A 57,671-nucleotide genomic window follows, 5' to 3' on the forward strand; every position below is an offset into this window, starting at 1 on the left:
CCGACATGAACGCCACGGCCCTGGAACGTCTGGAACTGGAAAGCGACCTGCGCCATGCCCTGGAGCAGCAGGAGTTCACGATTTACTACCAGCCGCAATTCAGCGGCGACGGCAAACGCCTGACCGGTGCCGAAGCGCTGCTGCGCTGGCGTCACCCACGTCGCGGGCTGGTGCCCCCCAGCGACTTCATCCCGGTGCTGGAAGAGCTTGGCCTTGTCGTGGAAGTCGGGGACTGGGTACTGGCAGAAGCCTGCCGTCAGCTCAAGAGCTGGCATCAGGCCAAAGTGCGGGTTCCCAAGGTTTCGGTGAACATTTCTGCGCGGCAGTTCTCGGATGGCCAACTGGGCAAGCGGATTGCGCAAATGCTCGGTGAAACCGGCCTGCCACCGGCTTGTCTGGAGCTGGAACTGACAGAAAGCATCCTGATGCGCGAAGTCAATGAAGCCATGCAGATGCTCGACGGTCTCAAGAACCTTGGCCTGAGTATCGCAGTCGATGACTTTGGCACCGGCTACTCGTCGCTGAACTATCTCAAGCAGTTCCCCATCGACGTCCTGAAGATCGACCGCACCTTTGTCGACGGCCTGCCATCGGGCGAACAGGATGCACAGATCGCCCGCGCCATCATCGCCATGGCCCACAGCCTGAACCTCGCGGTAATCGCCGAAGGCGTCGAAACCCACGAACAGCTCGAATTCCTGCGCGAACATGGCTGCGACGAAGTCCAGGGCTACCTCTTCGGCCGCCCGATGTCGGCTTCGCAGTTTGAAGCGCAGTTCAGTAATGATGCGCTGTTCATGTTCGACTAGGTCGAATATGAACAGCAGCGACAAGCTGCAAGTTGCAAGCTTCAAGAAAAGCGAGCGCAGATTGCCTTTTCTGGACGCTGCGGCCTGCTCTTGCCTGCAACTTGTCGTTTCCCTCCTGCATCTCGTTCATCCGACAAATGAACCCCTTTCATATGCCAGATAAAACCCGATGGGGTAGAATGCCCCCCTTTTCCGCTCCAACCCTCGAGGACTGCCATGTTCAGCCGTGATTTGACTCTCGCGAAGTACGACTCCGATCTTTTTGCCGCAATGGAACAGGAAGCCCTGCGCCAGGAAGAGCATATCGAGCTGATTGCCTCGGAAAACTACACCAGCCCGGCTGTCATGGAGGCTCAGGGTTCGGTCCTGACCAACAAGTACGCCGAAGGCTATCCGGGCAAGCGCTACTACGGTGGCTGCGAGTACGTCGACGTCGTTGAGCAACTGGCCATCGACCGCGCCAAAGAGCTGTTCGGTGCAGATTACGCCAACGTCCAGCCACACGCCGGTTCGCAAGCCAACTCGGCTGTTTACCTGGCTCTGCTGCAAGGCGGCGACACCATTCTGGGCATGAGCCTGGCTCACGGCGGTCACCTGACCCACGGCGCCAGCGTCAGCTCCTCGGGCAAGCTGTACAACGCCGTTCAATACGGCATCGATGCCAATGGCATGATCGACTACGACGAAGTCGAGCGCCTGGCCGTCGAGCACCAGCCAAAAATGATCGTAGCCGGCTTCTCTGCCTACTCGCAGATCCTGGATTTCGCCCGCTTCCGCGCAATCGCTGACAAGGTCGGTGCCTACCTGTTCGTCGACATGGCTCACGTAGCCGGTCTGGTTGCTGCTGGCGTTTACCCGAACCCGGTTCCATTCGCCGACGTGGTCACCACCACCACGCACAAGACCCTGCGCGGTCCACGTGGCGGCCTGATCCTGGCTCGCGCCAACGCCGACATCGAGAAGAAGCTGAACTCGGCAGTATTCCCTGGCGCACAAGGCGGCCCACTGGAGCACGTCATCGCCGCCAAGGCTGTGTGCTTCAAGGAAGCGCTGCAACCTGAGTTCAAGACCTACCAGCAACAAGTGGTCAAGAACGCCAAGGCCATGGCTGGCGTGTTCATCGAGCGCGGTTTCGACGTGGTTTCCGGCGGTACTGAAAACCACCTGTTCCTGCTGTCGCTGATCAAGCAGGACATCTCCGGTAAAGACGCAGACGCCGCCCTGGGCCGCGCCTTCATCACCGTCAACAAGAACTCCGTACCGAACGACCCACGCTCCCCGTTCGTCACCTCCGGCCTGCGCTTCGGCACCCCGGCAGTGACCACTCGCGGCTTCAAGGAAGCAGAGTGCAAGGAACTGGCTGGCTGGATCTGCGACATCCTGGCTGACCTGAACAACGAAGCGGTGATCGATGCCGTTCGCGAGAAGGTCAAGGCCATCTGCGCCAGGCTGCCGGTTTACGGCGCTTAAGACAGCCTCGTTTGCGCACTAAAAAAGCCCCGGCTCATTAAATAGAGCCGGGGCTTTTTGCTGCACGCGAAAAAAGTTTTCCTGACTTTCAGAGAGCAGGCAATGCGCCTGGATAAAGCAACAGGAGCTTTCGTACGGAAAAAGCACGGCAACACTGCGCAGACGCAGAATCCCCCTACATACATTCATACTTCACATTGTAAAACTAGCCATGCAGCTCACGGAAGAATTGCTTTAGAACCATGCATTTCATCTTCTGACGAGCCGAGCCCAATACTATCGACTCTCATGGCTGAATAAATGAACACAAGTACTAATCGCTACAGCAACTACCAAAGCATGGTTCGCCTGGCTGAAGCGAACTGGAATGAGGCAGAGAATCTAAAACTGTCCAACCTTCAGGTGAGTGTGGAGCACACTAACTATCTCAAAGACCAATTCGGCAGATATTTTCATCATTTCTGCACAACTTCCTATCTCGGTCTTGATTATCATCCTGCTCTTCTAGAGGGAGCTGTTCAAGCTATCCAGAAGACAGGGACACTGCGTATCGCCAACTCAAGAAATCGCTGCAAACTGGCCTCTCTGGCAGAGTATGAATTTGAATTATCTGAACTGTTCAATACGAGCTGCCACGTCACATTGTCATGCAGCTCCGCCAGTTCCGGAATACTGCCTTTATTGGCATCAGGCGTTTTCACAAGTGGCCGGCCACCCGTAATGGTCTTCGACAAGCATGCCCACTATTCGATGAACCATATTAAAGCGGCGTGTTCTGACGAAACCGAGGTTATGACGCTTAATCACAATGACATGGAACAACTCGAAACCCTGTGCAAATCTCACAAGCGGATCGCCTATATCGCCGATGGCGTGTATAGCATGGGTGGTGTTGCAGATATGGAAAGTCTCGTTTACCTGAAGCAAAAATATGGAATGTTTCTGTATCTCGACGACTCCCATGCCCTTACTGCTTTGGGAGCAAATGGGGTAGGGCATGCGAGGTCATATCTGCCAACTCTGGACGACAGCACCATTATTGTGGCTTCTCTCGGTAAAGCGTTTGGTGCAGGTGGAGGAGTCGCAATGCTTGGAAGTGAGCAACAGAAAAAACTGATTCACCGATACGGCGGCCCCAGCAACTGGTCTCAAAGTCTGAATACCGCGGCAATTGGCGCTGGCAGAGCCTCAATCACCTTGCATCGCACGGGCGAAATTGATGAGTTACAAAAACAGCTACAACGCAATATCCAACACTTCGACTCACTAATAACTACAGAGCACGCTGGTAGCCATTCACCTATTCGCCTCATATGCTGTACTGATGCCAACGCTGCAAATCAGATCGCTGCCAAGCTTTCCAACAACGGCTTTTTCACTTCCGCCGTATTCTTCCCGGTCGTAGCACGAAACAAACCTGCCATAAGAATCACTCTCAGAGCGGACATGTCGCCTGCCTTGATTAATGAGTTCTGCACATTTATCAATCATATTCTTTACGCTGATCGATTAGAACCTCACATCGTAAAATCCACACTATACTGACCATGAAATTCGATAGCCTCATTGTTATTTCATGTCTAACCGTATTAACGGCGCAGTCAGGCATAACACTCTATCTTCCATCCCTGCCTTCAATTGCTGAATATTTTCATGCTGATGCCAGTTTTTCAGCAATGACGCTTTCGGCATTTCTGGTAGGTATGGGCTTGCCCATGTTGCTATGGGGCAAAGTGGCGGCACGGCTGGGCAGCAGGACAACAATGATGTGGGCGCTTGGGCTTTTTTCTGTCAGTAGTCTGGGCGTCGCACTATCGGTAGACACCATGACCTTCATGCTCTTTCGTAGCCTGCAAGGAGCTGCTGCCGGTGGTATTTCGGTCATGGCCCGGGTGCTGCTACGCGATAGTCTAAGCGCTCAGCATTTGGCGAAAGCCTTGAGTTGGCTATCGATTTGCTTCGTTATATCGCTGGGTATGGCACAGTTTCTAGGAGCGCTTATACAGGTCGCACTGGGTTGGAGGTCGGTATTTTTCACCAGTGCGGTCTTGGGGATTTTATTGATCCTTCCTGTGAGACGATATGCGCCATATACGACAATCAATACCTCTTCGTCTCTATCAAGCCTTCACATATACGGCACACTGATTCGAGATACTCAATTCCTGAAACCCGTGCTGGCAGGCGGTTTGGGGTATGGCGTCATTATTCTTTTCAGTGCAGGTGCCCCCACCATCTTTCAGATTCACTTTAACTGGACGGAAGTGGAATATGGATTGATAGGCTGGCCAATCAGCATCGCCTATATGTTGGGTGCCTTATCGGTCAAATGGCTGATTTCAAAGCGCAGCCAGGATCAGAGTCTGGTGCTTGGGTTGAGATTTCTGGCTTTGGGCGCCCTGCTCATGGTCGCAGGAGAGCGCTTGTTTCCAACCACCGCCTCTGCGCTATGGTTGCCATACTGCCTACTGCTTACAGGCCAGGGGATTGTTTATCCACTTTGCCAGTCCCTTGCCAACCAGAACTCAACTTTCAGTGGCCCGTACGCAATGGCGCTGACCGGTTTTATGCATCAGGCAATGGCAGCTGGCTGTGGGCTGGTAGCAAGTATATTGCCACCAGGCCAACCCGCTCATCTGACCCTCGCCTGCATGGGGCTGGCAACCCTGGCACTGAGCATCTATCTCAGCACAGGGCACCGCCAGCCAGCATGATTCAAGCTACTCGGAAACCCGCGCAAACCCTGCCCGAATCTTCTCCTCAGGCAGTTCATCGGCAATGAACACGATCACGCTTTCGCGCTTTTCGTCTTCTGCCCATTCGCTATCCCAGTCGAAGCCGTAGAGTTTCAGAACGCCCTGAAACACCATTCGCCGTGGTTCGCCTGCGATATTGAGCACGCCCTTGTAGCGCAGCAATTGCTTGCCGTGGTCTTCGAGCAGCTCGTTCATGAACTCGCTGAGTTTGTCGATATCCAGCGGTTTTTCGCTGCGCAATACCAGGCTGGAGATGCGGTCTCCGGAGTTTCCGGTCGGAGCCAGCGGGCGCAGGGTCATTCCGCCGCCGAGGTCGGCATTGAGGTTGAAGCCTCTTACATCCAGCAATTCGGCCAGGTCGATCTTGCCGTGTTCGACGATACGAATCGGCGCACGCCGGTTGATCCGGGTCAGGCGGGCGGAAAGCGCCTGGAAGGCCTCTTCATCCACCAGATCGCGCTTGCTCACCAGCAGGCGGTCGGCAAAACCGATTTGTGCCTGGGCAATGGTCTGGGTCAGGTGAGTGTCGACGTGGGCGGCATCCACCAGCGTGATGATGCCATCGAGGATGTAACGCTCGCGCAGTTCTTCGTCGATGAAAAAGGTTTGCGCCACAGGTGCCGGATCGGCCAGTCCGGTGCACTCGATGACCAGCCGATCAAAGGCGATTTCGCCGCTGTCGAGGCGCTCCAGCAGCAGATACAGCGCCTTGGTCAGGTCGGTGTGGATGGTGCAGCAGACACAACCGTTGGACAGGGTCATGACTTGCACGGGCTCGGCGCCAAGCAGTTGGCTGTCGATGCCGGCATCACTGAATTCGTTTTCGATTACCGCGATTTTCAGGCCATGTTCGGCCTTGAGCAAATGGCGCAGCAGAGTGGTCTTGCCTGCTCCCAGAAAGCCGGTCAGTACGGTTACAGGGATGGGTTGCGAAACAGTCATGCGTACTCCGGTAGTTCAATGTGTCGATACGGCGCATTCCCGGATCAATCCGGTCCGCACGTCTGCACTGATAGCCTGTAAAACGACAACGCCACAGGTATTGGCCTGTGGCGCGTCGGATCAAACAATAACGCAGATCAGAGGATCAGCAACACTTCGGACCACCCTTGCCGCCGTAGCGAGCTTCCTGGCGCTCCCGAAAGAACTCCTCGTAGCTCATCATCGGCTTGTCCGGGTGTTTGGTCTGCATGTGCTCGACATAAGTGTCGTAGTCGGGCATGCCCACCATCAGGCGCGCAGCCTGACCGAGGTATTTCCCGAGGCGACTCAGGTCATTGAACATGGGCAGATCCTCTCTTGATAGCCGTCATCACACCTGTGATCCCGGAGGCATGGCCTGGTAAGGCATTTCCTTGTCGCTGCGCTCTTTCTTGCTCCACGCCGCACGGCCTACTTTCAGCGCGTAGAACAGGATGCTGGAGACGACGAACAGGAACAGGATAGTCAGACCGGCGTTGGTGTAAGCGTTGAAGATCACGTGCTGCATCTGGTCCATGTTCTTGGCCGGAGCCAGGATCTGGCCAGCATCCGCTGCGGCGCTGTACTTCTTGGCCAGGGCCAGGAAGCCAACGGCCGGGTTGGCGTCGAACAGCTTGATCAGGCTTGCGGTCACGGTGCAGATCAGCAACCAGGTGGCTGGCAGCATGGTCACCCAGACGTAGCGCTGACGCTTCATCTTGATCAGCACGACACTGGCAAGCATCAGGGCGATACCGGCCAGCATCTGGTTGGAGATGCCGAACAGCGGCCACAGGGTGTTGATGCCACCCAGCGGGTCGATCACGCCTTGATACAGCAGGTAACCCCACAACGCTACGCAACCACCGGTACCGATGGCGTTGGCTACCCAGGACTCGGTGCGCTTGAGGGCTGGGACGAAGCTGCCCAGCAGGTCTTGCAGCATGAAGCGACCGGCACGGGTACCAGCGTCAACTGCGGTCAGGATGAACAGGGCTTCAAACAGGATTGCGAAGTGGTACCAGAACGCCATGGTGTTTTCGCCCGGCAGAACCTGGTGCAGGATCTGCGCGATACCGACGGCCAGGGTCGGAGCACCACCGGCGCGCGCCAGAATGGTGTTCTCGCCAATGTCGTGAGCCACGGCAGTCAGTTGCTCGGGGGTAATGGTAAAGCCCCAGTTGCTGACAGTTTGCGCCACAGTCACCACATCACTGCCCACTATGGCAGCCGGGCTGTTCATCGCGAAGTACACACCCGGCTCGATCACCGAAGCGGCAACCATGGCCATGATGGCGACGAAGGACTCCATCAACATGCCGCCGTAGCCGATGTAACGGGCGTTCTTTTCGTTATCCAGCAGCTTGGGCGTGGTGCCCGAGGAAATCAGGGCGTGGAAGCCCGATACCGCACCACACGCAATGGTGATGAACAGGAACGGGAACAGCGCGCCTTTCCAGACCGGACCGGTACCGTCGGTGAACTGGGTCAGGGCCGGCATTTTCAGCTCGGGCGCCAGAATCAGGATGCCGATCGCCAGCGCGACGATGGTGCCGATCTTCAGGAAGGTCGAGAGGTAGTCACGCGGCGCGAGCAGCAGCCAGACCGGCAGCATGGCCGCGACGAAACCGTAGCCCACCAGCATCCAGGTGATTTGCACACCGGTGAAGGTAAACATCGGGCCCCAGACCGGATCGGCAGCCACCGCGCCACCGACCCAGATCGAAAGCAGCAGCAGAACCACGCCGATGATGGAGATTTCACCGATGCGACCCGGACGGATGTAGCGCATGTAAACGCCCATGAACATCGCGATCGGGATAGTCGCCATGACCGTGAACATGCCCCACGGGCTTTCAGCCAGGGCCTTGACCACGATCAGTGCCAGCACCGCAAGGATGATGATCATGATCAGGAAGCAGCCGAACAAGGCAATGGTGCCGGGAATACGGCCCATTTCCTCACGGACGATGTCGCCCAGGGAGCGACCGTTGCGGCGCGTGGACAGGAACAGGATCATGAAATCCTGTACCGCACCGGCCAGAACCACACCGGCAATCAGCCAGAGCGTACCGGGCAGGTAACCCATCTGCGCGGCCAGGACCGGGCCGACCAGCGGGCCTGCACCGGCGATGGCGGCGAAGTGGTGACCGAAGAGAATGTGTTTGTTGGTCGGCACATAGTCCAGACCATCGTTGTTGACCACCGCCGGAGTTGCACGCAGCGGGTCAAGTTGCATCACATGGTTGGCGATGAAGAGACTGTAGTAACGATAAGCAACCAGATAAATAGCTACAGCAGCGACCACGATCCACAAGGCATTGATTGCCTCGCCACGACGCAGTGCAACCACCCCCAGGGCACAGGCCCCAATAATTGCGAGAAGCAGCCAGGGCACATGGCGCATAAGGCTATTATTATTTTTCATTTTTTTATTCCAGCAGAGTTGACTAGAAGGCAAGCAATGCGAGTTTAGACCTGTCAGAGCGAAAGGCCACCCCCAACCATGGTCTAGAACGGCATTTGAGTAACCAAAAAAGAAATACCCGCAATTGGCTTCAACAAGCAATAAAAATCGCCTGCAGAACTGTTCGCCAACCGCGTTCAGGTCTATCGTGCGTAAACAAGGGTGCCATTCCCCATGGCCTGTCCGCTGCCCCCACAGTCAGCCGATACCAAGAGAGCTCATTCGATGACCGACTCACCCGCAGATCGCCGTCGTTTCAAGCGCATAGCCTTCGATGCCAGGACCGACCTCAGCCAGGGTAACAACAACTGGAAAGTGCAGTTGCTCGACCTCTCACTGAAAGGACTGCTCATCGAACGCCCGGAACCCTGGACCGGCGATCCGGACGAACACTTTCTGGTCGACATCCATCTCAGCGACGACGCTTACGTGAAAATGGATGTGAAGCTCACTCACGACGACAGCCATCACCTGGGCTTTGTCTGTCTGCACATCGGACTGGAATCGATCAGCCATTTGAAGCGACTGATCGAGTTGAACCTGGGCGATCCGGCCGAACTGGATCGCGAGCTGGGAGCGTTGATCGAGGTCTGAACACCTATACAGACTTTGTGCAGTCTGATGGTGGGAGCGGATTTATCCGACAGTTCGCGAATGAATTCGCTCCCGCACAGAAAACGTCATTCGGGCCTTACTCGAACAACGCATCCAGCGCCTGTTCCAGGCGAGTGACGGCAATGATCTGCAAGCCGGCGGGCGCTTCCTTGGGCGCATTGCCTTTCGGTACGATCGCTCGCTTGAAGCCATGCTTGGCCGCCTCTTTCAAACGCTCCTGCCCGCTGGGCACCGGCCTGACTTCACCGGACAGCCCGACTTCGCCGAACACCAGCAAATCATGAGGCAATGGCCGGTTACGCAGGCTGGACATGACCGCTGCCATCAACGCCAGGTCTGATGCGGTTTCCAGCACTTTCACCCCGCCCACCACATTGAGAAACACATCCTGGTCGTGGGTCGGAATGCCGCCATGGCGATGCAGCACCGCCAACAGCATGGCCAGCCGGTTCTGATCAAGGCCCAGAGTTACCCGCCGCGGGTTGGACATGTGGCTGTCATCGACCAGCGCCTGAACCTCGACCAGCATCGGGCGCGTACCTTCCCAGGTCGCCATGACCACACTGCCGGGTACTTCTTCCTGGGCACGGGTCAGGAAAATCGCCGACGGGTTGGAGACTTCCTTGAGGCCCTTGTCGGTCATCCCGAACACGCCCAGTTCGTTGACGGCGCCGAAACGGTTCTTCACCGCCCGCAGCAGGCGCAGGCGGCCATCGGACTCGCCCTCGAAATACAGCACGGTATCGACCATGTGTTCCAGAACCCGCGGCCCGGCCAGCGCGCCTTCCTTGGTGACATGGCCGACCAGGAAAATCGCCGTGCCGCTCTGCTTGGCGTAACGCACCAGCAATGCAGCACTTTCACGCACTTGCGCCACGCCGCCCGGCGCGGACTGCAGTTGTTCGGTGAAGATCGTCTGGATGGAGTCGATCACCATGACCTTCGGTTGCTCGACACGCGCAGTGGCGATGATCGTCTCGATGCAGGTTTCGGTCATCACCCGCAGTTTGTCCTGCGGCAGGCCAAGGCGCCGGGCGCGCATGGCCACCTGTTGCTGGGACTCCTCGCCCGTCACGTACAGGGCCGGCATGCGTTCGGCGATGTTGCACAGGGTTTGCAGCAGAATCGTCGACTTGCCGATCCCCGGATCGCCACCGATCAATACGACAGAGCCATCCACCAGACCGCCACCCAGCACGCGGTCCAGTTCGTTGGACTTGGTGGAGAATCGCGGGATCTCCTCGACGCTGACTTCGGCCAGGGTCTTGATCTGTGCCTGTGAACCGGTCCAGCCGGTGCGACCGCTGGGTGCCGCGGCCGCGCCGCTTTCCAGCATGGTTTCCACCAGCGTGTTCCAGGCACCACAATCACTGCACTGGCCTGCCCATTTTGGAAAAGTCGCGCCGCACTCCGTGCAGCCGTACAAGCGTTTGGCCTTTGCCATGGCAACCCCAGTCGCAAAAACACCATGATAACGCAGCGCGCCGGAACCCGGTTTTACCGATCCGGATAAAACTTACCGCCAGAACCCCGGTCGATTGCACGTGTACGAAGCAGGATAAGCAGGGCTGCATTACACTGAATCCGATCACCTCCCATCTGTAACAAGGAATTACCCATGAGCGTATTAAGCGAATTCAAGGCCTTCGCCGTCAAAGGTAACGTGGTCGACATGGCCGTGGGTATCATCATTGGTGCAGCCTTCGGCAAGATCGTTTCGTCATTCGTCGGCGACGTGATCATGCCGCCACTGGGTCTGCTGATCGGTGGCGTGGACTTCAGCGACCTGGCCATTACCCTGAGAGCAGCCGAGGGCACGACCCCTGCCGTGTTGCTGGCCTATGGCAAGTTCATCCAGACCGTCCTCGACTTCGTCATCGTCGCCTTCGCCATCTTCATGGGCGTCAAGGCCATCAACCGCCTCAAGCGCGAAGAAGCCAAGGCCCCGACTCTGCCGCCTACGCCGTCCAAGGAAGAAGTCCTGCTGGGCGAGATTCGTGACCTGCTGAAAGAGCAGAACAGGCCGACAGCGCCTGTGACCGTGGACCCTAACCGTCCGCTCTGATCTCTACATCGGCGAAAAACGTTTTCGCGACTGAAGTCGCTCCTGCAGGCGCTACCAGTAGTTTTCCACCACAACCTGCCCCGGCCTGCGGGTCAGGTTGAGCTGCATGTCCCGCTGCTTGAGCACGGCCCGGGTGTCGTCGATCATCTGCGGGTTGCCGCAGATCATCACCCGCGAATGCTCGGGCGTCAGCGCAACTCCAGCCGCACGCTCCAGCTCGCCGTTTTCGATCAGATGAGTGATGCGCCCCTGCAAGGCGCCGGGATGTTGTTCACGGGTTACCGTAGGCAGGAACAGGAATCTGTCGGCGTACTCGGCCAGGTAATCGCGCTGCATCAACCCGGCGATCAGCTGTTGATAAGCCAGTTCTCTGGACTCGCGTGCACTGTAGACAAGGATGATGCGCTCGAACTTGTCCCAGATCTCGAAGTCCTGAAGGATCGACAGGAAAGGCGCCACGCCCGTGCCTGTGGATAAAAGCCACAGGTCGCGCCCATCGGTAAACCGGTCCGGTGTCAGGTAGCCGGTAGCAAGCTTCTCGACCAGCAATGTGTCGCCTTCGCGCAGACGGCTCAGCTCGCTGGTGAACTCGCCGCCCGGCACCACGATGGAGAAGAACTCCAGAAACTCGTCATGAGGCGCCGACACCATCGAATAGGGACGCCATACCGTGCTGCCGTCATCCTTGGTCACGCCAAGGCGCACGAATTGTCCGGCACGAAAGCGGAAGCCGGGATCGCGTGTGGTACGCAGGGTAAACAGATTTTCGGTCAACGGCATCACACGCTGTAGTGTTTGCCGGGTGAACTTGTCTTCGCTGGCGGTCATGGTGCGCTTCTGACTCCGGAGCTGGAAAAGGCTTCCAGTGTCCCCCAAAGCGGGCTTGATAAACACCGGCTGTTTGTAGTGCTTTGGCCCGCAGATGCCGACCGGCAATTTAGAGTATTTGGTTCTTGAAGCGGGCATTGCTTATTTGAAAGCGAACACCCTGAAAACCCGCAACCAAGCTCCTGTCACTGTTTCAGCCCGACGACACCTTTTTGGATGCAATAAAGCCATCACACCACTCGTCCAGATAGCATTCATCATAATTTGTTACTGATGGTTTTTTTCTAGACTGCTTAAACAATACAGAAACACTCGCCATCAAAGGCATGGAGGCGATCATGGGATCCATGGAACTCAACTCATCATCCCCATCGCAAGCAAAAAATCTTACCCAACGGGAAATCGAAATCCTCAAATGGTCCGCAGAAGGCAAAACAGCAGGCGACATTGCAATCATCCTGAGCCTGAAAGAACGCACCATTCATTTTCATATCGCCAGTGCGATCCAGAAAATGGGCGTTTGCAACAAGACCGCCGCAGCCGTACAGGCGGCCTTGAGCGGAATGTTCTGAAACGGCCAGCCATCAACCAACTTCAAAGGTGCCAAACAGCAAAAAGCACGTAAACTTGCCAATCTCAGCGAGCCCATCCGATTCCGGGCTCGCATGACATACGTCGATTGCCCAGAGTTTTCCTGCCCATGCCCCTGCTGACCAGTCCTTTCGCTCAACTTGACCTCATTCGCCAACCCGAACAGCAAGATGAACCGTTGCAGGCATTCGACGCGGCTGATGAATATTTACTCAACCATGTAGCCGAAATCGGCCTGACACTGCAGAGCAAGGTACTGGTCCTCAACGACAGCTTCGGTGCACTGGCCGCCAGCCTGGCGCAGCACGCAGCGGTAGTCAGCAGTGGCGATTCGTACCTGGCAGCCCAGGCTCTGGAAAAGAACCTCGCCCGCAATGGCATGGCCTATGACGCCGTGCCGCTGATCCCCGCCAGCGAAGCACTGACCGGACCTTTCGACTGGGTGCTGATTCGGGTGCCCAAGACCATGGCCCTGCTGGAAGAACAGCTCATTCGCCTGCAAGGCCAGTTGGCGCCGGGTGCCCGGGTTGTCGCGGCAGCGATGGTCAAGCATCTGCCGCGCTCGGCGGGTGAACTGCTGGAGGAATACGTCGGGCCGGTGCAGGCATCACTGGCAGTGAAGAAGGCCCGCCTGCTGTTCGCCATCCCGGAATCCAGGCCGCACCTCACTTCGCCCTACCCGACCCGCTATCAGCTAGACCAGCCGGCCATCGAACTGCTCAACCACGCCAACGTGTTCTGTCGCGACGGGCTGGATATCGGCACCCGCGCCTTTCTGCCCTACCTGCCCAAAAACCTCGGTTCAGCCAGGGTTGCCGACCTGGGTTGCGGCAACGGTGTACTGGCCATCGCCAGCGCCCTCGATAATCCGCAGGCTCAATACACACTGGTGGATGAATCGTTCATGGCCGTCCAGTCGGCGGCAGAGAACTGGCGAGCGACGCTGGGCGAGCGAGAAGTGCTGATCCGCGCAGCCGATGGCCTGGCCAGCCAGGACCCCGATTCGCTGGATGTGGTGCTGTGCAACCCGCCCTTCCACCAACAGCAGGTGGTGGGTGATTTCCTGGCATGGCGCATGTTCCTGCAGGCGCGGGCCTCTCTGGTGGTCGGTGGCGCGCTGTATATCGTCGGCAATCGCCACCTGGGCTATCACAGCAAACTGGCGCGACTGTTCCGCGGCGTGGAACAGGTCGCCGCTACACCCAAGTTCGTGATCCTCAAGGCGCGCAAATAAACGCCCAAAAAAAGACCCTCCGCAAGGAGGGTCGTGAAGCCGTGTCCATACAACACGGGATGGGAATTCAGTGCAGGGCAATCAGTGGGTCGTGAGCCCTGCCGCATTCATGAACATGCGCATCAGGCTGGCCACGATGAACAGCGCAAACACACTGCCTGCCCAGATACCCGCCAGCCAGGCCAGTCGCTGCCAGAGCGGCTTACTCATTGCCGGATCCTTGTCATGCATGGAATCTTTGCCAGACATCGCCAATCTCCTCTGATCAGTGATAACCGTCTTCAGCGGTCACCTTGCCGCGGAACACGTAATAGCTCCAGAAGGTGTACCCGAGAATGAACGGGATGATGAACAGCGTACCCACCAGCATGAACCCCTGACTCTGAGGCGGTGCGGCTGCTTCCCAGATGGAAATCGACGGCGGCACGATATTCGGCCACAGGCTTATACCCAGCCCGCTGTAGCCGAGAAAGATCAGCAACAGGGTCAGCAGGAACGGTGTGTAATGCGCGTTGCGGGCCACGGCCTTGAACAGCCCGTACATGGTGACCAGCACCAGGATCGGCACCGGCATGAACCAGAACAGGTTGGGCAGGCTGAACCAGCGCTCGGCGATGTTGGTGTGGGCCAGCGGTGTCCAGATGCTGACAATGCCAATCACTGCCAGCGTCACCAGAGCCAGGGGGCGCGCCAGATCATGCATTGCCTTCTGCAATGGCCCTTCGGTCTTCATGATCAGCCAGGTACAACCCAGCAGCGCATAAGCAACGATCAAGGCCAGGCCGCAGAACATCGGAAACGGTGCCAGCCAGTCCAGCGAGCCACCGGCAAACTGACGATTGACGACCGGCAGGCCTTCGATGAAAGCCCCCAGCGCCACGCCCTGAAAGAAGGTCGCGACCAGTGAGCCGCCGATGAAAGCCTTGTCCCACAAGTGACGCTTGGCCTCGGAAGCCTTGAAGCGGAACTCGAAGGCCACACCGCGAAAGATCAGCCCCATCAGCATGAACATCAGCGGCAGATACAGGGCCGACAGCACCACCGCATAAGCCATGGGAAAGGCACCGAACAGCGCTGCGCCGCCCAGTACCAGCCAGGTTTCGTTACCGTCCCATACAGGCGCAACGGTATTCATCATCACGTCGCGGTCGGAACTGTCCTTCATGAACGGGAAAAGAATCCCGATACCCAGGTCAAAACCATCCATCACCACGTACATCATGATGCCGAAGATGATGATGACCGCCCAGATCAGTGGAAGATCGATGCCCATGACTCAGTTCCCCTTGCTCAGGCTGTCGAGGTTGTCGCCATCTTCGGAGCCTTCTTCGGCAGCGGAGAGCGGACGGGCTGGCGTGCGTTTCTGACCGGGACCGCCTGTCGGCGTATGTTCGACGTGCTTCTTCGGCCCTTTGCGGACCAGTCGCAACATGTAACCCAGACCGGCACCGAACAGCAGGAAGTAGACGACCACGAACAGCACCAGAGTGATGCTCATTTGCGCGACGCTGTGCCCGGACGATGCATCCGCCGTGCGCATCAGGCCATAGACGACCCAGGGCTGACGGCCGATTTCGGTGGTGAACCAGCCCGCCAGGATTGCGATCAGGCCGGACGGCCCCATCCACAACGCGAGATAGAGGAAAGGACGCGAGGTATAAAGAGCATCACGCTTGCGCAGCCAGAGGCTCCACAGACCGGTAAAGATCATCAGGAAACCCAGGCCGACCATGATCCGGAACGACCAGAACACGATGGTCGAATTCGGCCGGTCCTCGGGCTTGAACTCCTTGAGCGCCGGGACCTGTTGATCCAGGCTGTGGGTCAGGATCAGGCTGCCCAGGTACGGAATTTCAACCGCATATTTGGTGCGTTCTTCCTTCATGTCGGGCCAGCCGAACAGGATCAGCGGCGTAGGCTCATCGCCAACATTTTCCCAGTGGCCTTCGATGGCGGCGATTTTCGCCGGTTGGTGCTTGAGCGTGTTCAGGCCATGGAAGTCACCGACCACCGCCTGCAGCGGTGCTACCAGCAGGGCCATCCACATCGCCATCGACAGCATGGTGCGGATCTGCGGCGTATCGCGACCGCGCAGCAAGTGCCAGGCCGCCGACGAACCTACGAAAAATGCAGTGGCCACGAAGGCAGCAATCGACATGTGCGCCAGGCGGTACGGGAAGGACGGGTTGAAGACCACCGCGAACCAGTCGGTCGGAATCACCCGCCCGTCGATGATTTCAAAGCCTTGCGGCGTCTGCATCCAGCTGTTGGACGACAGAATCCAGAAGGTCGAGATCAGGGTGCCGACGGCAACCATGACCGTCGCAAAAAAGTGCAGCTTGCGGCCGACACGGTTCCAGCCGAACAGCATCACACCGAGAAAGCCTGCTTCGAGGAAGAAGGCCGTCAGGACCTCATAAGTCAGCAGCGGCCCGGTCACTGCACCGGCAAAGTCCGAGAAGCGGCTCCAGTTGGTGCCGAACTGATACGCCATGACCAGTCCGGAAACCACACCCATACCGAAGTTGACGGCAAAGATCTTCGACCAGAAATGATAAAGATCGCGGTAAATGTCGTTGTTGGTCTTCAGCCACAAACCTTCGAGCACCGCCAGATAACTTGCCAGACCAATGGTGATGGCAGGAAACAGGATGTGGAACGAGATCGTGAATGCGAACTGGATGCGGGCAAGATCTAGTGCCTCCAAACCAAACATGATTCTTCCTCTATTCAGGTGATACCGGCTAACGGCATGGAGCCATCAGCGATTGCCCCCACGGTCATGGAGTCTGGTGCATCGGAAGACTTCTAATGAGTATCTCGACGCTGGTTTCATGCTTTCGGTTCACACTTCATGCAGGGGCGCAATGATGCAGGTCAACCGACGCTGAAAGAGTAGTCCCATTCGGGGCTGTGGGTTACGTGGTCGGTTGCCGCGTGACAAGTTGCCTCACCCGTCTGCAGGCCGTGTGCAGAGGGCTGAGCGGGAGCCCATTCATTCGCGAAAAAGCCACTACATTCACCATGCAGCCACAACCTCACGCTGCTGGTATGATGCGCGGCTTTTTCCGACCCGCAAAAAACCGCAGGCTGCTGTGTCAGGCTGTGCTTTGCTTTTGGGGGTCAAGTCATTCACGACGCAGGCCGCGTTACGGAGAGCCAGACATGCTGGAAAGGCTGTTTCAACTCAAGGCACACAACACCAATGTGAGGACCGAGATTCTCGCGGGCGTCACGACCTTCCTGGCCATGGCTTACATCCTGTTCGTCAACCCGAGCATCCTGGGCGAAACCGGCATGGACAAGGGCGCGCTGTTCGTCGCGACCTGTCTGGCAGCCGCCATCGGCTCGGCCGTAATGGGCCTGATCGCCAACTACCCGATTGCCCTGGCACCGGGCATGGGCCTGAATGCCTTTTTCACCTACACCGTGGTCCTGCACATGGGCCATACCTGGCAGGTTGCACTGGGTGCAGTGTTCATTTCGGCAGTGATGTTCTTCCTGCTGTCGCTGTTCCGGATCCGCGAATGGATCATCAACAGCATTCCCCTGCCCCTGCGCTCGGCGATTGCCGCCGGTATCGGCCTGTTCCTGGCTCTGATCGCCCTGCATAACGCCGGTATCGTGGTCAGTAACCCGGCCACCATGATCGGCATGGGCGACCTGAAACAACCGGCTCCGGTTCTCGCGACCCTGGGTTTCTTCCTGATCGTTGCTCTGGACAAGCTCAAGGTGCGCGGCGCGGTCCTGATCGGCATCCTGACTGTCACGCTGGTTTCCATCGGGCTGGGCTTCACGCCATTCGGCGGCGTGGTGTCGATGCCGCCGTCGCTGGCCCCGACCTTCCTGCAACTGGACATCATGGGCGCACTGGACGTTGGTCTGGTGAGCATCATCTTCGCCTTCCTGTTCGTGGATATCTTCGATAACTCCGGCACACTGATCGGCGTCGCCAAACGCGCCGGGCTGATGGGCAAGGACGGGCACATGCCGAAAATGGGCCGTGCGCTGATCGCCGACAGTACGGCGGCCATGGCAGGTTCGCTGCTGGGCACCTCGACCACCACCAGCTACATCGAATCCGCAGCCGGCGTCAGCGCCGGTGGCCGTACCGGCCTGACGGCCATCGTGGTTGCCGTGCTGTTCATGCTGGCGTTGTTCTTCGCGCCACTGGCCAGCAGCGTGCCAGCCTTCGCCACGGCGCCGGCGCTGCTGTTCGTTGCAGTGCTGATGGCTTCGGGCATGGCTGAAATCGACTGGGACGACATCACCGTCGCTGCACCGGTCGTGATCACCGCGCTGGCCATGCCGTTCACTTACTCCATTGCCAACGGCATCGCCTTTGGCTTCATTTCCTGGACAGCAATCAAACTGTTTTCGGGACGCGGGCGCGAGCTGAATTCGGCGCTGGTGATCCTGTCGATTCTGTTCGTGATCAAGCTGGGCTGGTTCAACGCATGAGTATCCCTTTCGATCCCGCGAGCTACGACCGTCAGCTCGAAGAAAAAGCCGTCCGGTTGCGTGAGCTGCTGGCCCCTTTCGATGCGCCCGAGCCGCAGATATTCGACTCGCCCCGCGAGCATTACCGCCTGCGCGCCGAGTTTCGCCTATGGCGCGAAGACCAGAAGCGCTATTACGCGATGTTCGCGCCCGGCGACAACAAGACGCCGATCCTGCTCGACGGCCTGCCTATCGCCAGCGAACGCATCAATGCGCTGATGCCGGTGCTGCGCGAGCGCTGGGAAGCCAGCCCGACCCTGAATCACAAGCTGTTCCAGGTCGACTTCCTGACCACCCTGGCCGGCGACGCCATGATTACCATGTGCTATCACCGACCTCTGGACGATGCCTGGCAGCTTGAAGCCCAGGCACTGGCGGCCGAACTGGACGTCAGCCTGATCGGCCGTTCCAAAGGCCAGCGTCTGGTCATCGGTCGCGACTACGTGACCGAAGAGCTGGAAGTCGCCGGCCGCACCTTCAGCTATCGCCAGCCCGAAGGCGCGTTCACCCAGCCCAACGGCACCGTGAACCAGAAAATGCTCAACTGGGCCTATGACGCCCTGGGCGAACGCAACGACGACTTGCTGGAGCTGTATTGCGGCAACGGCAACTTCACCCTGCCGCTGGCCACCCGCGTACGCAAGGTGCTGGCGACCGAGATCAGCAAGACTTCGGTCAACGCCGCGCTGAGCAACCTGGATGACAACGCGGTGGATAACGTCACACTGGTGCGCCTCTCCGCCGAAGAGCTGACCCAGGCGCTGAACGAGGTTCGCCCCTTCCGTCGCCTCCAGGGCGTGGAGCTGAAGAGTTACGAGTTCGGCAGTGTGTTCGTCGACCCGCCACGTGCAGGAATGGACCCGGACACCTGCGAGCTGACCCGTCGCTTCGAGCGCATTCTGTATATCTCCTGCAACCCGGAAACCCTGGCCGCCAACATCGCCCAGTTGCACGACACCCACCGTGTCGAACGCTGCGCCCTGTTCGACCAGTTCCCCTATACACACCACATGGAATCCGGGGTTCTGCTGGTCAGGCGCTGATCGACCTGCCCTTCGCGAATGTATGGGCTCCTGCCGCCGGTGTAGGTACCCATTCATTCGCGAAAATCCACTCACCCTGTAAATCCGGTTCCACAGCGCATATTTCCCCAGCAAACCTGTCAGTTATTTCATGTGTGGCAATCCATGCGCTAAGGTATAACGCCACCCGCATGTTCGCCGCTTCGATGGATATCTGTCTTGAGTTCTGAATCCCCCGCATCGTCAATCAGGCTGACCCGAGAGCCAGGCTTCGTCAATTTCATCCTCGCACGACTGCTGGCAGTGTTCGCCATGCAGATCCAGGCCGTAGTCGTGGCCTGGCAGGTCTATGACATGACCCGCGAGCCCATGGCGCTGGCCTATGTCGGCCTTGCACAGTTCATCCCCATGTTGCTGCTGCTCATGCCCGCCGGGGATCTGATCGACCGCTACAACCGCAAGCTGATCCTGAGCATCAGTTGGGCAGTACAGGCGTTGTGCGGGCTGATTCTCTTGCTGTTTTCGCTGTTCAACCTGCAAGACCTGCGTCTGATCTACGGCGCGCTCATGCTTTATGGCTGTGCCCGGGCATTCACCGGACCTGCGCTGCAAAGCCTGCTACCGCAGATCGTGCCGCGTGAAAAGCTCGCTTCGGCCATCGCCACCAACAGCGTCATCATGCGCTGCTCCACGGTGGCCGGGCCGCTGATCGGTGGCGGCCTGTATGCGCTGGGCGGTGCCGAGCTGACCTATTCGACCTGCGTGGCTTCATTTCTCATCGGCATTCTGTGCCTGAGTCGCGTCGCAACCCCTTTTGCCGGCAAGCCGGTGGATCTGGGTGACGGCGCCTGGCAGCGCTTCACTGCCGGCATCGCCTTCATTCGCTCGCGACCGATCATTCTGGGCACCATTTCCCTGGACCTGTTCGCGGTATTGCTCGGTGGCGTAGTGGCGCTATTGCCGATCTATGCCCACGAGGTCCTGCATCTCGGGCCCCAAGGCCTTGGAGTGCTGCGCGCGTCAATGAGCCTTGGCGAACTGGCGACCGGCGTCTACCTGAGCATACGACCCATGGATCGCAATGTCGGCATGACCATGTTCCTCGCCGTGGGTGTCTTCGGTGTGGCGAATCTGGTGTTTGCCCTGTCGACCCTGTTCTGGCTGTCCTGTATTGCCCTGCTGATTGCCGGCGCGGCCGATATGGTCAGCGTCTATATTCGTTCAGCGCTGGTGCAGTTCTCGACGCCGGATGCCATGCGCGGGCGGGTCAATGCCGTCAACATGCTGTTCATTGGCTCGTCCAACGAACTGGGTGAATTCCGGGCCGGCACCAGCGCATCGCTGATCGGCGCGATTCCCGCAGCGATCATGGGCGGCATGTGTACGCTGGGAGTGGTTGGCGCCTGGATGGTCGGCTTCAAGAGCTTGCGGCAGGTCAATCGCTTTGCCGATGCCTCGCCGCCCGAAGTCGAGAACGAGCAACAGGCAAAATCTCGTCAGACAGTGTGACAGCGCGTGAATCCATACAAATGGACCGCCGGACTGGCGCACTGCTGTATCACCAACAACACTCTCTAGAGTTCAGCGGAGGGTTGCGCAATGCTGTGGAAAAAAGGCCGACGCAGCGACAACGTAGTCGATGCCCGCGATGGCAGTAGCGGCGGTGGCGGTATGCGCATCGGCGGCAAGGGCCTCAGCCTGGGCGGCATAGTGATTATCGTCGCCTTCGGTTTGTTGACGGGCCAGGACCCGATGCAGATTCTGGGGCAGCTCACCGGGGAAATGACCCGGCAAAGCCCTCAGGTCAGCCAGCAAACCCGTCAGGCGCCGCCCGCCAACGATCAACAGGCCGAGTTCGTGCGCAGCGTGCTGGGCGATACCGAAGACACCTGGCGGGCGGTCTTTGCCCAGAACGGTCGCCAATACAAAGACCCGGTTCTGGTTCTGTTCCGTGGTCAGGTAAACTCCGCCTGCGGTTTTGCGACGTCCGCGACAGGCCCCTTCTATTGCCCGGCCGATCAGCAGGTCTATCTGGACCTGGAGTTTTTCCGCGAGATGTCCCAGCGCTTCTCGGCTGCCGGTGATTTCGCCCAGGCTTACGTGATTGCCCATGAAGTCGGCCATCACGTGCAGACCCTGCTGGGCATCTCCGCCAAGGTCCAGGCCGCTCGCCAGAGCGGTCAGCGCATGGAAGGCAACAACGGCTTGCTGGTCCGTCAGGAATTGCAGGCTGACTGTCTTGCGGGGGTTTGGGCCTACAACGCACAAAAGCGTTTGAACTGGCTTGAACCGGGTGATATTGAAGAGGCACTGAATGCGGCAAACGCCATTGGCGACGATCGCTTGCAGCAGCAAAGCCGTGGCCGGGTTGTCCCGGACTCATTCACCCATGGAACGTCCGCCCAGCGAGTACGCTGGTTCAAGACCGGCTTTGCCCAAGGCCAAATCAACCAATGCGATACATTCGCCGCCAAGAGTCTCTGAACACATGATTAAACCGCTTCTGGTCCTGTTGTTAAGCACTGCCTTCGCGAGCCTTGGCGCTCATGCCGAGGATCAAGCGGTTAAATCGATCAGCCCGGATCGCCTGACCATCAATGGCAGCCAGGCCACGCTGGGGCTGAGCCAGGAATGGGTGCATCCCAAGCCGCGGATCGAGCGCGTGGTCATCGTGCTGCATGGCCGCCTGCGCAATGCGCAGACTTACCTGCGCAGTATCGAGCGAGCCGCCAACCAGTCCAAGGAGCGCAGCAAGACCCTGCTGATCGCCCCGCAGTTTCTGGATGAAAAGGATATCGTTGCCCACCACCTGTCCGATTCGATCCTGCGCTGGCATCAGGACAACTGGATGGAAGGCGCCACGGCAGTCAATCCCAAGCCGATCAGCTCGTTTATCGTCATCGACCACATCCTCAAGCGTCTGAGCGACAGCAAGCTGTTCCCCAACCTCAAGGAAATCGTCATCGCCGGCCATTCCGGTGGCGCCCAGGTGGTGCAGCGTTACGCGATGATTGGCGGCAAGGAAGATGCGCTGCTGAACCGTGAAGGCGTGAAACTGCGCTACGTGGTCGCCAACCCGTCGTCTTACGCCTATTTCGATGCCGAACGCCCTGAAGTGGTTTCCGCGCAAAGCTGTCCCAACTTCGACGACTGGAAATACGGGCTGAAGAAGATGCCGTTCTACTCCGGCAAGGAAAAGCCGGCGGATATCGAGAAGGCTTACGTAAAACGCGATATCACTTATCTGCTGGGCGAACTGGACACCGACAGCAACCACCCGGCGCTGGACAAGACCTGCGCGGCACAGGCCCAGGGCCCGACCCGGCTGGTGCGCGGACAGAACTACTTCAAATACCTGCAGAAACGCCACCCCGAAGGGCTGAACCAGCATCTGGTCATCGTGCCGAAAGTCGGACACAGCGGTGACGCAATCTTCACTTCGCCTGAAGGTCAGGCGGTGTTGTTCAAGCCGTTTTGAGCAGACCTGTAGGAGCGGATTTATCCGCGAAGAGTCTTTTCGCGAATGAATTGGCTCCTACAGGGGCGCCAGCAACATTTCTCGCAAGGCTGTGCAATCGGCGACATGCCAGTCAGTCAGCTCGGGCCACGGGTTTTCGGGCAGGTTGACCAGTACTGTCCTGGCACCCGCCGCCCGACCGCAATCGAGGTCGTGGCGATAATCGCCGATCATCACCATCTGCGCCGGTTCCACGTCCCAGGCACTCGCCAGCTTCAGCAGGCCGGCAGGATCGGGCTTGGGTGTCGCTTCGTCGCGGCCCAGTACATCCTCGATTGCAAAGCAGTCCGCCAGGCCAATCGCCTCAAGGGTGATATAGGCCAGTTCCCGGGCATTACGGGTCAGGATGCCCAGGCGATAACCGCGTCCGGCCAGTTCCCGCACCAGTTCGACAGCGCCTTGCGCCGCACGTGAGGTCAGCGCCAGTTCGCGCTCGTGCTCCAGCAGCCAGGCATGCTTGGCGGCCGAGATATCCGCCGGCAATGCCGCCAGATGACCAAGGATGTCGTCCTCCAGCGGAATATCCAGCGCGCGCTTGATCGCCGCAAAGTCATGCACGGCAATGGTCAGGGTGCCGTCCATGTCGAACACCCAGTTGGGAATATCCTTCAGGCTCATGACCAGTCCTTGCGATGACGGATCAGGCCTTCCTGGCTGACCGAGGCGACCAGTTGCCCGGCACGATTGAAGATGCTGCCACGCGAGAAACCGCGGGAATTGCCTGCCCACGGGCTGTCCATGGCGTACAGCAGCCAGTCATCGGCGCGCAGGTCGTTGTGGAACCACAGCGAGTGATCCAGGCTGGCGACCTGCATGTCCCGCTGCCAGACGGTCTTGCCATGGGGCAACAACGAGGTGGTCAGCAGATTGAAGTCCGAGGCATAGGCCAGCATGTATTTATGCAGCGCAGGGACATCCTTCAAGGTGCCATCGGCGCGGAACCAGACATATTTGACCGGCTCGCCGGGCTTCGGGTTGTAAGGGTCTTCGGCGGTGACCGGACGGAACTGGATCGGCTTGGGACACAGGAACTTGTCGCGCATCGCATCGGGAATCAGGTGCGCACGCTGAGTCAGAAGCTCCAGCTCCGAAGGCAGGTTCTCCGGGCCAACGATCTGCGGCATCGCGGTCTGGTGCTCGAAACCCTCTTCGTCATACTGGAAGGATGCGCTGCAGGTGAAAATCGGCTTGCCCTTCTGGATCGCCGTCACGCGCCGGGTGCTGAAGCTGCCGCCGTCGCGCACGCGATCGACCTGATAGACCACCGGCAGACCGGCATCGCCAGGACGCAGGAAATAACCGTGCAGGGAGTGAACGTGCCGATCCTCTTCCACGGTCTGGCTGGCAGCCGACAGCGACTGTCCCAGCACTTGCCCGCCAAACAGCTGGCGAAAGCCAAGGTCCTGGCTGCGGCCGCGAAAAAGATTTTCCTCGATAGGTTCCAGCGTCAGCAGCTCGACCAGATCATCCAACACTTGGCTCATTCATGACTCCTCGCACAAAACATACCCGCACACGCAAGGCCTGCGCGACAGGAGTGAAATGATACAGAATTTAACGCGACCGCTTAATCAAGGTTTAAGCGTGTTGAGCCACTGTTCACGATTGATCCGGTACAGCACATGCGGCTTGAGCGGATGTCCTTCCGGGAGATTGGGATGATCGAAGTCATCCGGAACCTTGTGCTGCATACCAATGGCCTGCATCACCTTCTGCGAAGGTTCATTGCTCACCGCCGTGAACGACACGATTTCATCCAGCCCCAGACGCTCGAAGCCGCAGCCCAGAACGGTCCATGCCGCCTCGCTGGCAAACCCCAGCCCCCAATGCTCACGCGCCAGCCGCCAGCCGATTTCCACCGCCGGGGTGAAATGTGCATCGAAACCCACCACCCCGAGGCCGGTAAAGCCGATAAATGCGCCATTGTCCTTGCGCTCAAGCGCCCAGAGGCCAAAGCCCAGCTCCGCGAAATGGCCACGCATGCGCCCGATCATCGCAGCACTTTCCAGGCGGCTCAAAGGCTCGGGAAAGTAGCGCATGACCTGCGGATCCGCGCACATGGCGGCGAACGTGGGCAGGTCATCATCACGCCATTGCCGCATCAGCAGCCGCGCGCTGTCGAGTTTGAGTATCGGCTCCATCGATTCCTCCCTGTAACCACGCAAATGATTGCGCCAGTGTAGCCTGTCGTCACGCAAGGTTACTGTGCGACGCCCTGCATTACTGGCACTATCCGGCTTCGACCCCAGACCGGACGCAAAATGTCCCTGCCGCTTATCTATCATGATGACTACAGCCCTGCCTTCCCGGCTGAGCATCGCTTTCCCATGGACAAGTTTCGCCTGCTGCGCGATCACCTGGTCGAGAGCGGCATGGTCCGCGATTCTCAACTGCTGCGCCCGCAACTGTGCCCGGCCGACATTCTGGCACTGGCTCATGACCCTTCTTACATTCAGCGCTACATGAGCGGAGATCTGTCGAGAGAAGATCAGCGCCGACTGGGCCTGCCCTGGAGCGAAGACCTGGCGCGACGCACCATTCGCGCCGTGGGCGGCTCTCTGCTGACTGCCGAGCAGGCGCTGGAGCATGGTCTGGCCTGCCATCTGGCAGGCGGCACCCACCACGCGCACTACGATTACCCGGCCGGTTTCTGCATCTTCAACGACCTGGCCGTCATCAGCCATTACCTGCTGGACAGCGGCCGGGTAAATAAAGTGCTGATCTTCGACTGCGACGTACATCAGGGTGACGGCACCGCACGCATCCTCGCCGATACCGACGACGCGATTACCGTCTCACTGCATTGCGAAAAGAACTTCCCGGCCCGCAAGGCCCGGAGCGACTGGGACATCCCGCTGCCCATGGGCATGGGCGATGCGGATTACCTGAAAGTGGTCGACGACCTGCTCAACTACCTGCTGCCGATCTACCAGCCGGATCTGGTGCTGTATGACGCCGGAGTCGATGTGCACAAGGACGATGCCCTGGGCTACCTGCGACTGACCGATGAAGGCCTCGCGGCACGCGACGAAGCTGTCATGCGCCACTGTCTGGGCCGCGACATTCCAGTGATGGGCGTGATCGGCGGCGGCTACAGCAAGGACCGCCAGGCGCTGGCGCGTCGACACGGGATACTGCATCACAGTGCGCAACGGGTTTGGCAGGAGATGGGACTGAGTTGATACATTGCCTACCAGCGGGACGCTGGCAGACGGCGGGTGTGGAAAATACGCAATATCTGCAATCGGCCATCGCAAACACGATAAGGGATGATGCAGGGACGACGTATAGACATAGTGGACCTGATGATCTCCAAAAAGAACGCGCAGTACATAACCATACATTGTCATACAACATAGTGCCCCCAAGGCCCATCGCGAAATCAGGCCTGCCTCCGAATCTCGGGTAGAATGCCGGCCTCCCATCATCGACAATCCGTTTGCCATGACCGATTCAAAATCCCCCACCCCATCATCCGTCGCCATTATCGGAGGCGGCCCTGCGGGACTGATGGCAGCCGAGGTTTTGAGCCAGGCCGGGATCAGGGTCGATCTGTATGACGCCATGCCATCGGTGGGCCGCAAGTTTCTGCTGGCGGGCGTCGGCGGGATGAATATCACTCACTCGGAACCTTACCCTGCATTTCTGTCGCGCTATGCCGAGCGTGCGCCGTGCATTGCTCCTCTGCTGCGCAACTTCAATGCGAATGCGTTGTGCGACTGGATTCACGGGCTGGGTATCCAGACTTTCGTGGGCAGTTCGGGGCGGGTATTTCCCACTGACATGAAGGCCGCCCCGCTGTTGCGCGCCTGGCTGAAACGACTGCGCGACAACGGCGTGGCGATCCATACCCGGCATCGCTGGCTGGGCTGGAATGCCGATAACAGCCTGCGCATCGCTCATCCCGATGGCGAGCAGGCCATCAAACCCGATGCCGTGCTGCTGGCCCTGGGAGGCGCAAGTTGGGCGCGCCTCGGCTCAGATGGCGCCTGGCTGCCCAGGTTGCGGGAACGCGGTATCGAGGTCGCGCCGTTGCAGGCGGCCAACTGTGGCTTTGAAGTCCCGGCCTGGAGCGAGTTGCTGCGCAGCAAGTTCGCCGGGGCGCCGCTGAAGAATATTGCCATCGGCCTGCATGACCAGACGCCGCGACTGGGCGAATGCGTGCTGACGGAAACCGGTATCGAAGGCAGCCTGATTTATGCGCTCTCGGCGCAGATTCGTGAACAGATCAATCTGACCGGCTCGGCGACGGTGCAGATCGACCTGCTACCGGGCAAGAGCCATGGCGATGTGCACAAGGCCCTGAGCAAGCCTCGCGGCTCACGCTCGATGTCGAAACATCTGCACAGCCAGTTGGGGCTGGACGGCGTCAAGGCCGCTTTATTGCGTGAACTGGCGAGCCGTGATGCCTTTGTCGACCCGGCTCTGCTGAGCCAGGCCATCAAGACCCTGCCGCTGACCCTGATCAAGCCGCGCCCCATCGATGAAGCGATCAGCACCGCAGGCGGCGTGACCTTCGAGGGTATGGACGAACGCTTGATGCTCAGGCAACTGCCCGGCGTGTTCTGTGCCGGCGAGATGCTGGACTGGGAAGCACCGACCGGCGGCTATCTGCTGACCGCATGCTTTGCCAGCGGTCGAGCGGCCGGATCGGGGATTCTTGAGTGGCTGGCCGGTGGCAGCGAATCGGCCAGCGATCCGCTTATTCGCGAATGAATTCGCTACCTACCGGGTGCTCATCAAGGCTTCTTCTTGCGCGGCCCGGTATTGAAAACCGGGACTTTACGCACCGGCTTGACCACTGGCGCCACCGGCTCCGAATCACCGCTGTCGACCCATTTTCCCAGGTTGCGCTTGCTGCCTGAAACCTTGGGCTTTTTCGGTTTCTTGGGTTTCTTGAGGATCTGCCCGCTGGCGTCGGTGGTCGGCACGCGATGTTCAGGCTCGAAATCCTGCTCTTCCTTGCGCACCAGCGTCTGGCGGGTCAGCACTTCAATCGCCGACAGCAGTTCCACTTCATCCGCGCAAACCAGCGAGATCGCTTCACCGGTCAAGCCGGCACGACCGGTACGCCCGATGCGGTGGATGTAATCCTCGGCCACGATAGGCAGGTCCAGATTGACCACGGTCGGCAGATCATCGATATCCAGGCCGCGAGCAGCCACATCGGTGGCTACCAGAATCTGCACTTCACTGGCCTTGAAACGATCCAGGGCTCGCTGACGGGTGGCTTGCGGCTTGTCGCCATGGATGCCATCGGCGTTGATACCCAGGCCTTGCAGGCGCTCGACCAGTTGATCGACACCGACACGGGTCTTGGCGAATACCAGCACCTGGCTCCAGCGCTGCTTTTTCAGCAGATGGATGAACAGCTCGCTCTTGCGCTTCTTGTCCACCGGCACCACCCACTGCTTGACCGAAGACGCCGCCACATTGCGCGGGCTGACTTCAATGCTCAGCGGGTCATCGAGCATCTGCGAGGCCAGCAGGCGGATCTCGTCGGAGAAGGTGGCCGAGAACAGCAAGGTCTGGCGACGCTTGGGCAACGCTGCGTAGATACCGCGCAGTTCTTCGGCAAAGCCCAGATCGAGCATGCGATCGGCTTCATCGAGGATCAGGGTCTGCAACTGCGAGAACTTGACCGCATTCTGGCGATGCAGATCCAGCAGGCGGCCAGGCGTGGCGACCAGTACATCAACGCCCTTGCGCAGCTTCATCATCTGCGGATTGATGCTCACCCCGCCATAGACCGCATAAGTGCTCAACGGCAGGTGCTCGGCGTATTGGCGGATGCTTTCGTGTACCTGCTCGGCCAGCTCGCGGGTCGGAGCCAGAACCAGGGCACGCACCGAATTGGGCGCGACCTTCGGGCCTTCCATGGTCAGGCGCTGCAACAGCGGCAAGGCAAAACCGGCGGTCTTGCCGGTGCCGGTCTGGGCGGCGGCCATCAGGTCACGACCGGCCAGCACTGGAGGAATCGCCTGTGCCTGAACAGGCGTCGGGGTCTGGTAGCCGAGTGCATCGAGGGCACGCAGCAAGGGTTCGATCAGGCCGAGAGAGGCGAATGTCATGGGGATACCGTAGGGGAATTCACTGCAAGGCGCGCAGTTTACCCTGTCCGGCTCACACAGGTTAGCTCGCGCGTGTCGATCCGGCCTCTTGTTGCTTCGGCTTGCGCCATTGCGGCAGGCCAATCAACACCACGGCACTGATAATGACCAGCATCGCCAGGCACTCTTCAAAGTGGATGGTTTCTCCGGCAAACAACACGCCCAGCATTACCGCGACCGCCGGGTTGACGTAGGCATAGCTGGTCGCCGCCGCCGGGCGCACATTCTTGAGCAGGTAGATATAGGCACTGAAGCCGATGATCGAACCGAACACCACCAGATAAGCCAGTGCGCCCCAACCGGCAGCGCTGGGCATATGCAGCATGCGCTCGCCACTCAGGACACTGCCCAGCAGCAACATGCCGCCAGCGGCGATCATCTGCGCAGCACTGGCCATCGGCCCGGCTGGCAGGGACAAGTGTTTGCTCCATACCGAACCGAATGCCCATGCCGCTGCGGCAAACACCAGCAGCGCCGCGCCATAAGGGCTGGCCTGCAGGTTGGAGCCCAGGTTGAGCAAGGCAATGCCGAACAGCCCGAGAAAGATCCCGGCCCATTCCAGACGGGTGGTCCGATTGCCCCACAACAGGCCGAACAACAAGGTAAACAGCGGCACGGTCGCAACCGCCAGCGCGGCAATACCTGAAGCTACGCCAGCATGCTCGGCCAGTGTCACGCCGCCATTGCCACAGGCCAGCAGCAGAAAACCGATGGCCACGGCAGATTTCCACTCCTTCAAGCTCGGTGCCGGCACACCGCGAAACCTCAGAAAGCCATACATCAGGCTGCCCGCCAGCGTGAAACGCACTCCCGCCAACATCAACGGCGGCCAGGATTCCACTCCGATGCGGATAAACAGATAGGTAGAGCCCCAGATCAGGTACAGGGCCACAAAGGCACCGATGAGTAACAAGGGGAAGCGACGGGAAGCTGGCATGTCAGGCTCTGTGAAGTTGTTGTTATGACTGCCCGTATGAGGCTAATGCAGGACTGTACCTTTAAAGGCTAAAAACCACGCTGACGCTTGAGCGCTTCACTGATTTTTGCAGCGGGGACTTTTTGCAGGCTGCACAGCAACTGATGGGAAACCCCGGCGATACCGTGGGTCTGGCGCAGCTCGTTGGTCAGGTATGCCGTCAGGTTGGCGGCCATTTCGGCATCGGCCATGGCCCGGTGAGCCTTGCCGGTATTGGGCAGGCGAGCATAACTGGTGAGGGTGCCGAGCTTGTGGTTGGGCGCGCCCGGCATCAGGCGGCGCGCCAACAGCATCGAACAGGCAAAGCTTTGTTCACGCTGGCGCTGAATGCGTGACAGTTCATAGTCCCAGAATTTCTGGTCGAACGAAGCGTTGTGCGCCACCAGAGGCGTCACACCGACAAAATCACAGACATCGTTCATCACCCGCTCGGCCGAGGGCGCGGTGCGGATCATGTTGTTGCTGATTCCGGTCAGGCCTTCGATAAAGGCTGGAATACGCACGCCGGCGTTCATCAGGCTCTGATAGCGGTCGACGATACGCCCCTGCTCCATGATCACTACCGCAATCTCGGTGGCCCGGCAGTTATGGCCAGGCGAGATTCCGGTGGTTTCAAAGTCAATGACTGCGATACGTTCCAGCACTGGGTTACATCCTTAAAAAATGACAATCACTTCAGCAACAGCGCGCCTTCGATAGGCACATAACGACTGGCGGCCCGAATCAGCGAATTGGCCGTCAGCCCCGGAACGCCATAGGCTACGGCCTCGACACCATGCTTGTTGATGATGCGCTCGAGCAACAGATCGAAATCCCCGTCGCCGGACGCCAGGACCACTTCATCCACCTGCGGCGCGACGTCCATGATATCGATGGTGATCCCCACATCCCAGTCGCCCTTGGCCGAACCGTCGCTGCGCTGGATGTACGGCTTGAGCTTGACGGTGAAACCCAGGTTGCGAAGGATCTGCTGAAACTGCTGCTGCTTGCTGTCGCCGCGATCGATGGCGTAGGCAAATGCCTGGACGATTTGCCCACGCTTGCTGATATCCGCCCACAGTGCGGCGTAATTGAAGTGACACCCATGCGCCTGACGCACGGTGTAATAGAGGTTCTGTACATCGGCGAACACAGCGATCTTTTTCACCGTAACTCCTCATGACGCAGACTATTCGTCAGCCGGTGCAGCAGTATGCCATGAGAGAGGCTGTGGCTTGGGCTTCGCGAATGAATTGCCCGGTAGATACTCACCCTGTGGGCGTGAGCTGGCTGGCGACAGCTTCATTACAGGCAACAAAATACACAGCGGCAAGAAAGAATTCATTCGCGAAAAACCCTATGCATTCACACCATCTGTGTCGCCAGAAAGAACGCCTTCCCGGATAAATCCGGTCCTACCGGGAATAAGGCAATGCCTGCTCAGACAAACGAATCATCATCCGAGAACATGTCGCCGCCATCGCCATAACTGTCATCGGCCATGTACTGCTGATCCTGCTGCCCCCAACCGCCTGAATCCGTGTTCTGAACCGGCTGGTCGTGGATAACCTCGACAATCTCCTCAGGCTGGCTGTGATGACCAAACAGGCTGCTGATGCCTTGCGCCAGCATCACGCCCCCCGCGACTCCGGCTGCGGTTTGCAAGGCACCGCCGAGAAAACCACTGCCTCTGGGTGCAGCCGGTGCAGAGGCATAATTGCCGGGCTGCGCCGGTGGTGGATTGAAACCCGCACCATCGCGCCAGCCACCGGAAGAAGCCGGTGCAGGCTGGGCCTGGGGTTGCGGAGCACGCGACGGGCTGCCGCCAAAGATACTCGACAGGAAACCGCCGCTGGCCGGGGCCGATGCAGCCTGGCCTTTGGCCTGTTGAAGCTCGGCCTGCAGTTGCTGAATCTGCTCGTCACGTTGCTTGAGCTGTTGATTCAACTGGTTGACTGCCGCTTCCTGAACCAGAATCGCCTGCGCCATGTAATAAGGCGCCGCAGGCTGGCGACTGAGATGCTCCTTGATCCGCGCTTCAGCCCCGGCGTCACGCGGGGTTGAGGCTGTTTCGGCACTTTTCAGCCTGAAGAAAAGTTCGTCGATCAGGGTTTGCTCTTCGCTGTTCATGGCGACCTCGCTGGATTGCCGTTAAAAACGTTCGTCCAGTCGAATGAATGGACTTCAACAAGGTAATGGGGCTGCACATGCCCTGTTCAACCAGATGAACAAAAAGTTAACAAAGCCCGGCCTTCATCGCCGTCGCCCTTGGTTCGCCAAAAGGCATCGGCTAAAGTGTCGACCTGCTTTTTGCCTGCGACCTATCCCCATGAATCCGTTGAACGTTATTCAGGACTCGCTGTATTTCTTCCGGCGTAACCTGGGAAGCATCCTGGTGTTGTGCCTGCCGCTGGTGGTGCTTGAAGCCCTGGCCAAACAGGCCCTGAGCAATTCGCTGGGGGCCAACGCTACCTTCGCTTACGAACTCCTGATCGCCTTGCTGTTCTACCCACTCTATACCGGAGCATTGATCCTGTTTCTCGATGCCCGCACACGCGGCGAAACGCCCCAGACACGTGACCTGTTGGCCATGGCCTTGCGCCTGTGGCCGACTTTCGCGGTGTTGTCGGCCATCAGCACGCTGCTGATCCTGTTCGGGCTGTCGCTGTTCGTGCTGCCGGGCCTGTGGGTGATGATCAAGCTGGCGTTCTCCGAGTACCTGCTGGTATTACGCAAGCTGACGCCCTTCATGGCCATGCGCGAAAGCATGCACATGACCAACGGCCATTTCGTGCGCATCCTGCTGTGCGTTCTGTCCGTGTACATGCCTCTATATTTTCTGGAAGGCGTTGGCCTTTACCTGTTCCCGGACCCGCAGGGCCCAGCGGTATCGCTGCTGCTCGACAGCCTTGGCAGCTTCCTGCAACTGCTCACCAGCATCGTGATGTTCCGTCTGTTCATGCTGATCAGCGAGCCTGAAAACAAGGCGTAAGGCACGAAACGGCTGCCAAGGACTGGCAGCTCGGCTATGCTCGTTCGCGAACCCGCTACTGAGCGCGCTGCGCTCCAAGCCGAGCCGATGCCCCGTTTTCTCTTGCGCCTGACACTCATAGCCCTGCTGCTGACCGGCCTGGTGCTGGCCATGGTCTACAGCCTGACCTGGCGCCCGGAAGACCGGGAACCGGTCACAGCCCTTTGCACCTCCCAGGCGCCACCGCTGGTGCCGGGCCAGGCGCTGAAAGTCATGACCTGGAACATTCAGTACCTGGCAGGCAAGCGCTATGTGTTCTGGTATGACATGGCCGATGGCAGCGGCCAGGACGAACGCCCGACGCATGAAGACATCGCCTACAACCTCGATGAAGTGGCGCGGGTCATTCGTGACGAACTACCGGATATCGTGCTGCTGCAGGAAGTCAGCGATGGCGCCAAGAACACCGATTACCAGAACCAGCTGGCCCTGCTTCAGGAGCGCGTGACGGACCTGTATCCCTGCAGCACGCAAGCGTTCTACTGGAAGGCCGACTTCGTACCGGACCTGCACATCCGCGGCAGTGTCGGCATGAAACTGGCGAGTCTCAGCCGCTATCGCATCGATCACGCCGAACGCCTGCAACTGCCGGTGCCTGAAGCCAACCTCATCAGCCGCCAGTTCAACCCCAGGAATGCCTTGCTGGTGAGTTACCTGCCATTACGCGATGGCGGACAAGTGGCGATCATCAACACCCACCTGAGCACACCGGCTCAAGGCGACGACACCTTGCAACGCCAGATACAGGTCACCGGCAAACTGCTCGATACCCTTGAAAGCAGCGGCACTCCCTGGCTGATCGGCGGCGACTTCAACCTGCTGCCGCTGGGCCAGTACCAGCGCCTGCCCGCCGAACAGCAAGCCCGCTACAACCCGGACAGCGAACTGCATGCGCTGTGGGACAAATACACGATGATCCCCAACAATGCCGAGGCCAGCGGCATCGAGCGCAACAGATGGCTGACCCACTTTCCCAATGACACCCGAGTCAGCGGCCCGGACCGAACTCTCGACTACCTGTTCCATAGCCCGGGCCTGAAGCGCATCGAAGCCCGGGTTCGCCGCGACGACACGCTGCTGATCTCCAATCATCTGCCAGTTATCGGGCGATTTCTGTTACCGGTTGAAGAGCTACGATCCATGAGCTTTGAGGTTTTGCCCGAGAAGTAGCGTTTCATGGATCAAAACACGGTGACAACGGTGACACCCGCTGTCTCGAACTTATCCATGTTCACCAGCGCATCGATCGACTGCTCAAGGCTGATGGTTTTGCCGACAAGTTTTTCCGGGGCCAACTTGCCGGAGTTGATCATCTCGATCATGGCGTCATAGCGATGCGCTTGCATCCCGTGGCTACCGTAGATCTCCAGCTCATACGCGATGACCTTGCTCATCGGAATCGCCGGCCTGGCGTGATCAGCGAGCATCAGGCCAACCTGAACGTGCCGGCCACGACGGCGCAGGTTATTGATGGAGTTGAAACAAGTGCTCGGATGGCCCAACGCATCCAGCGAAACGTGGGCTCCGCCCCTGGTGATTTCCAGGACGGCCTCGGTGACGTCCGCCACGCGGTTGGCATTAACTGTCGCAACGGCACCGAGCGAACGGGCCAGTTCGAGTTTATCGTCCGAGATATCGATGGCGATGACGTTGGCGCCCAGTGCATGAGCAATCATGACCGCTGACAGGCCAACACCCCCACAGCCATGAACAGCAACCCACTGACCGGCTGTGACCTTGCCCTGATCGACAACCGCCCGGAACGAAGTGACAAAACGACAACCCAGACTGGCCGCCGTTGCGAAGTCCATGCTCTCGGGAAGCGCGACCAGATTCAGGTCTGCCTTGTGGATACCCACATATTCAGCGAAGGAACCCCAGTGAGTGAAACCCGGCTGAAACTGGGTGTGACAGACTTGCTGGTTGCCGCTATTGCACTCCGGGCAAGCACCACAACCGCCCACAAACGGCACGGTCACGCGATCACCGGCCTTCCACTTGCTGACATCCCTGCCAACCTCGGCCACGATGCCAGCGAGTTCATGCCCTGGCACATGCGGTAGCTGAATGTCCGGATCATGCCCCTTCCAGCCGTGCCAGTCACTGCGACAGACACCCGTGCCCTGCACCTGAATGACCACGCCATGCGCCTCCGGAGTCGGATCTTCGACGGTCATGAGACGCGGCGGCAGGGAAAAGGCTTCGTAGACTACGGCTTTCATGAAACACCTCCGCCTGAACAGGCACTGCAACGAAAAGAATCAGCTGAATCGCGCAACAATTATGAATGAACAGCGTGAAATTACCTTTCAAGCTGCAATTGACGAAGTGCAATATTTGAAATTAACCTTCATTTAACTATCAGAAATGAAAGACCCCATCATGACCGACGCTCTGGACAAGGTAGATATTGCAATCTCGGAGCGACTGCAGCGCAACGGTAGGCTGTCGAATGTCAAACTTGCGGAACAGCTTTCCCTCAGCGAAGCCTCCTGCTGGCGAAAGCAGAAACGTCTTGAAGAATGCGGAGTGATCGAGGGCTATCAGGCAATCCTGAACCGCAAGAAACTGGGGCTTGGCGTGATGGCTTTTGTACAGATTTCCTGCACCGATCACAGCGAGGAAGCCACAGCCAGGTTTGAAAAAATCATCGAGGCAGCCCCACAAGTGCTCAGTTGCCACAACACAACCGGCGAGGCGGACTTCCTGCTTCAAGTTGTCGCCAAAGACCTGGACAGCTACAGCCGCTTCGTTGAAAAAGTCCTGCGAAAACTTCCAGGCGTATCGAGCATTCGCTCGAACCTTTCATTGCGCGAGATGAAGACGACCAATCGGTTGCCGGTGACGGAGCTTTTGAGCATTTAGGGGGACCATCATCCGTATGCTCGCTCAAGCGCCACCCTATTTGTCGCGCCTAAAAATCTTCAACAAGATCGATTATAGTGCAGGGCGCTACAAATTTTTCGCAGGTCATCGCGCTTTTTCCACGTAAATCAACCAGCCCGCACTATAGAGCCAAAAACTGATCTGCAAATCTTTCCGTTTGAGGTCGATCTCCGCTTAACCCCATAATAATAGTTTCTACGGACCACAAGTATTCTATAAGCATTTCTCTGTCAGCCTTACTCTCAACAAGCTTACATAAACCCGGAATATATGCATCATACTCACCCATCTCTTCCGAATAGGCTGCAATACCAATAGGACCCCATTGCTTATGAACGGCCTCCCGCACATGCTCATACAATGCGGACTGCATGCGAGCACTCACCTTACCTACCTCCAAGCATTATGGTAATGATGGTTCCACCTTGAAAGTCAACTACCAAATTAGCTTTATTAGAATTATCATCATAACCGTGCACTTGATTTATCTTGGCGCACCAGTACCATTTTTATAGCTTCCTTAACTACCGACGGAGTATAGCCACGCTCCTGCACTCCAAGTCAGAAAACATTAATTTTAAGTATAAAAACCCCACCCTTTGAAACCATAGACTCACGCTCCAACGTAAGCGATCCACCACACACACTCTAACCGTGAATCTGAGGCGTTATTCTGGGCTCCCGAATAATTTCTGGAGCCTTTGCCATGATGCACCCTTCATTCTTAATGTCTAGGAATTCAACTGGCTGTTCAACGGTTTAAAAATAACTAAAAGATACCGTTGACTGCAGGTAAAAAACATCTGAAATCGTCTCTTTTGACAGATAACCATCCTGAACATCATCCGACGACATGACGGGCAAATCCAAATTAAATTCCGTAAATTCAGGTTTAACCGCACCCTGAACCTTTAGAACATGATCCAGACCACCAATATGAGAAATGAACTCTGGAATCATTTCGCACATATCAAAATCCTCCGAAAACTCCAGAGAAAAAACCACATAAGAACGTGCTAACAACGCCCTGACACCAGGCTTCACATGCTCGCCCTTGTTTCCAAACCGAGATGATTTCAGGCCCACCAGTTCAATGACCTGAGCGGCGGGCATATCAAAACCACGAAAAGTCAAAGACACCATTTTTTTTCTTTTATTCAACGCATTCATAGAATTTCCTTCCCCGACCCTCTCTTCCCGTCCCAAATCCACTTTCGGCCTGTGGTCTTATCATTATAAATATTCACTTTTGAATCACCTCGACCTTTCTTTGCATCATGAGCATCATCATAGCCAGCCTCTTGGGCCACATCATTAGCTTCTTTATTTCCTTTGATCTTATCTAGATTATTTTCATCTGGCTGATCCTCATAGGAATTATTAAACATTTTCTCAAGAGCAAAAACACCTAGTCCGGCCCCTATCGCACCACCTAAAACTCCGCCAACAATAGTGCCAGGACCAGGGCATACTAACGTACCCCACGTTGCTCCAATTTCAGCACCTGGAAGAGCAAGAGCAACAGTACCTTTAGGATCAAAATACCTAAGTGGATTGCCAAGAGCATAACTGTAAGTATTGAGTCCTCCACCAAGCCCAATCGGATCGCTCTGGATGTACCGTCCAGTCTCGGAATCATAATCGCGGAAATAGTTGTAGTTCAGGCGGGTCTGCGCATCATAGATCTGCCCTGGAAACCGGAGCGCTACGGTGGTCACCTTCCCATCGCCGTCCACATCCTCTTCAGGCGCTCCCACGCCATAAGCATCGCTATTCCAGCGCCACAGCAAGGCCTGTGTACTGTCAGTAGCCATTCGTGGTGTATTCAGGTGATCAGTATGCAGATAGATTAGTTTGCTGCTGCTCACGTCTCCCAACGTCGAGAAATTGACCGTCAACTGGGCAAGAGGCATGTCATCCAGCCAGAACCAGTATTGGCCGCTGGTTTTCAGACCGTTAGAATCGAAAAACGTCTGACCAATAAGTTTGCCGCTCAGGTCGTACAAATAGGCTGTCGTGCCTAGGAGCACCTGGCTCCCCATCTCAAAAGTACGCTTGGTGATGCGCTGACCCAGAGCGTTATACTTGTACTCGGCGACTTGATAAATGCTGGCTTGATGGACTTGGCTAAGACGCCCTAGAGCATCATAGGTATAGCGTCGACCATTGAGTTGAGTGTGATTGCCGACCAAGTCGGTAGCCAGTGTAGAACCATTGAGGCTGACCAATCGATTGCTGTCATTGGCATACGTCAGGGACTGGGTTTCGCTGGCCTCGCCACTGCTCAGGTTGCTGGTGGTACGCTGAGTCCGGTTGCCGGTGGCGTCGAAGCTGTAGCTTTTCCTGACGCTATTGGTCTGTTCCTGAGTCAAACGCCCCAAAGCATCATATTCGTATTGCACCGCCCCCCAAAGGCTATGGGTGGCCTCGGCAATATTACTGTCTGCATCATATCGATAGCGTGCTTGCCAATTCCCGACTTGCTGTTGCGTCAGTTGGTAGTCCTGATCATAAGCCCTCGACAGTACGACACCATTACCCCAGGTCAGCGACTTAACCGGGCCAAAAGGCTGATAGGCAATGTTTTTGGCAAGAGTGACTGTTCTACTTCCAAGCGTCAGTTTGATACCTGTGACTTGGGCTGCGCTATTACGGGTGTAAGTTAAACCTATATTTGATGGGTAACCGATCGCAATGAGATTACTGGCCGCATCATAGCCATAACTTAAATTTTCGTAGTAATCCCCAGCGTTAACCCCTACCGAACGGTGCTGGTTGACGAGATTACCTTTGGCATCGTATGTGTACGTCAATACACCTGCGCTGTCCTGAATACCGGTACGGCGGCCAATACCGTAATTTCCATTAGCGGTCTGGTCATAGAGAAATTTGATATCAAGCGCAGGAGTAGCAGGATAGCTTTTGCTGACTAAGCGATTCAGCGCGTCATACTTATAGTCGGTTACCACCCCACGAGCATCGGTACTGCGAATGAGGTTGTTGGCTTCATCATAAGCGAAAGTACTGGTGCCGGAATCTGTACTTATGCTGCTGGTCTGATTGCCTTGACTGTCATAGGTATATCGTGTCGTTACGCCACGCGGATCGACAACTTGTGTGACCTTATCATCAGGGTTGTAACTCAAGGCAGTAACGCCCTGCTGGGGATCAACAATCTTACTGAGACGATTCAGGGCATCGAAAGCTTGCTGCGTTTTGTGATCACGCGCAGTGGTAGAGCCAGCCTGATTGTCATTCAGGTCGTAATCATAACGCCGGGTTTGGTTATCAGCACCCACCGCCTTGATCAAGCGTCCCAACTCGTCGAAGACTCGTTGCTGAAGGTGGACAATAGCGCCACTACTATCAGCTATAGTTTCCGAAGTACGGTTTCCCATCGGATCAAGCGTATAGCTAATGCCTTCACCAAGCTGATTCTTCACCCCAATCAGACGTCGCGCGTCATCATAGCTGTACTTGATCCAATTACCATCAGGCATGGTGATTTGCAGAATATCGCCGACTTCATTATAGGTGTACTGCGTGGTCGATGAGTCAACTGTTCGGCTGGCAAGCCATCCTTGCGGGGTATAACCAAGTGTTGTTGCTACTCCATTAGGGTCGGTTACAACCTGCGGATTGCCATGACTGTCGAAATCACCAAGGGTATAAACATGACCAAGCGCATTGATGACAGTCGTAAGGTTGCCTTGAGGGCCATATGCATACGAAGTAATGTCACTGACATCATTGCGGGCACCATCAACACTGGCGATCTGTCCAGAAGGTGTATAAGTGTGGCTGATAGTACTTGCACTGACATGAGATAAAAACAATGCGCATGCAAGGCCCGCTATCAGTTGACGCAAAGAGGAAGCAAACATGCTAGGGGCCTTCAGATAATAATTATTCATCGGGAAGTGACCTGTCGAGTGAGTTCCCGCCCTTGGTTGTCATAGCTGTATACCGTGACGCGATTCGGCTCAACGATCTTGGTCGGCAAGAATCGATCAGGATCCCACTCGGTCGTAACGGTACGGGACTCGGTCGTTCCGGTTGCTTCGGTACGGCTGGTTTGCAGCCCTCGGGAGTTGTAGGAATAAGTCGTTACAAGCCCTTTTGCATCGGTCTTGGTCAGAACTTGAGCGCGCTCATTGTAGGTGTAACTAGAGTTGCTGGCCGGGCAGTTCGGCGATGGCTCACCTTCAATTGAAGTAACTCGTTTGATGCCCCCGATCTGCTGGTAACGATAGATCGTTGTTTTACCCAGCTCATTGGTCACCGTACGAGAACCATCCGTATTGTAAGCCACCTGAGTCAAACCTACGCCACCGCTGTGCTGACTACTTACTGTTCGACCTTGATCATCATAGGACCAGGTAGCAAAACGAACGCCACGCTCATCTGTAATGCCTGTTAACAGGCCTGTATTGCGCGAATCCTCATAGTGAAACTGTCTCTGCTCTTTCTGAGAACCGCGCGTACGGCTCAGTTGAACAAGGTGCTTGTTACTGTCATAACTATAATTGATCTGTAAACCGGGAGCCACGAGGCTCAAGGGTTGATGTTGCGTATCCTCGGTAAATATCAGTGACTGTCCGCTATCGCTGGTCACTGTCACCTGATCATTGCTATAAGCCAGTTGCTGCCTGAGTCCGACTGCATCAATCCACTCTATCAAACGCCCGCTTGCATCAAAGGTGAAGCGTTCATTATTGTCTGCGGTATAGAGCCAATTATCCCCCGTCTTGGCTAGCAAGCCGGTTTCCGTCGGGTATGCAGTGGCAATGTCGCCCTCAACACTAAAGAACGACTCGCGACCATCAGCATGAACCAGAGATAACTTGCCAATGGCAAAGCGGATAAATGTGGAATAGTTATGCCGCCAAAGTCCATCTAAGCTATTGTAGGCACGAGTAAATACAGGCGCTCCGACACCGTTCGTTTTATAATCTAATTCCACTTGGAATTTATTACCAACAGCCAAACTAATGGGGTTACCAACACAGCTTTCGGGTGGGGGAGCACCTTTTTGCTCATCATTCCCACACTTTGCCGTAGCGACATTGTACATCGCCCCCTCACCGCATTGACGCACATAAAACTCAATGAAATGAAAATCATGTCCAACATAAAGATAACCAGCATACCAGTTATAAGGAGGAGCCCACACAGAGCGAGAGCAACGATCATACCCAGGATTAATATACCCAAGCCTAGAAATCACAGCATTGCACGCTTTCTCAGCATCTGCATCATTATCGAAATTATCATAATGATGAATCCAACGCCAAGGCCCCATTTCTGAAATAACGTCTTGAACCTCTGCTATAGAACAACTACTAAAAAAACAAAAAAGACAAACAAAAAAACGCCGCCCCCACAACATTCACCACCCCTCTAAGAAAACATATTAAATCATGGCTGGAAGAATCAGTTTCTAACAACCTGCCGACTGAGTTCACGCCCTCCAACACCTAAGCCCAAAGCCACAGTTGACGCGAAGAAAAAGCAAACATGCTAGACTCCTTCAGATAATAATTATTCATCGGGAAGTGACCTGCCGAGTGAGTTCCCGCCCTTGACTGTCGTAGCTATATGCAGTGATACGATTTGGCTCAATAACTTTAATCGGTAACGATCGATCAGGGTCCCACTCTGTTGACGTGGTTCGAGCCACAGTAGTTCCTGCTGCTTCAGTACGGCTGACCTCAAGGCCACGAGTATTATAGGAATAGGTTGTGACAAGTCCTTTGGCGTCAGTTTTGGTCGATATCTGACCTTGGGAGTTATAGGTGTAAGTAGAGTTACTGGCGGGGCAATTTGGAGTTGGCTCACCTTCGATTGCAATGATTCTCTTAATGCCATCAATCTGTTTATAACGATACACCGTAGTTTTGCCTAACTCATTGGTTACCGAACTGGAACCATCTGCATTGTAAGCAATCTGGGTCAGCCCTGCTCCACCGCTGTGCTGACTACTAACGGCTCTGCCTCTATCATCATAAGACCATGTAGCAAAGCGAACACCGCGCTCATCGGTAATCCCCGTCAGTAATCCGGCGTTGCGAGCGTCCTCATAGTGGTAGCTTCGAGTTGAAGTGGCTCCATTCACATTTTTTAAAAGACTGGTCAAGCGCTGAGCTTGATATATGTACTGTATTTTCGCGTCGCCGGACTCAAGCGTTTTTAGCTGACCAAGAATATCGTCAGCAAACTTTACTGATTGGCCAAACTCATCGATGACCGTGACATTATATTTATCACGCGAGACGTTGTGCACTAAGCCTTGAGGACTGACGATGTTGGTCAATTGTCCACTTACGGAAAAGCTCATGACCGAGCCATCCAAAGATTTGAAAGTCCATCCTGCCTCAGTCGCAACCAGTGAACCCAGATCAGTAGCAGAAGAATACTTACCATCAGCCAATTTAAACAAAGATTCTCGGCCATCCGAACGGGCTAGAACCACAAAATCCGCCCCCACATTCAGAGCAGCTGAATAACTATGCCTCCAGAGTCCATCCATACTATTGTAATAACGCCCGACAATTATAGGACTAGCAGCTCCAACCCTAAAGTCTTCTTCATATTGAAATTTATTGCCGGTCGCTGCATCAATTGGGTTACCGACTTTCATGGAAGGGCTTTTACACGACAACTCATCGTCATCTGCACCTTTTTGCCCATTAAAACTACACTTAGCTGTCATGTAATTTAAAGTGGTACCACCCTCACATGAAATTGTCACTTTAGAGATTGTGCCCCAATGGTGCTCCCACCCTCCAGACGTCATAAGATAGCACTCATACGCACCTGAAACATTATACCTATTGAAGTGCGGAGCATACGATTTCGCTAACCAAGGTGCATATTCATAAACAAGATACTCACACCCCTGCCACGGCTTTGAAAAGACAGAAATGCTTCCATTCGACCCCGAATCCCAGTAAGTAAATTCTTTCGCCTTCAAGCCCGAGCAGCTAATAGCCAAAAATAAAAACAACGCCACCCCAAAACGCTTCATATCCCGTTCCATCCAGTGAATACACTATAAAATCTCTCAAACCTTCAAAAATCACTTTAACTCACGAAGACATCCCCACCCTAAAGCCCATACATTCCGTTACACACTGAGCAAGAAAACCTCCAACAGCTTATTAGAAACCACAACACCACTGACCTTACAAAATTTTGCAAAAATAGTATTTATGATCCGCACGCAGCAGTCAATAACGTTAGAGACAACATTAACTCCAAGTGTAAGATAATCATTCCTTTTAAAATAATGCAGCCACTTCTCAGCTGCAAAAATGCACCGTACATTTAAAGAAATGTATCGCCTTCAATCACGTCTCGCGGATAAATCCGCTCCTACTCAGCCCGGTAGTTAATCTCTCCCCTAACTCTTCCTCGGCTTGACCCGCGCAGTAGCCTCCGCCACCAACGGGTCATCCGGCCAATAATGCTTCGGATACCGCCCCTTCAAATCCTTCTTCACCTCGGCATAGGTACTGCGCCAGAAATTAGCCAGATCCTGTGTCACCTGCACCGGGCGGCGTGCCGGGGACAGCAGGTGCAGTTTGACGATCTGTCGGCCATTGGCGATGCGCGGGGTGTCGGACAGGCCGAACAGTTCCTGCAGGCGTACGGCGAGGATCGGTGGGTGTTCGCTGTAGTCCAGACGCACGGATGAACCGGACGGTACGCTCAGGTGGTGCGGTGCCTGTTCTTCCAGTCGCTGAGGCAACGGCCAGGGCAGCAGGTTGTGCAGGATCGAGGACAGGTCCAGATTGCCGAAATGGCTTAGCCGGGTGACTTTGCCAAGATACGGCAGCAGCCAGGATTCCAGGCTATCGAGCAGGGCAGGATCGCGGACGTCTGGCCACTCGCTGGTGTCCTGTCGTTGCAGATCCAATTGGCGCAACAAGCCCACCCGCGCCTGCCACTGGCGAAGCTCCGGCGTCCAGGGCAGCAGTTCCAGCCCTTTGCGCCGCACCAGTCCAAGTAAAGCGTGGCCACGGGCTGATTCATCGAGGCCGGTCAGTGGCTCGCGGCTGAGGATCAGTTCGCCGACCTTGCGCTGACGTTCGGCGCGCAACACGCCTTCGCGCTCGTCCCAATCCAGTTGATCGACATGCGCCACTTGCTCGCACAGCACGGAGTCGAACAGTGCCGGATCGAACTCGGCCGCCAGATAGATCCGCTCTTCGCGCTGGCCCTGACGGCTGCCCAGATCAGCGATGACCAGCCATGGCTGTTTCATCAGCGCATCGACTTCCGCGAACAGGGCTGCACGACCATTGGCCAGTCGATATTCAGCACCGCCAGGACGGCGTTGCTGGGCGACACGGTCTGGATAAGCCAGCGCCAGCAGGCAACCGAGCCAGCGCGAATGATCGGGATCGCTGACCGCTGCAGTGGCTGCGCCTCTCAAGTAACCACGGTACTGACGCGCCAGTTGTCTGGCTCGCTGTACGCCGCCCTGGGCACCACGGGCGACACGCTCGCTGCCAGCCAGCAAGGTCAGTCGGCTATGCAGGTCGGCCCCAGCGCCGCGCAGAATATCGCGCTCGCCGAGCAAGGCTGCGACATCGCAGGCCAGATTGCCCAATCCCAGCGCATGACCGCGCAGCAACAGATGCGCGATACGCGGATGCGCAGGCAGCTCCGCCATTGCCTGACCATGGCAGGTCAATTTTCGATCCTGCCCCTGGCCGCTCAAGGCGCCCAATCGCACCAGAAGGTCCTGCGCCTGTGCATAAGCTGCGGCCGGAGGCGCATCGAGCCAGACCAGTTGGCTCGGCAGCACGCCCCAGCGCGCCAGTTGCAGCGCCAGCCCGGCCAGATCCGCCTGGAGGATTTCCGCCGAGCCATAGGCGGCGAGCTGCTCATGTTGTGCTTCGGACCATAGCCGGTAGCAGACACCGGGCTCCAGGCGCCCTGCCCGTCCGGCACGCTGAGTCGCACTGGCGCGGGAAATACGCTGGGTATCCAGGCGCGTCATGCCGCTGCCCGGATCGAAACGCGGCACCCGCGCCAGTCCGGCATCGATCACCACGCGCACGCCATCGATGGTCAGGCTGGTTTCCGCGATGTTGGTCGCCAGCACAACCTTGCGCAAGCCCTTGGGCGCAGGTTCGATGGCAGCACGCTGGGCATTCAGGTCGAGTTCGCCATGCAACGGGCAGAGCAGGATGTCGGCACGTTCGCCCAAGGCCTCGGCCAGTTGCTGGTTGACGCGGCGGATCTCGGCCTGTCCCGGCAGAAACACCAACAGGCTGCCGGACTCATTGCCCAAGGCATCGAGAACAGTCTGCACCACTCGCGGCTCGATGAACTCGCCGGGCTGGAACGGCCGTCCCCACTGCATGCTCACCGGGAACATGCGCCCCTCGCTACGCACCACCGGCGCATCATCTAGCAGCGTGGAAAGGCGCTCACCTTCCAGGGTGGCCGACATCAGCAGGATTTTCAGCGGCTGTTCGTCGCGAAACAAGTCACGACCGTTTAGGCTCAGGGCCAGCGCCAGATCGGCATCCAGACTGCGCTAATCTTCTTGACCGATTGCACCATTCTGTCAAAATACCAGAAACGCCCGATATAGAGCGTCATTAGCGACATTTTAAGAGCATGTAGAAATTGACAATCATCAAAAAAACCGCATCGTTGGCGAACTATCCTTTCAAGGCCCTAGCGCCTGAAGTCGTAGAGTTGCTGGAAAGGACAGCCAAGAGGGTTAGCGGCACCACTGGCTACAGCACTGCCCTTAAGCTACTCGAATGCTATTGTGACCTGCAGAATGCTCAGGTCACCTACCTTGATCTCTCCAGCCCCAAATACCTGGATTTGGTCAAAGGGTTGATGGGTGCCGTGATGAGTGATGACTTTGTTGAGATGCACTCCTCCACGCGCCGTACCGTTGCTCGCCTCATGGCTGTTATCCATCAGAGCCTTTGCAACGAAATCCCTGCAATGGAGCGAGTGGAACACGACCCCGCAAGCATGGCGCTATGCGATGCTATCTGGCAGGAGCATCGCTCGGAGCTGTGCCCAGTGCGAATGCAGTATTGGAATGGCTGGATTGTCGAATCTTCCAAAGGCCAACATTTTTACCTGGCCTTGCAACCCATTTGGACGAGCCATGGGCAGAAGTTCGCTGAGGATTTATTTCTTCAGTGGAAACTGCATTTCAAGAAACAAGCAAGGCCTGCATACTCCTTAGTCAACAAGATGGTAGGTTTTCTGTCAGCCAATTGTGAAGACTGGCCTGCTGTGACGTTCCAGCACCCACAGATGGTAAAAGGATTTTTTCTTGCGTTCATGAAAGATTATTTTCTGGATGTCTATAAGCGCGGATTGAAAATTGACTCCCAAATTATTACTTGGGTTAATTTCATGGTGACCTGCGAACAGATTTTCATTGAGACAGGTAAGTGGGCCACGCCCTATCAAGGTGGCTTACCTAAGCCAAAGGTGAACCATAACATTGGCCATGCAAGCAAGAAGAAGATGGGCGATGACGGCGTAGTCGTCCATGAAAAACTAATCACACCGATTCCATTGCACCTCACAGATGAGGAAGCAATTGAGATCATATTCAGCAGGATTCTGACTGACATTTCAATCATTAAGTCTTGGGCCTTTGCACAGCGCTCAAAAATGATTAATAGCGTTTACCAGCGAAAAGAACTGGCAAAAACAGGCACACCAATTGACTCAGGGATGTCTAGGAAAACCATAGCTGAAATCGGGCCAGAGAATATCTGTGCCACATTTGAGAGAGACGGCTATCAACGTCATGTAGATTACGTACTATCACACTTCGGCCATGAAAGCTTCAAAAAAATCGCTGAGTTATTGGGTCTACCAATAGCTTATAGCCTCCACCCCTATCAGTTCCTCCTGGTTTCCGAGCACCCGGAAATCACACCTTCATTTCTATATAAACTCCAACTTCACGACGATAACGGAGATTATATAGGCTACATAAAGTCGGACGGAGGCGCAAAGCTAATAGGTTATAAAGACCGAAGAGGCAAAGGTCTCAGCGAGCAAATTATTGAGCTCACTGTAGATTCCCAGCGATGGATTGAAGAGGTTATAGAAATCACAGCGCCGCTGAGAGATGCTCTTCGAAAAGAGGGAAACCCCATCTGGAAAGAGCTTTTCATCACTTGCGGCAAAGGATTCGGCCCGCCATCAAGTCCAAAGCTTCCTATATGGAATCGCTCTACATTTGAGTCGAAGGCTCCGCTACGCGAGAGCTTGCTAGAGCAATTTGCTCCATATGAACACATGATGCCTTGCGGAACCCTGGCTTACCTAGAAAGGGTTTCTCTATCTTCCTTGAGATCTTCATGCGGTGTTGAAGTGTACCTTCGCACAAAGAACGTCACGGAAATGGCCAAAGCTCTGGGGCATGCCACTTACAAATCCAATCTGCTGAGACGATACCTACCTGATGCAATCCTCTCCTTTTTTCAAACAAGGTGGATCCGAATCTTTCAGCGGAGCATTATCTGCGAGGCGATGAAGGATAGTCCATATCTGCTAGAAGCCACGTGCTTTGAGAGTATGGATGAACTGCATTCCTTCCTTAAAAACCACGCTCTCAAAGACATCCCTCATCACCTGAAAAACCCTGAGAACAAGCCAGACGATGAAAAGGCCACGTCACAAAAATGTCATGTCTACATATCAATTGATGTAGGAATCATGACGGCACTTCTTTCCTTGGAAGCTGCCGTTAACGCCTCCGACAGGAAACAACAAATTTGCGGCAGAGCTAGGTATTGGGCTGAAGTATCAAAAACCGTCAGTAAAGAGATCGAGCGTGGTCATGACAGCTTACTGAAAGAGCACCTTAGCGTCGCAAAATCTCATTGCAACCCAAGCCAAATGGAAAAGGTCATCTATGCAACTGCCGCCTGAGCTCGACTTCCTAAACCAGTTTTTCATTGATCCTAGCATTGCTCTGAGACAGGCTGATTGGTTGCTCAGCGATTTCGATGACAACTACTGGGCTTACAGCTTTGGCTTCAAAAAGCCTAAAATTATTGACTGGAATGTGGAGATGGATGATGGCAGCCGCCTCATCGACCCTAAAAACAGGGAGCTTCTGGATGGATTAAAATATTTCATCACAGGAGTAACCAACTCTACTTCCCAGACTGTAACCCGCACAAGTGCAACCTCAACGCGAGTATACGATTTCAATCGCGCCTTGCATATTGTGGACTTCCTGCTGCTTAACGCCAAAAATTTTCAGCTAGCGAAGCATGGCCTTGCCGGCCTTGGAAGGGATGCTTTAAAGCTTACTCTAGCAGAGCTTTGCTCCAATAGATCCACCGCCGAAGCTGTATATGGCTGGTCGAAGCGCCTATCGCTCTACTGCTTAAATCTTACTCTCCAGACAAGTGCTAGCGATATTGATTCTGCACTGAAAGAATTTCCAGACCTCAACAAAATAAGCTCAGATCAAATTGAGAACAATACGCTCGAGATCCCATTGGAAATTATCCCGCGCGTTCGCGCGGCCTTATACGTGAATGATATATATAGACGCTCTGAAAAAGGCTACACGCCTAACTCCGTAAAAATCTCGAACTTAATCTACCGGAACACATTGAAGGGCCGCCTCGAAATCAAGCCAACGGCCGACATACTCTCCACTAGAACATGTGACTATTTTACTCGAGAGCTTCTCCCCATCACCGTGACCACTGGTAATCAAGAGTCAATAGCAATGGCTGACTTCTACCAATTCAGAAGAACGCTTTATAGCCTTGGCACCCTCCATGAACTAGGATTACCTGCGCCATCTGTAGAAGACCTTGACGCGACTAGAAAACTCCTCCTGGAAACGGGCAAGCTAGGTAGATTTAGGACACTCCCTTCGAAAGTCGTTTTCGGCGCCGTGAGGAATGCAATAGAGTTCCATATCAAACATGGAAAATCGTTGATCGACGGAATCTGCAAGGTGGCCCTGCATTGCAAACTGAAGGGTATTTCCACAAGCGAACTGACAGACGATGTAGTACGCAAAATTATCGGTGAAGACCTTCGCAAGCTTGGAGTTGAAGGACTTGGCCTATCTCGGCGGGTAATCGGTACTGCCCACCTTGAACCCATCAAGGGATCAACCTCGGAGTATTACTCTGACTTACGAGCCAACAAGGGACTTCTTGAGCTTATAAAGGTATATTTCGGCAGTACCCAAATTATTGTAGGCGCTTTAATGGGCCGTCGCGTTGGGGAGCTTAAAGATCTTCATGCATCCAATTGCCTTGATGTTTCAGAGCAATGGCTTGTATTCCTAAATCGAAAAAGCAGCCGTAACCTTTTCGGCATTCGCCAGACCGAGGTCAGACCTATTGAGCCCATTGCGGTTAAAATGATCAAAAGCCTTGTTCGGATGCAAAAAATCCTTAAACGCTTGGGCTACATTGATGAACTCACGACATTGTTCAGCAGCCCCTCGATCAGTGGCGATTTGTCACTCGCCAACGCGAACTCATATAACTACAACCAGAACCTCGACTTCTTCTGCGACTACTTTGAAACCGAAACCAATGAAGATGGCAAGCGCTACTATATTCGGCAACATCAGTTGAGGCGCTTCTTTGCGTTGTTATTCTTTTACTCCAGCAGTTTCGGCGGCCTCGAAACCTTGCAGTGGATGCTTGGGCATACTGACGCAGAGCACGTATGGCATTACATTACTGAAGCAATTGACGGAGCGACGCTTGCAGGCGCCAAAGTCCAATATGTGGCTGAGGCCTTGCACAGTGGCGACATTGAAAGTTTCGAGAGCCTTGCTGCATTGGTGACCGCTCGGTACGGCACCGAGAATTTCACACTTGCTGATACAAACGAACTGGAAGAATATCTCGCAGACCTGATGGAAGAAGGTGCAATTACCATCGAGCCGGAATTTTTCGAAGATGGCGATGGTCAACGTTTTAAAGTAATCGCAAAAGTAATTGGGGTTGACGCATGAAGAAGGTTGATGCTCGAGTGGAGCGAAACACCTTGGCACTTAATACACTTATGGAGTTTCTTCATCATATCCATAAGTCACCCGACAGTTTCAAGGACAAAAAAGAACTGATCCAGGCGCTCAAGAGCCAGGTGGCGACGGCGGGCCTGGAAATCAGCTTCCAGGCCGGAGAGGTTGCCAAGACGACATCGCCCATGAGTTTGAATACGCTGAAGACATATGCCGAGCGGAACATCACGGCAGGGTTCGATGGGTTTAATAGGCTTCGAGTTTCGGCCCTGGAGGCAGTGGAAGCTGCCGGACGTAGGGCGGAACGCTCCAACAAACGTACGAAGGTAGGGCTCACCCTGCGCGCAGAGGAGCTGGAGTACAAGCTCTCTGCTCTGCAAAAGACGAACATGGTGTTGCTGCAGGCTCTTAATCGCGCTCTTGATGACATCAAAAGTGTTCGAGACGCATCCAGCACGGGCGTAAGGGCGCTACGTGCTGCGGAGGCAATCAAGGCGCTATCAGCAATCACTTCGCTCAATGCCCCGCCGTTTAACAGGCTTACAAATTCAGATGAGAAAGCCGTCATAAACCTTGACGAGTATCGATGATGAACAAGGCAACCTCTCATCAGCTTTACTCGCTCATTGATGAGCTAACACTTTTCTCACACATGGCGCTGGGAAGAATTGAAACCAATACCTTTAACGCCATCCCGTTTGTGACTTGGCCTGACGGGTCGCCATGTATTCCTGCGAATCTCTACATACTCTCTCTGCTTGAGCGTGCAGGGCGTGGTGGTAACCGAGGTCTGTCTACCCGAGGTTCTAAGGGCGGCTCCCTCGGAGAATATGCTTCTAAGATAGGGCAATTAATCCGCTACTGCTATTATAAAAACATAGACCTCATTCACCTAACAGATTCAACCTTCACGACGTTCATTGGCTCATTGAGAGACGAGAAGTCCCCAATCTACCCAACCTCCAACAAAAAGTCTGAACCCACCATTCTAGCGATTGGTCGCCTTTGCCTAGACTTCTTGGAGTTTGTGGGGCGACTCAATGGAAACCCGGAGTTTGTGTCCAAGGGTGGTACGATTCGAATAACTCATGAGACTTTCATCATTACGTCCCGAAATGGTCGAAGCATTAAGAAATCCTACATCCACCATCATTCCCTTAGCCTTGGAGGACGGACACGAAGTGTATTCCCCATAACTGATGCCAACATCAAGAAACTGACCGATGCTGTTGATACACTGCCTAGTTCTCGGTTCGTTAACATGAGGCGGAAGATTATGCTTCTGCTCTTAGAGCACACGGGAGCTCGGCGAGGAGAAATTTCAAGGATCCGGGTCGAGGATATCCTGAATGCACTTAATTCGGATCAGCCTATGCTTCGTTTGGAGACATGGAAGCAGGGAGCTTCAAGCGAGCGGTTGATTCCAGTTCACAAGATGGTACTCAGCGATATCATCACCTACATCAATCTTCACCGCAGGAAGGTTGCCAAGAAATACAAGAAAGGTAAAAACGACGGTTTCTTGTTCATAGGCGAAACAACAGGCGAAGGGCTACTGCCGGATACAATCACCTCTGAGGTCACAGATCTCAAAATAGCAGCAGGAATTAAGGAGAAGATATCCCCACACATGTTCAGGCATGCATTCATCACTAAGAAATTCGTGAGAATGATTAAAGAGCATGAGATGTCAAACTCCGACGAGTTCCGGCGAGCGCTTCTCGACGTCAAAGGCTTTATCGCGGAAGTCATGATGTGGACTGGGCATAAATCGCCAGACTCAGTCGAGCGATACATTCACTTGGCCTTCAAAGAGATTTCAGGTTATTCCGCAACGGTTACTTCGGTACATCTCACAAGTGCCATGGAATTGTTTGATCGTAAACAGGAGCAACTTGTACAGCGGTTAAAAACTGATTTGACTATTGAGGAATATGAAGCCGAACTGCGGGAGCTGAAGCGCTTAAGAGATGAGGACTTTGAGATTGCACGCAAGCTCACTCCAGCCTCCTGACATCGTTTCCGGACGTTGTGCCATGCGTTTCCTGGCTTGCCCCCTCCAGGGGACGGCTCTCGTGAACCAAACCCCTGCTGCGCCTGGTTTTGGCCCTGCGGGCTTCCATCCTCATGCCTTTGGCCCCGAGGGCCGGCGCGCTTCGCTTGCGCGAGATAGGATATGCGGTCACAGCGCTGCTGCATCCTTGAGCAATAATTCCAAGATCATGGCGCATCGCCACTTTCCAGCTACGCTGAGGAGCCTTCCCCACCGTAGAAAAGGAATTCACCCCATGCACGCCTTGAGCAAAGTACACATCAAGAACTTTCGCTCTTGCAGGCAAGTGATCTTGCCACTCGGCGATTTCACCCCACTGGTCGGTCAAAATAACGCAGGAAAATCTACTATCCTGGATGCGATCAGGCTGGTGCTTGCGCCCAAGGCATTCGCGAAGACAGATGCGAATGACCCTGCCCAGCCCATCATCATAAGCGCCTGTGTATCCGGGATTACCGATGAGCTGATTGCGCAGATCCCTGAAGCCCGACATCAAGCCGCTATTAATCCCTACTGCATCGGCGGAGACCTTTGGATCAGGATTTCTGCGTTAGGCTCGGCTAGGCCTTCCACGGAGGTTTGGGAGAATGCTGAACTCGATGATCAAGGTGTCCCTACCTCTTGGCGCTCCTATCCGACGGGCCTGCCTCAAGCCATTTCGGCGTTGCTACCAGAAGCGTTGCATATCCGCGCCATGGACGATGTTCAGGAAGACTTAGGTAAAGGCAAAGCTGGCAGCACAATTCGTGGGCTACTGGATGAAATCATGGCACCCATCCTCACTGCTCACCAAGAGGTACAGGATGCACTCACAGCAGTCAGGAATATCCTGGGATCCGACGGTGAGAACCGATCCCCTCTGCTGACTGAGTTCGACACCAGTGCCACCAGCGCCCTCTCGAGCTTCTTCCCTGGTTTGCAGTTAAACCTGGACGTACCATCAATCGACGTTAAGGAGTTTTTCAAGAGCGGTGATCTGAACGTGACAGATGAGATATCTGGTCAAACCAGACGATTCGACACTTTAGGTAGCGGTGCTCAGCGCGCAATACAAATGGCCTTGATCCGGCTCCTAGCCGACATCCGTAAAACCCGCGATCAAGACCTTTCTCGTCGTCTCTTGCTGATCGATGAACCCGAGACTTTTCTCCACCCACAAGGTGTCAGGGGCCTTAGGGAAGCACTTCATGTGCTTTCAAAATCCGGCTACCAAGTCGTTTTTACCACCCATTCACCATTGATGGTGAGCAGGGATAACGCGCCCGAAACGGTCATCGTGCGCAGATCACGGGAGAATGGTTCCGAGGTTCGGATTCCGATGGGCACGGCGGTTACTCAAGCTATAGCAGAGGCTCAAGCCCAATCTCGAACTCTCTTTGAGCTCGGAAACATTGCGGAGATCTATTTCGCCGAAAAGGTAATTTTGTGCGAGGGCAAAACCGACCAGAGGCTGCTACCCCTCATTTACGAAAAGCTCTATGGCGTTAGTCCGGAGCTTGAACGGATCTGTTTCGTTGCCCTTGGGAGTTGCACCGCTATCCCTAAAGGATTTTCTGTGCTGACGGCAATGGGTATCAAATGTGGCGTGATCGCTGACTTGGATTTTGCATTCACCCACGCTAGAGGCCCCTGGCTTACGAAGGAATGCGAAGAGATGGATAACGTCAAATCTGTACTTCGGGTTGTCAGCCAAGCCGAAGGTTTCCAGCTCGGAGGAAATGGAATGCCTCAGAAATCCCAAAGCGGAACTGCAGCGGACTGTTGGGCTGCCTTCGCGAGGCATGCTGAAGGCCGACCGCTCGCAAACGCCGCCCATGAGGCCATGAAGGCAACGTTCTCAACCTGGGTCTGGCCAATGGGGTGCATTGAGGACGCATTAAACATTGAAGAGAAGGGAGAAGCAGCCATCATCGCCCAGGAGGACAGCATCAGGAACTGGCAGCCGGAGGTAATTGACCAAGAGTTTCCCGTTTTCCGTAGCACTCTAGATTGGATGCGGGCTATCTGACAGAACCTCAATTGTAATGCTTCCATTTGGGAGCATTACATGGGCAAATCCTGATTAATGATCCCGTTCGGAGCTGCATAGCTGCTCGCCGGTTCAGCTAAAAAACTATTGGGCCCTTAGCATGTACAAGAAAGACCACTCGCCTCACGAAACTCCCAGCGAAACGCTGGATGAAAACGGCAATCGCGTCAAAAACCCGAACAGGATCACGGTCAATCAGCACGTGATCCCCCAGGCGCATCTGAAGGAATGGCTGGCTGGAGAAAACCTTATAACGATATACCGCAAGCAAGGTGGCGACCCAATATACCGAGCCCCGAAGGATGCGTTCGTTGTTGCCAGACTGTGGGATCAGCCTACTGAGCAAGGCATGATCAAAACGAACGAGGACAACTATCAGCAGCAGCTGACGTTACTCGCAGAGACCGGAAGCATCGCTCGCTCCCCCTGGATCACAGAATACTTCGTGATGTTGGCAGCACGTGCCTATTTTGCAGCCAAAGAAAGACCGCTTTACGACTCCACCATGGAGCCCCCGTCTTGGGCGCCGTCTCAGGCTGACCTTGAAGAGGATGAAGTGGAGCAAGTGCATGATACCGTCCGAACCTACAGGGGAGCTGGAAACCCACATGCTACAGCCCGCACGGTTGTGAGCATGGCACTCACATCGTTCTTCATCAGAGGGCGGGTGCTGATTGAGGACACTGTATGGGTGCCCTTCACTACGACGGGGGAGAAGTTCATCCTCCCCGACTCGAACGTAGCGCTGTACGAGAAACGTTTTCTAGCACTGCCCGTGAGCCCGGAACTCGTGTTGCTTGACGAGAAGCTACTTGCCGGGCTCCAAGAGGCCGGCCAACTCACGCCGACATACCTCAACAAGCGCTTCCTGGAGTCATCGGTTCGCTACTACGTTGCCCCCAAGTAAACCCTGCTCAAGGCATGCACGCTTCGCCCACAGCCAGAACAGATACGCTCTGGCTGCTCTCAGGGCATTCAGGCTGGAAGGAGGGTGTATACCTGCTTGCGCCTTCCATACACCGCAATCTGGAGCAATTCATTTCCAGCGCTGGCAGCCTCGGCGATCTTCGGCAGCTGGGCCATGCGCGACACCATTCCCTGAGCATCAGCCCCTGAGCTACCATCGAGATATATCTGATCAACTAGGTTCCAGGGAAGACACACATGCCGAACATTTGGTCGAAGCTGCCAGATATCATTGGCGCCTGGATTGGCCTGGCAATCGGCCTTTTCCTAATGCCGCTCTTTTTCCTGCCCGCCTTCCTGTTCGGCTGGATCATGTGGGGCTGGGCTTCACCGGCAGCGATCTATTCATTCATCTACGACAAGACATTCATGATCGTCATCGGGGTGGCTTTGCTGCTGCTCCTGATTTGGACGGAGGGGTTTAAGGCATCGCTGGATGAGGCACCTGCCCTGGCCAAATTCCAGTACGAGACGCCGAACCCAGGGTGGTTATGGCGCTACTACCTTGGCCGGAACAGAGATCTCATCGAAGCCTACTGGCGCGTCTACAACTTCGACTTCACGGAAGACTCGCTTGCTGTGTACCTGCAGCAACATATGCCTAAGGTGTATCGGCGCCATACGCAGGCGATGTCATTCTTCCCCGAATGGTTAGCGCTTCAGCGTGTCAGCGGCCACATTCGAAACAGCCATGTCAGGCACACTCGTAACGGGCCGGTGAATGTGAGATCGCACCATGTTAGTGACCATACGAGGTCAAGACGTCGATGAAATCTCCGCAGCCCTAGCTGATTTAAGTAGCTAAAATTTTATACCACAAGTTAATTAAAGGGATTTTTAATGTCTGTTCGAAAATACATTCTAGAACGCTCACTGCTCCAGCCTGCCGATATCATCCTAACCGGCGACAAGGGCGGGGTAAGTCTCTCCGTAAGAGCCGCCACAATCAGCAGATATTCGCATGCTGCCATTTATGTCGGAGACACTACTATCGAAGCTACGATGGCTGGCGTTTTCTCAAAAAATCCCCAACGCCTGATATTCGATAGACTTACGGATGTACTGGTTTTACGTGCGAAACGCCCGCTATCTGAGCTTGAGACTCGCGCAATTTGCTCCTATGCCCAATCAAAAGTCGGAAGCCTCTACGCCCTCAATGAAGCGATTACCATTAAGCTGAGGACGCTGTTAAGACATCAAGATTCAAAGCAGCAGTTCTGCTCAAGGTTGGTTGCGAAATCTTATGAGCATGCTGAATTTGATTTGATGAACTTGAGAAATCCTGCATTCTGCACGCCCAAACAATTGGCGCTATGCAAAGCGTTCGAGCCGGTTAAAGGGGTTGTCAGGCCTGCTAGCGAGGCAGAGATTGCATTTGCAGAACGCGATGACCCTGCGCAGGAAAATCATCGGCGGCTTTATGACTGGCTAAATAAAGTAAGAGAATTAGTCAGCCAAGATAAAGAGTTATATGGGAAATGGGACATCCAGTCTCAGAACGAGGTGGATGGGTTTCTTTTAGCACACCCTGAATACGACATCCAAATATCCAAATATATGGAGGACAGCGAGTATTTAGACTTCTACACCATAGAGTCGCGCCACAACCCCTATCGCTACAAAATCGAACTATTCATGCATCGTCTTTCCCAGACCGAAGAACCAGACGAATTCATAGACGATGAACTATCCAAAGAAATAAACATCTTCCAACGCTTTGCCAAAATGCAGAATCATTATGCTGATCAATACAAAATCAAAAACCTAAAATTCTTCAAGCTGCAGATACAGCTTTATAATAACATGCTGTCAGAAATACTTGTTCGCGTATCTGTTGTACGAGAGGCCCTTTTAGAACTTGGGTTAATTGATGAGGCTGAAAGCCTTGAAGCATCGATTAATGCAGTAGCATCAGTAGTTAGAGAGGGGCACGAGGCTCTCAGGGGCGCCAGTTGACTTCATGACATATCTGCCAATGAGCATAGGGCGGAGGGTATGCATGCACACGGCCACACCACTGCATGGCCTTCCCCCCAACTCACCTGATCCTAGACACTCGCGAAGCCAAGATGATAGCTTTGCCGCACCTGATCTCCCTGGATCAAACGGTCGGCTCGTGAAGGCTCAAATGCCACAGGTGAACACCCTTTTTATCGCACGCATTTCGACGATAGTCAGCGGGCAGCCGACACCCTGGCGACCGGAGAATTGCTATGCGCGTTCCAATCTATCCAGACGACCTGATCCGTAATCGCGGCTTCAAAAGCCTGTCCAAGCAATTGCAGCAGCACTGGTGTGGCCCAGCCCCAATCTCACTTGCAGATGCTCAAAAAGCACTCGCACGAGGGCTGGGTTATGAGAGCTTCCATGATCTCAGCGAGACCTCAAAGGTCTGCCCCCCAGATGCGCCAGTACCGCCTGAAGCCGAAGTCAGGCAGGCAATTGGCTCATCCATCAAAACCACCCTTCAGTCAGAAGCGTCGCTGTCTGTAGAACAACTGAAGCTGGAACAGCTTGTAAACGATCTCTCACTGAAAAAGCTCGTAGCCTTCAAACGTGTGCAGGTGTCTCCAGGTGCTAGTCATGGCCTGTTATCTGAACTGGTTCGCGGGGATCAGCCGGGGTTGTCAAAGGAACACGTTCAGACGCTGGAAAAGATCCTTGCCGAATCTGGGAGCTTGAGAGATCGAGCGCTGTTCGCATGCATGCTGGGTGCTTTGCGGCAAAACGAGTTCCTGTCGGCCAGAATGCAGCATAGTGCTCCGGTGTATGGTGTGAAGAGCCGTGAAACCAAGA

Annotated in this window: 48 protein-coding genes and 1 pseudogene (2 of these 49 cut by a window edge); 27 read left to right on the forward strand and 22 right to left on the reverse strand. The window is 55.6% G+C overall.

Annotated elements, in window-relative coordinates:
• The 4 genes from ALQ04_RS23450 to ALQ04_RS23465 form a co-directional block, all read left to right on the forward strand.
• Positions 1 to 809: the end of an EAL domain-containing protein gene (locus tag ALQ04_RS23450; protein WP_409077287.1), read on the forward strand. Its footprint begins 3,025 nt before the window's first position; 809 of the gene's 3,834 nt are visible here — the last part of the coding sequence; its start codon lies off the left edge, out of view; it ends in the stop codon at positions 807 to 809.
• Positions 810 to 1,025: 216 nt separating this feature from the next.
• Positions 1,026 to 2,279 carry a serine hydroxymethyltransferase gene (gene glyA, locus ALQ04_RS23455; RefSeq protein WP_122318104.1) on the forward strand — a complete coding sequence of 418 codons (1,254 nt, stop codon included), beginning with the start codon at positions 1,026 to 1,028 and terminating at the stop codon, positions 2,277 to 2,279.
• Positions 2,280 to 2,579: 300 nt separating this feature from the next.
• Positions 2,580 to 3,824, forward strand: coding sequence for an aminotransferase class I/II-fold pyridoxal phosphate-dependent enzyme (locus ALQ04_RS23460; RefSeq protein ID WP_183142260.1), 1,245 nt, complete (start codon positions 2,580 to 2,582; stop codon positions 3,822 to 3,824).
• A gap of 2 nt (positions 3,825 to 3,826) precedes the next feature.
• The gene (locus tag ALQ04_RS23465) at positions 3,827 to 4,993 is read left to right on the forward strand and encodes an MFS transporter (RefSeq protein WP_122318105.1); all 1,167 of its coding nucleotides are present in this window, start codon (positions 3,827 to 3,829) and stop codon (positions 4,991 to 4,993) included.
• 6 nt (positions 4,994 to 4,999) lie between these two features.
• On the opposite strand, the gene yjiA is transcribed toward ALQ04_RS23465, so the two are convergent.
• The 3 genes from yjiA to ALQ04_RS23480 form a co-directional block, all read right to left on the reverse strand.
• Positions 5,000 to 5,977, reverse strand: a complete 978-nt coding sequence (yjiA, locus tag ALQ04_RS23470) for a GTPase (protein WP_122318106.1) — start codon at positions 5,975 to 5,977, stop codon at positions 5,000 to 5,002.
• Positions 5,978 to 6,122: 145 nt separating this feature from the next.
• Entirely contained in the window at positions 6,123 to 6,320 is a 198-nt protein-coding gene (locus tag ALQ04_RS23475; protein ID WP_122318107.1) for a YbdD/YjiX family protein, read from the reverse strand.
• A 27-nt stretch (positions 6,321 to 6,347) separates the two neighbouring features.
• Entirely contained in the window at positions 6,348 to 8,423 is a 2,076-nt protein-coding gene (locus ALQ04_RS23480) for a carbon starvation CstA family protein (protein WP_122318108.1), read from the reverse strand.
• Positions 8,424 to 8,687: 264 nt separating this feature from the next.
• Between ALQ04_RS23480 and ALQ04_RS23485 the strand changes: the two genes are divergently transcribed.
• Positions 8,688 to 9,056 carry a PilZ domain-containing protein gene (locus tag ALQ04_RS23485; RefSeq protein WP_122318109.1) on the forward strand — a complete coding sequence of 123 codons (369 nt, stop codon included), beginning with the start codon at positions 8,688 to 8,690 and terminating at the stop codon, positions 9,054 to 9,056.
• A 97-nt stretch (positions 9,057 to 9,153) separates the two neighbouring features.
• Here the strand turns inward: ALQ04_RS23485 and radA are convergent, their stop codons facing one another.
• Complete coding sequence (gene radA / locus ALQ04_RS23490; RefSeq protein WP_122318110.1) at positions 9,154 to 10,521, reverse strand: DNA repair protein RadA; 1,368 nt, start codon at positions 10,519 to 10,521, stop codon at positions 9,154 to 9,156.
• Positions 10,522 to 10,695: 174 nt separating this feature from the next.
• Here radA and mscL point away from each other — a divergent pair, with 174 nt between their 5' ends.
• Positions 10,696 to 11,142: a large-conductance mechanosensitive channel protein MscL gene (mscL, locus tag ALQ04_RS23495; RefSeq protein WP_122318111.1), complete on the forward strand. Its 447-nt coding sequence runs from the start codon at positions 10,696 to 10,698 to the stop codon at positions 11,140 to 11,142.
• 51 nt (positions 11,143 to 11,193) lie between these two features.
• On the opposite strand, the gene ALQ04_RS23500 is transcribed toward mscL, so the two are convergent.
• Entirely contained in the window at positions 11,194 to 11,970 is a 777-nt protein-coding gene (locus ALQ04_RS23500) for a ferredoxin--NADP reductase (protein WP_122318112.1), read from the reverse strand.
• A gap of 338 nt (positions 11,971 to 12,308) precedes the next feature.
• On the opposite strand from ALQ04_RS23500, the gene ALQ04_RS23505 reads away from it, so the two are divergent.
• Both ALQ04_RS23505 and ALQ04_RS23510 read left to right on the forward strand, forming a co-directional pair.
• On the forward strand, positions 12,309 to 12,542 hold the full coding sequence (locus ALQ04_RS23505; RefSeq protein ID WP_122318113.1) for a helix-turn-helix transcriptional regulator: 234 nt from the start codon (positions 12,309 to 12,311) through the stop codon (positions 12,540 to 12,542).
• 128 nt (positions 12,543 to 12,670) lie between these two features.
• Positions 12,671 to 13,795, forward strand: a complete 1,125-nt coding sequence (locus tag ALQ04_RS23510) for a methyltransferase (protein WP_122318114.1) — start codon at positions 12,671 to 12,673, stop codon at positions 13,793 to 13,795.
• 81 nt (positions 13,796 to 13,876) lie between these two features.
• On the opposite strand, the gene ALQ04_RS23515 is transcribed toward ALQ04_RS23510, so the two are convergent.
• Genes ALQ04_RS23515 through ALQ04_RS23525 form a run of 3 tightly spaced genes read right to left on the reverse strand, consistent with a single transcriptional unit; the run spans position 13,877 to position 16,511 of the window.
• On the reverse strand, positions 13,877 to 14,044 hold the full coding sequence (locus ALQ04_RS23515) for a DUF2474 domain-containing protein (RefSeq protein ID WP_122318115.1): 168 nt from the start codon (positions 14,042 to 14,044) through the stop codon (positions 13,877 to 13,879).
• A 16-nt stretch (positions 14,045 to 14,060) separates the two neighbouring features.
• Positions 14,061 to 15,068, reverse strand: coding sequence for a cytochrome d ubiquinol oxidase subunit II (cydB, locus tag ALQ04_RS23520; protein ID WP_122318116.1), 1,008 nt, complete (start codon positions 15,066 to 15,068; stop codon positions 14,061 to 14,063).
• Positions 15,069 to 15,071: 3 nt separating this feature from the next.
• On the reverse strand, positions 15,072 to 16,511 hold the full coding sequence (locus ALQ04_RS23525) for a cytochrome ubiquinol oxidase subunit I (protein ID WP_122318117.1): 1,440 nt from the start codon (positions 16,509 to 16,511) through the stop codon (positions 15,072 to 15,074).
• 449 nt (positions 16,512 to 16,960) lie between these two features.
• Between ALQ04_RS23525 and ALQ04_RS23530 the strand changes: the two genes are divergently transcribed.
• The 5 genes from ALQ04_RS23530 (at position 16,961) to ALQ04_RS23550 (ending at position 22,795) form a co-directional block, all read left to right on the forward strand.
• Positions 16,961 to 18,256: an NCS2 family permease gene (locus ALQ04_RS23530; RefSeq protein WP_122318118.1), complete on the forward strand. Its 1,296-nt coding sequence runs from the start codon at positions 16,961 to 16,963 to the stop codon at positions 18,254 to 18,256.
• Positions 18,253 to 19,338, forward strand: a complete 1,086-nt coding sequence (gene trmA / locus ALQ04_RS23535) for a tRNA (uridine(54)-C5)-methyltransferase TrmA (protein ID WP_122318119.1) — start codon at positions 18,253 to 18,255, stop codon at positions 19,336 to 19,338. The genes ALQ04_RS23530 and trmA overlap by 4 nt, the downstream gene beginning before the upstream one ends.
• Before the next feature lie 198 nt (positions 19,339 to 19,536).
• On the forward strand, positions 19,537 to 20,826 hold the full coding sequence (locus tag ALQ04_RS23540; protein WP_122318120.1) for an MFS transporter: 1,290 nt from the start codon (positions 19,537 to 19,539) through the stop codon (positions 20,824 to 20,826).
• A gap of 90 nt (positions 20,827 to 20,916) precedes the next feature.
• Positions 20,917 to 21,801: a neutral zinc metallopeptidase gene (locus tag ALQ04_RS23545; RefSeq protein ID WP_122318121.1), complete on the forward strand. Its 885-nt coding sequence runs from the start codon at positions 20,917 to 20,919 to the stop codon at positions 21,799 to 21,801.
• A 4-nt stretch (positions 21,802 to 21,805) separates the two neighbouring features.
• Positions 21,806 to 22,795 (forward strand): alpha/beta hydrolase, encoded by a 990-nt coding sequence (locus ALQ04_RS23550; RefSeq protein WP_122318122.1) that lies wholly within the window; start codon positions 21,806 to 21,808, stop codon positions 22,793 to 22,795.
• Between the two features lie 57 nt (positions 22,796 to 22,852).
• On the opposite strand, the gene ALQ04_RS23555 is transcribed toward ALQ04_RS23550, so the two are convergent.
• From ALQ04_RS23555 to ALQ04_RS23565, 3 genes are all read right to left on the reverse strand, one after another.
• Positions 22,853 to 23,452 (reverse strand): HAD family hydrolase, encoded by a 600-nt coding sequence (locus ALQ04_RS23555; protein WP_122318123.1) that lies wholly within the window; start codon positions 23,450 to 23,452, stop codon positions 22,853 to 22,855.
• Positions 23,449 to 24,318 (reverse strand): acyl-CoA thioesterase II, encoded by an 870-nt coding sequence (tesB, locus tag ALQ04_RS23560; RefSeq protein WP_122318124.1) that lies wholly within the window; start codon positions 24,316 to 24,318, stop codon positions 23,449 to 23,451. The genes ALQ04_RS23555 and tesB overlap by 4 nt, the downstream gene beginning before the upstream one ends.
• Before the next feature lie 87 nt (positions 24,319 to 24,405).
• Positions 24,406 to 24,975: a GNAT family N-acetyltransferase gene (locus tag ALQ04_RS23565; RefSeq protein WP_122318125.1), complete on the reverse strand. Its 570-nt coding sequence runs from the start codon at positions 24,973 to 24,975 to the stop codon at positions 24,406 to 24,408.
• A gap of 120 nt (positions 24,976 to 25,095) precedes the next feature.
• On the opposite strand from ALQ04_RS23565, the gene ALQ04_RS23570 reads away from it, so the two are divergent.
• Both ALQ04_RS23570 and ALQ04_RS23580 read left to right on the forward strand, forming a co-directional pair.
• The gene (locus ALQ04_RS23570) at positions 25,096 to 26,016 is read left to right on the forward strand and encodes a histone deacetylase (protein ID WP_122318126.1); all 921 of its coding nucleotides are present in this window, start codon (positions 25,096 to 25,098) and stop codon (positions 26,014 to 26,016) included.
• Between the two features lie 262 nt (positions 26,017 to 26,278).
• On the forward strand, positions 26,279 to 27,550 hold the full coding sequence (locus ALQ04_RS23580) for a TIGR03862 family flavoprotein (RefSeq protein ID WP_122318127.1): 1,272 nt from the start codon (positions 26,279 to 26,281) through the stop codon (positions 27,548 to 27,550).
• A gap of 23 nt (positions 27,551 to 27,573) precedes the next feature.
• Here the strand turns inward: ALQ04_RS23580 and ALQ04_RS23585 are convergent, their stop codons facing one another.
• From ALQ04_RS23585 to ALQ04_RS23605, 5 genes are all read right to left on the reverse strand, one after another.
• Positions 27,574 to 28,905, reverse strand: a complete 1,332-nt coding sequence (locus tag ALQ04_RS23585; RefSeq protein ID WP_122318128.1) for a DEAD/DEAH box helicase — start codon at positions 28,903 to 28,905, stop codon at positions 27,574 to 27,576.
• 61 nt (positions 28,906 to 28,966) lie between these two features.
• Positions 28,967 to 29,881, reverse strand: coding sequence for a drug/metabolite exporter YedA (yedA, locus tag ALQ04_RS23590; RefSeq protein WP_122318129.1), 915 nt, complete (start codon positions 29,879 to 29,881; stop codon positions 28,967 to 28,969).
• Between the two features lie 68 nt (positions 29,882 to 29,949).
• A complete protein-coding gene (locus ALQ04_RS23595) occupies positions 29,950 to 30,561 on the reverse strand; it encodes a PolC-type DNA polymerase III (RefSeq protein WP_183142265.1) in 612 nt (203 codons plus the stop codon).
• A gap of 29 nt (positions 30,562 to 30,590) precedes the next feature.
• Positions 30,591 to 31,067 (reverse strand): NYN domain-containing protein, encoded by a 477-nt coding sequence (locus ALQ04_RS23600; protein WP_122318131.1) that lies wholly within the window; start codon positions 31,065 to 31,067, stop codon positions 30,591 to 30,593.
• Between the two features lie 272 nt (positions 31,068 to 31,339).
• Positions 31,340 to 32,029, reverse strand: coding sequence for a DUF2076 domain-containing protein (locus ALQ04_RS23605; RefSeq protein WP_122318132.1), 690 nt, complete (start codon positions 32,027 to 32,029; stop codon positions 31,340 to 31,342).
• A 199-nt stretch (positions 32,030 to 32,228) separates the two neighbouring features.
• On the opposite strand from ALQ04_RS23605, the gene ALQ04_RS23610 reads away from it, so the two are divergent.
• A complete protein-coding gene (locus ALQ04_RS23610; protein ID WP_122318133.1) occupies positions 32,229 to 32,891 on the forward strand; it encodes a YciC family protein in 663 nt (220 codons plus the stop codon).
• A gap of 36 nt (positions 32,892 to 32,927) precedes the next feature.
• Positions 32,928 to 34,100: an endonuclease/exonuclease/phosphatase family protein gene (locus tag ALQ04_RS23615; RefSeq protein ID WP_122318134.1), complete on the forward strand. Its 1,173-nt coding sequence runs from the start codon at positions 32,928 to 32,930 to the stop codon at positions 34,098 to 34,100.
• 11 nt (positions 34,101 to 34,111) lie between these two features.
• On the opposite strand, the gene ALQ04_RS23620 is transcribed toward ALQ04_RS23615, so the two are convergent.
• On the reverse strand, positions 34,112 to 35,152 hold the full coding sequence (locus tag ALQ04_RS23620) for a zinc-dependent alcohol dehydrogenase family protein (RefSeq protein WP_122318135.1): 1,041 nt from the start codon (positions 35,150 to 35,152) through the stop codon (positions 34,112 to 34,114).
• 160 nt (positions 35,153 to 35,312) lie between these two features.
• Between ALQ04_RS23620 and ALQ04_RS23625 the strand changes: the two genes are divergently transcribed.
• On the forward strand, positions 35,313 to 35,795 hold the full coding sequence (locus ALQ04_RS23625; protein WP_122318136.1) for an Lrp/AsnC family transcriptional regulator: 483 nt from the start codon (positions 35,313 to 35,315) through the stop codon (positions 35,793 to 35,795).
• A gap of 780 nt (positions 35,796 to 36,575) precedes the next feature.
• On the opposite strand, the gene ALQ04_RS23635 is transcribed toward ALQ04_RS23625, so the two are convergent.
• The 5 genes and pseudogenes from ALQ04_RS23635 to hrpB all read right to left on the reverse strand — a co-directional run.
• Positions 36,576 to 36,986: a hypothetical protein gene (locus ALQ04_RS23635; RefSeq protein ID WP_122318138.1), complete on the reverse strand. Its 411-nt coding sequence runs from the start codon at positions 36,984 to 36,986 to the stop codon at positions 36,576 to 36,578.
• Entirely contained in the window at positions 36,983 to 39,730 is a 2,748-nt protein-coding gene (locus tag ALQ04_RS23640; RefSeq protein WP_183142261.1) for an RHS repeat-associated core domain-containing protein, read from the reverse strand. Before ALQ04_RS23640 ends, ALQ04_RS23635 begins: the two co-directional genes overlap by 4 nt.
• Positions 39,727 to 41,205 (reverse strand): DUF6531 domain-containing protein, encoded by a 1,479-nt coding sequence (locus tag ALQ04_RS23645; protein WP_122318139.1) that lies wholly within the window; start codon positions 41,203 to 41,205, stop codon positions 39,727 to 39,729. The genes ALQ04_RS23640 and ALQ04_RS23645 overlap by 4 nt, the downstream gene beginning before the upstream one ends.
• Before the next feature lie 156 nt (positions 41,206 to 41,361).
• Positions 41,362 to 42,843 (reverse strand): DUF6531 domain-containing protein, encoded by a 1,482-nt coding sequence (locus ALQ04_RS23650; protein ID WP_259645081.1) that lies wholly within the window; start codon positions 42,841 to 42,843, stop codon positions 41,362 to 41,364.
• A 375-nt stretch (positions 42,844 to 43,218) separates the two neighbouring features.
• A pseudogene (gene hrpB, locus ALQ04_RS23655) lies at positions 43,219 to 45,366 on the reverse strand (ATP-dependent helicase HrpB); the annotation flags it as partial.
• Between the two features lie 92 nt (positions 45,367 to 45,458).
• On the opposite strand from hrpB, the gene ALQ04_RS23660 reads away from it, so the two are divergent.
• From ALQ04_RS23660 to ALQ04_RS23710, 9 genes are all read left to right on the forward strand, one after another.
• Positions 45,459 to 47,750: a hypothetical protein gene (locus ALQ04_RS23660; protein WP_122318140.1), complete on the forward strand. Its 2,292-nt coding sequence runs from the start codon at positions 45,459 to 45,461 to the stop codon at positions 47,748 to 47,750.
• On the forward strand, positions 47,734 to 49,818 hold the full coding sequence (locus tag ALQ04_RS23665) for an integrase (protein ID WP_122318141.1): 2,085 nt from the start codon (positions 47,734 to 47,736) through the stop codon (positions 49,816 to 49,818). Before ALQ04_RS23660 ends, ALQ04_RS23665 begins: the two co-directional genes overlap by 17 nt.
• The gene (locus ALQ04_RS23670) at positions 49,815 to 50,417 is read left to right on the forward strand and encodes a hypothetical protein (RefSeq protein ID WP_122318142.1); all 603 of its coding nucleotides are present in this window, start codon (positions 49,815 to 49,817) and stop codon (positions 50,415 to 50,417) included. Before ALQ04_RS23665 ends, ALQ04_RS23670 begins: the two co-directional genes overlap by 4 nt.
• Positions 50,417 to 51,841: a site-specific integrase gene (locus tag ALQ04_RS23675; RefSeq protein ID WP_259645082.1), complete on the forward strand. Its 1,425-nt coding sequence runs from the start codon at positions 50,417 to 50,419 to the stop codon at positions 51,839 to 51,841. The genes ALQ04_RS23670 and ALQ04_RS23675 overlap by 1 nt, the downstream gene beginning before the upstream one ends.
• 274 nt (positions 51,842 to 52,115) lie before the next feature.
• A complete protein-coding gene (locus tag ALQ04_RS23685) occupies positions 52,116 to 53,888 on the forward strand; it encodes an ATP-dependent endonuclease (protein WP_122318144.1) in 1,773 nt (590 codons plus the stop codon).
• Positions 53,889 to 54,009: 121 nt separating this feature from the next.
• On the forward strand, positions 54,010 to 54,816 hold the full coding sequence (locus ALQ04_RS23690) for a hypothetical protein (RefSeq protein ID WP_183142262.1): 807 nt from the start codon (positions 54,010 to 54,012) through the stop codon (positions 54,814 to 54,816).
• A gap of 257 nt (positions 54,817 to 55,073) precedes the next feature.
• Positions 55,074 to 55,646, forward strand: coding sequence for a hypothetical protein (locus tag ALQ04_RS23700; RefSeq protein WP_122318146.1), 573 nt, complete (start codon positions 55,074 to 55,076; stop codon positions 55,644 to 55,646).
• Positions 55,647 to 55,715: 69 nt separating this feature from the next.
• Positions 55,716 to 56,831, forward strand: coding sequence for a YiiX/YebB-like N1pC/P60 family cysteine hydrolase (locus tag ALQ04_RS23705; RefSeq protein ID WP_122318147.1), 1,116 nt, complete (start codon positions 55,716 to 55,718; stop codon positions 56,829 to 56,831).
• 257 nt (positions 56,832 to 57,088) lie between these two features.
• Positions 57,089 to 57,671, forward strand: the 5' portion of a protein-coding gene (locus ALQ04_RS23710; protein ID WP_122318148.1) for a tyrosine-type recombinase/integrase. The gene runs 329 nt beyond the window's last position; the window shows 583 of its 912 coding nt (coding positions 1-583); its start codon is at positions 57,089 to 57,091; its stop codon lies beyond the right edge, outside the window.

The sequence above is a fragment of the Pseudomonas cichorii genome (assembly GCF_003700275.1).
Classification (GTDB): domain Bacteria; phylum Pseudomonadota; class Gammaproteobacteria; order Pseudomonadales; family Pseudomonadaceae; genus Aquipseudomonas; species Aquipseudomonas cichorii_B.

Bases quoted from the DNA above. Each gene is read 5' to 3' on its own strand.
- ALQ04_RS23610 (WP_122318133.1), top strand. From the start codon at position 32,229: ATGAATCCGTTGAACGTTATTCAGGACTCGCTGTATTTCTTCCGGCGT.
- ALQ04_RS23580 (WP_122318127.1), top strand. From the start codon at position 26,279: ATGACCGATTCAAAATCCCCCACCCCATCATCCGTCGCCATTATCGGA.
- ALQ04_RS23645 (WP_122318139.1), bottom strand. From the start codon at position 41,205: ATGTTGTGGGGGCGGCGTTTTTTTGTTTGTCTTTTTTGTTTTTTTAGT.
- ALQ04_RS23515 (WP_122318115.1), bottom strand. From the start codon at position 14,044: ATGTCTGGCAAAGATTCCATGCATGACAAGGATCCGGCAATGAGTAAG.
- mscL (WP_122318111.1), top strand. From the start codon at position 10,696: ATGAGCGTATTAAGCGAATTCAAGGCCTTCGCCGTCAAAGGTAACGTG.
- ALQ04_RS23465 (WP_122318105.1), top strand. From the start codon at position 3,827: ATGAAATTCGATAGCCTCATTGTTATTTCATGTCTAACCGTATTAACG.
- ALQ04_RS23615 (WP_122318134.1), top strand. From the start codon at position 32,928: ATGCTCGTTCGCGAACCCGCTACTGAGCGCGCTGCGCTCCAAGCCGAG.
- tesB (WP_122318124.1), bottom strand. From the start codon at position 24,318: ATGAGCCAAGTGTTGGATGATCTGGTCGAGCTGCTGACGCTGGAACCT.
- ALQ04_RS23500 (WP_122318112.1), bottom strand. From the start codon at position 11,970: ATGACCGCCAGCGAAGACAAGTTCACCCGGCAAACACTACAGCGTGTG.
- ALQ04_RS23665 (WP_122318141.1), top strand. From the start codon at position 47,734: ATGCAACTGCCGCCTGAGCTCGACTTCCTAAACCAGTTTTTCATTGAT.
- ALQ04_RS23565 (WP_122318125.1), bottom strand. From the start codon at position 24,975: ATGGAGCCGATACTCAAACTCGACAGCGCGCGGCTGCTGATGCGGCAA.
- ALQ04_RS23650 (WP_259645081.1), bottom strand. From the start codon at position 42,843: ATGAAGCGTTTTGGGGTGGCGTTGTTTTTATTTTTGGCTATTAGCTGC.
- ALQ04_RS23640 (WP_183142261.1), bottom strand. From the start codon at position 39,730: ATGAATAATTATTATCTGAAGGCCCCTAGCATGTTTGCTTCCTCTTTG.
- ALQ04_RS23510 (WP_122318114.1), top strand. From the start codon at position 12,671: ATGCCCCTGCTGACCAGTCCTTTCGCTCAACTTGACCTCATTCGCCAA.
- ALQ04_RS23505 (WP_122318113.1), top strand. From the start codon at position 12,309: ATGGGATCCATGGAACTCAACTCATCATCCCCATCGCAAGCAAAAAAT.
- ALQ04_RS23545 (WP_122318121.1), top strand. From the start codon at position 20,917: ATGCTGTGGAAAAAAGGCCGACGCAGCGACAACGTAGTCGATGCCCGC.
- ALQ04_RS23605 (WP_122318132.1), bottom strand. From the start codon at position 32,029: ATGAACAGCGAAGAGCAAACCCTGATCGACGAACTTTTCTTCAGGCTG.
- ALQ04_RS23550 (WP_122318122.1), top strand. From the start codon at position 21,806: ATGATTAAACCGCTTCTGGTCCTGTTGTTAAGCACTGCCTTCGCGAGC.
- ALQ04_RS23475 (WP_122318107.1), bottom strand. From the start codon at position 6,320: ATGTTCAATGACCTGAGTCGCCTCGGGAAATACCTCGGTCAGGCTGCG.
- ALQ04_RS23690 (WP_183142262.1), top strand. From the start codon at position 54,010: ATGTACAAGAAAGACCACTCGCCTCACGAAACTCCCAGCGAAACGCTG.
- ALQ04_RS23530 (WP_122318118.1), top strand. From the start codon at position 16,961: ATGCTGGAAAGGCTGTTTCAACTCAAGGCACACAACACCAATGTGAGG.
- ALQ04_RS23480 (WP_122318108.1), bottom strand. From the start codon at position 8,423: ATGAAAAATAATAATAGCCTTATGCGCCATGTGCCCTGGCTGCTTCTC.
- radA (WP_122318110.1), bottom strand. From the start codon at position 10,521: ATGGCAAAGGCCAAACGCTTGTACGGCTGCACGGAGTGCGGCGCGACT.
- ALQ04_RS23625 (WP_122318136.1), top strand. From the start codon at position 35,313: ATGACCGACGCTCTGGACAAGGTAGATATTGCAATCTCGGAGCGACTG.
- trmA (WP_122318119.1), top strand. From the start codon at position 18,253: ATGAGTATCCCTTTCGATCCCGCGAGCTACGACCGTCAGCTCGAAGAA.
- ALQ04_RS23585 (WP_122318128.1), bottom strand. From the start codon at position 28,905: ATGACATTCGCCTCTCTCGGCCTGATCGAACCCTTGCTGCGTGCCCTC.
- ALQ04_RS23700 (WP_122318146.1), top strand. From the start codon at position 55,074: ATGCCGAACATTTGGTCGAAGCTGCCAGATATCATTGGCGCCTGGATT.
- ALQ04_RS23485 (WP_122318109.1), top strand. From the start codon at position 8,688: ATGACCGACTCACCCGCAGATCGCCGTCGTTTCAAGCGCATAGCCTTC.
- ALQ04_RS23570 (WP_122318126.1), top strand. From the start codon at position 25,096: ATGTCCCTGCCGCTTATCTATCATGATGACTACAGCCCTGCCTTCCCG.
- ALQ04_RS23685 (WP_122318144.1), top strand. From the start codon at position 52,116: ATGCACGCCTTGAGCAAAGTACACATCAAGAACTTTCGCTCTTGCAGG.
- ALQ04_RS23670 (WP_122318142.1), top strand. From the start codon at position 49,815: ATGAAGAAGGTTGATGCTCGAGTGGAGCGAAACACCTTGGCACTTAAT.
- yjiA (WP_122318106.1), bottom strand. From the start codon at position 5,977: ATGACTGTTTCGCAACCCATCCCTGTAACCGTACTGACCGGCTTTCTG.
- ALQ04_RS23555 (WP_122318123.1), bottom strand. From the start codon at position 23,452: ATGAGCCTGAAGGATATTCCCAACTGGGTGTTCGACATGGACGGCACC.
- glyA (WP_122318104.1), top strand. From the start codon at position 1,026: ATGTTCAGCCGTGATTTGACTCTCGCGAAGTACGACTCCGATCTTTTT.
- cydB (WP_122318116.1), bottom strand. From the start codon at position 15,068: ATGGGCATCGATCTTCCACTGATCTGGGCGGTCATCATCATCTTCGGC.
- ALQ04_RS23675 (WP_259645082.1), top strand. From the start codon at position 50,417: ATGAACAAGGCAACCTCTCATCAGCTTTACTCGCTCATTGATGAGCTA.
- ALQ04_RS23525 (WP_122318117.1), bottom strand. From the start codon at position 16,511: ATGTTTGGTTTGGAGGCACTAGATCTTGCCCGCATCCAGTTCGCATTC.
- ALQ04_RS23460 (WP_183142260.1), top strand. From the start codon at position 2,580: ATGAACACAAGTACTAATCGCTACAGCAACTACCAAAGCATGGTTCGC.
- ALQ04_RS23635 (WP_122318138.1), bottom strand. From the start codon at position 36,986: ATGAATGCGTTGAATAAAAGAAAAAAAATGGTGTCTTTGACTTTTCGT.
- ALQ04_RS23620 (WP_122318135.1), bottom strand. From the start codon at position 35,152: ATGAAAGCCGTAGTCTACGAAGCCTTTTCCCTGCCGCCGCGTCTCATG.
- yedA (WP_122318129.1), bottom strand. From the start codon at position 29,881: ATGCCAGCTTCCCGTCGCTTCCCCTTGTTACTCATCGGTGCCTTTGTG.
- ALQ04_RS23705 (WP_122318147.1), top strand. From the start codon at position 55,716: ATGTCTGTTCGAAAATACATTCTAGAACGCTCACTGCTCCAGCCTGCC.